Origin of the sequence: Micromonospora sp. R77, from assembly GCF_022747945.1 — a bacterium.
Classification (GTDB): Bacteria; Actinomycetota; Actinomycetes; order Mycobacteriales; family Micromonosporaceae; genus Micromonospora.
In genome coordinates, this window is record NZ_JALDST010000001.1 from 5,074,244 (window position 1) to 5,131,402 (window position 57,159).

The 57,159-nt window shown below is 73.5% G+C and carries 51 protein-coding genes, 4 pseudogenes and 1 riboswitch (2 of these 56 only partly in view); of the genes and pseudogenes, 49 read left to right on the plus strand and 6 right to left on the minus strand.

Going from position 1 to position 57,159, the window contains the following annotated elements; genetic code table 11:
* Together MRQ36_RS23915 and MRQ36_RS23920 are read right to left on the minus strand one after the other, a co-directional pair.
* Positions 1 to 540 carry the 5' portion of a cytochrome c oxidase assembly protein gene (locus MRQ36_RS23915; RefSeq protein ID WP_242798899.1) on the minus strand. 231 nt of this gene lie to the left of the window's left edge, so only the first 540 of its 771 coding nucleotides appear in the window; its start codon is at positions 538 to 540; its stop codon lies beyond the left edge, outside the window.
* Positions 537 to 1,058 carry a DUF2243 domain-containing protein gene (locus tag MRQ36_RS23920; RefSeq protein ID WP_242798901.1) on the minus strand — a complete coding sequence of 174 codons (522 nt, stop codon included), beginning with the start codon at positions 1,056 to 1,058 and terminating at the stop codon, positions 537 to 539. The genes MRQ36_RS23915 and MRQ36_RS23920 overlap by 4 nt, the downstream gene beginning before the upstream one ends.
* Before the next feature lie 139 nt (positions 1,059 to 1,197).
* Between MRQ36_RS23920 and aroB the strand changes: the two genes are divergently transcribed.
* The 4 genes from aroB (at position 1,198) to nusB (ending at position 4,108) form a co-directional block, all read left to right on the plus strand.
* Positions 1,198 to 2,274: a 3-dehydroquinate synthase gene (aroB, locus tag MRQ36_RS23925; protein WP_242798903.1), complete on the plus strand. Its 1,077-nt coding sequence runs from the start codon at positions 1,198 to 1,200 to the stop codon at positions 2,272 to 2,274.
* Positions 2,271 to 2,711, plus strand: coding sequence for a type II 3-dehydroquinate dehydratase (gene aroQ / locus MRQ36_RS23930; RefSeq protein WP_242798905.1), 441 nt, complete (start codon positions 2,271 to 2,273; stop codon positions 2,709 to 2,711). The genes aroB and aroQ overlap by 4 nt, the downstream gene beginning before the upstream one ends.
* Before the next feature lie 405 nt (positions 2,712 to 3,116).
* Positions 3,117 to 3,674, plus strand: a complete 558-nt coding sequence (efp, locus tag MRQ36_RS23935; protein WP_242798907.1) for an elongation factor P — start codon at positions 3,117 to 3,119, stop codon at positions 3,672 to 3,674.
* 23 nt (positions 3,675 to 3,697) lie between these two features.
* Positions 3,698 to 4,108 carry a transcription antitermination factor NusB gene (nusB, locus tag MRQ36_RS23940; RefSeq protein ID WP_242801331.1) on the plus strand — a complete coding sequence of 137 codons (411 nt, stop codon included), beginning with the start codon at positions 3,698 to 3,700 and terminating at the stop codon, positions 4,106 to 4,108.
* A gap of 65 nt (positions 4,109 to 4,173) precedes the next feature.
* Here nusB and MRQ36_RS23945 read toward each other — a convergent pair whose 3' ends face one another.
* A complete protein-coding gene (locus tag MRQ36_RS23945) occupies positions 4,174 to 4,662 on the minus strand; it encodes a transcriptional regulator (protein WP_013285505.1) in 489 nt (162 codons plus the stop codon).
* Positions 4,663 to 4,949: 287 nt separating this feature from the next.
* Here MRQ36_RS23945 and pyrR point away from each other — a divergent pair, with 287 nt between their 5' ends.
* The 21 genes and pseudogenes from pyrR to MRQ36_RS24050 all read left to right on the plus strand — a co-directional run bounded on the left by pyrR (position 4,950) and on the right by MRQ36_RS24050 (position 30,279).
* On the plus strand, positions 4,950 to 5,543 hold the full coding sequence (gene pyrR, locus MRQ36_RS23950; protein WP_242798909.1) for a bifunctional pyr operon transcriptional regulator/uracil phosphoribosyltransferase PyrR: 594 nt from the start codon (positions 4,950 to 4,952) through the stop codon (positions 5,541 to 5,543).
* On the plus strand, positions 5,540 to 6,466 hold the full coding sequence (locus MRQ36_RS23955) for an aspartate carbamoyltransferase catalytic subunit (protein ID WP_242798911.1): 927 nt from the start codon (positions 5,540 to 5,542) through the stop codon (positions 6,464 to 6,466). Before pyrR ends, MRQ36_RS23955 begins: the two co-directional genes overlap by 4 nt.
* Entirely contained in the window at positions 6,463 to 7,740 is a 1,278-nt protein-coding gene (locus tag MRQ36_RS23960; protein ID WP_242798913.1) for a dihydroorotase, read from the plus strand. The genes MRQ36_RS23955 and MRQ36_RS23960 overlap by 4 nt, the downstream gene beginning before the upstream one ends.
* On the plus strand, positions 7,737 to 8,918 hold the full coding sequence (gene carA / locus MRQ36_RS23965) for a glutamine-hydrolyzing carbamoyl-phosphate synthase small subunit (protein WP_242798915.1): 1,182 nt from the start codon (positions 7,737 to 7,739) through the stop codon (positions 8,916 to 8,918). Before MRQ36_RS23960 ends, carA begins: the two co-directional genes overlap by 4 nt.
* Positions 8,911 to 12,258: a carbamoyl-phosphate synthase large subunit gene (gene carB / locus MRQ36_RS23970; RefSeq protein ID WP_242798917.1), complete on the plus strand. Its 3,348-nt coding sequence runs from the start codon at positions 8,911 to 8,913 to the stop codon at positions 12,256 to 12,258. Before carA ends, carB begins: the two co-directional genes overlap by 8 nt.
* A complete protein-coding gene (locus tag MRQ36_RS23975) occupies positions 12,255 to 13,295 on the plus strand; it encodes a quinone-dependent dihydroorotate dehydrogenase (RefSeq protein ID WP_242798919.1) in 1,041 nt (346 codons plus the stop codon). The genes carB and MRQ36_RS23975 overlap by 4 nt, the downstream gene beginning before the upstream one ends.
* 296 nt (positions 13,296 to 13,591) lie before the next feature.
* Positions 13,592 to 14,866 carry an adenosylmethionine--8-amino-7-oxononanoate transaminase gene (locus tag MRQ36_RS23980; protein WP_242798921.1) on the plus strand — a complete coding sequence of 425 codons (1,275 nt, stop codon included), beginning with the start codon at positions 13,592 to 13,594 and terminating at the stop codon, positions 14,864 to 14,866.
* A gap of 106 nt (positions 14,867 to 14,972) precedes the next feature.
* Positions 14,973 to 15,809 (plus strand): orotidine-5'-phosphate decarboxylase, encoded by an 837-nt coding sequence (gene pyrF / locus MRQ36_RS23985; RefSeq protein WP_242798923.1) that lies wholly within the window; start codon positions 14,973 to 14,975, stop codon positions 15,807 to 15,809.
* 179 nt (positions 15,810 to 15,988) lie between these two features.
* Positions 15,989 to 16,306 (plus strand): integration host factor, actinobacterial type, encoded by a 318-nt coding sequence (mihF, locus tag MRQ36_RS23990; protein WP_013285515.1) that lies wholly within the window; start codon positions 15,989 to 15,991, stop codon positions 16,304 to 16,306.
* A 25-nt stretch (positions 16,307 to 16,331) separates the two neighbouring features.
* Positions 16,332 to 16,865, plus strand: a complete 534-nt coding sequence (locus tag MRQ36_RS23995; protein ID WP_242798925.1) for a guanylate kinase — start codon at positions 16,332 to 16,334, stop codon at positions 16,863 to 16,865.
* Positions 16,866 to 16,909: 44 nt separating this feature from the next.
* Positions 16,910 to 17,173: a DNA-directed RNA polymerase subunit omega gene (gene rpoZ / locus MRQ36_RS24000; protein WP_007075826.1), complete on the plus strand. Its 264-nt coding sequence runs from the start codon at positions 16,910 to 16,912 to the stop codon at positions 17,171 to 17,173.
* A gap of 14 nt (positions 17,174 to 17,187) precedes the next feature.
* Complete coding sequence (coaBC, locus tag MRQ36_RS24005) at positions 17,188 to 18,396, plus strand: bifunctional phosphopantothenoylcysteine decarboxylase/phosphopantothenate--cysteine ligase CoaBC (protein ID WP_242798927.1); 1,209 nt, start codon at positions 17,188 to 17,190, stop codon at positions 18,394 to 18,396.
* 98 nt (positions 18,397 to 18,494) lie between these two features.
* Entirely contained in the window at positions 18,495 to 19,685 is a 1,191-nt protein-coding gene (gene metK, locus MRQ36_RS24010) for a methionine adenosyltransferase (protein ID WP_242798928.1), read from the plus strand.
* Positions 19,686 to 19,744: 59 nt separating this feature from the next.
* A pseudogene (locus tag MRQ36_RS24015) lies at positions 19,745 to 21,758 on the plus strand (primosomal protein N').
* 269 nt (positions 21,759 to 22,027) lie between these two features.
* Positions 22,028 to 23,011, plus strand: coding sequence for an AAA family ATPase (locus MRQ36_RS24020; protein ID WP_242798930.1), 984 nt, complete (start codon positions 22,028 to 22,030; stop codon positions 23,009 to 23,011).
* A gap of 84 nt (positions 23,012 to 23,095) precedes the next feature.
* The gene (locus MRQ36_RS24025; RefSeq protein WP_242798932.1) at positions 23,096 to 24,367 is read left to right on the plus strand and encodes a cytochrome P450; all 1,272 of its coding nucleotides are present in this window, start codon (positions 23,096 to 23,098) and stop codon (positions 24,365 to 24,367) included.
* A 42-nt stretch (positions 24,368 to 24,409) separates the two neighbouring features.
* Positions 24,410 to 24,970 (plus strand): peptide deformylase, encoded by a 561-nt coding sequence (gene def / locus MRQ36_RS24030; protein WP_242798934.1) that lies wholly within the window; start codon positions 24,410 to 24,412, stop codon positions 24,968 to 24,970.
* A gap of 5 nt (positions 24,971 to 24,975) precedes the next feature.
* A pseudogene (gene fmt, locus MRQ36_RS24035) lies at positions 24,976 to 25,890 on the plus strand (methionyl-tRNA formyltransferase); the annotation flags it as partial.
* 61 nt (positions 25,891 to 25,951) lie between these two features.
* A pseudogene (locus MRQ36_RS24040) lies at positions 25,952 to 27,476 on the plus strand (RsmB/NOP family class I SAM-dependent RNA methyltransferase).
* A gap of 209 nt (positions 27,477 to 27,685) precedes the next feature.
* The gene (locus MRQ36_RS24045) at positions 27,686 to 28,288 is read left to right on the plus strand and encodes a TetR/AcrR family transcriptional regulator (RefSeq protein WP_242798936.1); all 603 of its coding nucleotides are present in this window, start codon (positions 27,686 to 27,688) and stop codon (positions 28,286 to 28,288) included.
* 263 nt (positions 28,289 to 28,551) lie between these two features.
* Positions 28,552 to 30,279 (plus strand): M28 family peptidase, encoded by a 1,728-nt coding sequence (locus tag MRQ36_RS24050; protein ID WP_242798938.1) that lies wholly within the window; start codon positions 28,552 to 28,554, stop codon positions 30,277 to 30,279.
* A 39-nt stretch (positions 30,280 to 30,318) separates the two neighbouring features.
* Here MRQ36_RS24050 and MRQ36_RS24055 read toward each other — a convergent pair whose 3' ends face one another.
* Together MRQ36_RS24055 and MRQ36_RS24060 are read right to left on the minus strand one after the other, a co-directional pair.
* Positions 30,319 to 31,209 (minus strand): septum formation family protein, encoded by an 891-nt coding sequence (locus tag MRQ36_RS24055; RefSeq protein WP_242798940.1) that lies wholly within the window; start codon positions 31,207 to 31,209, stop codon positions 30,319 to 30,321.
* A gap of 81 nt (positions 31,210 to 31,290) precedes the next feature.
* Positions 31,291 to 32,178, minus strand: coding sequence for a septum formation family protein (locus MRQ36_RS24060; RefSeq protein ID WP_242798942.1), 888 nt, complete (start codon positions 32,176 to 32,178; stop codon positions 31,291 to 31,293).
* A gap of 262 nt (positions 32,179 to 32,440) precedes the next feature.
* Between MRQ36_RS24060 and rpe the strand changes: the two genes are divergently transcribed.
* The 17 genes and pseudogenes from rpe to pheT all read left to right on the plus strand — a co-directional run bounded on the left by rpe (position 32,441) and on the right by pheT (position 47,824).
* Positions 32,441 to 33,121 (plus strand): ribulose-phosphate 3-epimerase, encoded by a 681-nt coding sequence (gene rpe, locus MRQ36_RS24065; RefSeq protein ID WP_242798944.1) that lies wholly within the window; start codon positions 32,441 to 32,443, stop codon positions 33,119 to 33,121.
* A 1-nt stretch (position 33,122) separates the two neighbouring features.
* Positions 33,123 to 34,079 carry a response regulator gene (locus MRQ36_RS24070; RefSeq protein ID WP_242798946.1) on the plus strand — a complete coding sequence of 319 codons (957 nt, stop codon included), beginning with the start codon at positions 33,123 to 33,125 and terminating at the stop codon, positions 34,077 to 34,079.
* 81 nt (positions 34,080 to 34,160) lie between these two features.
* Positions 34,161 to 34,332, plus strand: a riboswitch (FMN riboswitch).
* A gap of 163 nt (positions 34,333 to 34,495) precedes the next feature.
* Positions 34,496 to 35,556 (plus strand): annotated as a pseudogene (gene ribD / locus MRQ36_RS24075) (bifunctional diaminohydroxyphosphoribosylaminopyrimidine deaminase/5-amino-6-(5-phosphoribosylamino)uracil reductase RibD).
* A gap of 1 nt (position 35,557) precedes the next feature.
* Positions 35,558 to 36,169, plus strand: coding sequence for a riboflavin synthase (locus tag MRQ36_RS24080; protein WP_242798948.1), 612 nt, complete (start codon positions 35,558 to 35,560; stop codon positions 36,167 to 36,169).
* Positions 36,169 to 36,864, plus strand: a complete 696-nt coding sequence (pnuC, locus tag MRQ36_RS24085) for a nicotinamide riboside transporter PnuC (RefSeq protein WP_242798950.1) — start codon at positions 36,169 to 36,171, stop codon at positions 36,862 to 36,864. Before MRQ36_RS24080 ends, pnuC begins: the two co-directional genes overlap by 1 nt.
* Positions 36,861 to 38,126, plus strand: a complete 1,266-nt coding sequence (locus tag MRQ36_RS24090) for a bifunctional 3,4-dihydroxy-2-butanone-4-phosphate synthase/GTP cyclohydrolase II (RefSeq protein ID WP_242798952.1) — start codon at positions 36,861 to 36,863, stop codon at positions 38,124 to 38,126. Before pnuC ends, MRQ36_RS24090 begins: the two co-directional genes overlap by 4 nt.
* A 2-nt stretch (positions 38,127 to 38,128) precedes the next feature.
* On the plus strand, positions 38,129 to 38,626 hold the full coding sequence (gene ribH / locus MRQ36_RS24095; protein ID WP_242798953.1) for a 6,7-dimethyl-8-ribityllumazine synthase: 498 nt from the start codon (positions 38,129 to 38,131) through the stop codon (positions 38,624 to 38,626).
* Between the two features lie 161 nt (positions 38,627 to 38,787).
* Positions 38,788 to 39,051: a phosphoribosyl-ATP diphosphatase gene (locus tag MRQ36_RS24100; protein WP_036375234.1), complete on the plus strand. Its 264-nt coding sequence runs from the start codon at positions 38,788 to 38,790 to the stop codon at positions 39,049 to 39,051.
* Between the two features lie 45 nt (positions 39,052 to 39,096).
* Entirely contained in the window at positions 39,097 to 39,942 is an 846-nt protein-coding gene (hisG, locus tag MRQ36_RS24105; protein WP_242798954.1) for an ATP phosphoribosyltransferase, read from the plus strand.
* Positions 39,939 to 40,901 carry a DMT family transporter gene (locus MRQ36_RS24110; RefSeq protein WP_242798955.1) on the plus strand — a complete coding sequence of 321 codons (963 nt, stop codon included), beginning with the start codon at positions 39,939 to 39,941 and terminating at the stop codon, positions 40,899 to 40,901. Before hisG ends, MRQ36_RS24110 begins: the two co-directional genes overlap by 4 nt.
* Positions 40,898 to 41,368, plus strand: a complete 471-nt coding sequence (locus MRQ36_RS24115; RefSeq protein WP_242798956.1) for a PH domain-containing protein — start codon at positions 40,898 to 40,900, stop codon at positions 41,366 to 41,368. Before MRQ36_RS24110 ends, MRQ36_RS24115 begins: the two co-directional genes overlap by 4 nt.
* 419 nt (positions 41,369 to 41,787) lie before the next feature.
* Complete coding sequence (infC, locus tag MRQ36_RS24120; protein ID WP_242798957.1) at positions 41,788 to 42,435, plus strand: translation initiation factor IF-3; 648 nt, start codon at positions 41,788 to 41,790, stop codon at positions 42,433 to 42,435.
* 19 nt (positions 42,436 to 42,454) lie between these two features.
* Positions 42,455 to 42,649, plus strand: coding sequence for a 50S ribosomal protein L35 (rpmI, locus tag MRQ36_RS24125; protein WP_242798958.1), 195 nt, complete (start codon positions 42,455 to 42,457; stop codon positions 42,647 to 42,649).
* 32 nt (positions 42,650 to 42,681) lie between these two features.
* Positions 42,682 to 43,074: a 50S ribosomal protein L20 gene (rplT, locus tag MRQ36_RS24130; protein WP_030335718.1), complete on the plus strand. Its 393-nt coding sequence runs from the start codon at positions 42,682 to 42,684 to the stop codon at positions 43,072 to 43,074.
* 32 nt (positions 43,075 to 43,106) lie between these two features.
* On the plus strand, positions 43,107 to 43,946 hold the full coding sequence (locus MRQ36_RS24135; RefSeq protein WP_242798960.1) for an RNA methyltransferase: 840 nt from the start codon (positions 43,107 to 43,109) through the stop codon (positions 43,944 to 43,946).
* Between the two features lie 220 nt (positions 43,947 to 44,166).
* A complete protein-coding gene (gene pheS, locus MRQ36_RS24140; protein ID WP_242798962.1) occupies positions 44,167 to 45,240 on the plus strand; it encodes a phenylalanine--tRNA ligase subunit alpha in 1,074 nt (357 codons plus the stop codon).
* Positions 45,241 to 45,277: 37 nt separating this feature from the next.
* Positions 45,278 to 47,824, plus strand: coding sequence for a phenylalanine--tRNA ligase subunit beta (gene pheT / locus MRQ36_RS24145; RefSeq protein WP_242798964.1), 2,547 nt, complete (start codon positions 45,278 to 45,280; stop codon positions 47,822 to 47,824).
* A 41-nt stretch (positions 47,825 to 47,865) separates the two neighbouring features.
* On the opposite strand, the gene MRQ36_RS24150 is transcribed toward pheT, so the two are convergent.
* The gene (locus MRQ36_RS24150; RefSeq protein WP_242801335.1) at positions 47,866 to 50,181 is read right to left on the minus strand and encodes a beta-1,3-glucanase family protein; all 2,316 of its coding nucleotides are present in this window, start codon (positions 50,179 to 50,181) and stop codon (positions 47,866 to 47,868) included.
* Between the two features lie 240 nt (positions 50,182 to 50,421).
* Here MRQ36_RS24150 and argC point away from each other — a divergent pair, with 240 nt between their 5' ends.
* From argC to MRQ36_RS24185, 7 genes are all read left to right on the plus strand, one after another.
* Positions 50,422 to 51,423: an N-acetyl-gamma-glutamyl-phosphate reductase gene (argC, locus tag MRQ36_RS24155; protein WP_242798966.1), complete on the plus strand. Its 1,002-nt coding sequence runs from the start codon at positions 50,422 to 50,424 to the stop codon at positions 51,421 to 51,423.
* Positions 51,420 to 52,592: a bifunctional glutamate N-acetyltransferase/amino-acid acetyltransferase ArgJ gene (gene argJ / locus MRQ36_RS24160; protein ID WP_242798968.1), complete on the plus strand. Its 1,173-nt coding sequence runs from the start codon at positions 51,420 to 51,422 to the stop codon at positions 52,590 to 52,592. The genes argC and argJ overlap by 4 nt, the downstream gene beginning before the upstream one ends.
* A 115-nt stretch (positions 52,593 to 52,707) precedes the next feature.
* Complete coding sequence (gene argB, locus MRQ36_RS24165) at positions 52,708 to 53,649, plus strand: acetylglutamate kinase (protein ID WP_242798971.1); 942 nt, start codon at positions 52,708 to 52,710, stop codon at positions 53,647 to 53,649.
* Entirely contained in the window at positions 53,646 to 54,848 is a 1,203-nt protein-coding gene (locus MRQ36_RS24170; protein WP_242798973.1) for an acetylornithine transaminase, read from the plus strand. The genes argB and MRQ36_RS24170 overlap by 4 nt, the downstream gene beginning before the upstream one ends.
* Positions 54,845 to 55,771, plus strand: coding sequence for an ornithine carbamoyltransferase (argF, locus tag MRQ36_RS24175; protein ID WP_242798975.1), 927 nt, complete (start codon positions 54,845 to 54,847; stop codon positions 55,769 to 55,771). Before MRQ36_RS24170 ends, argF begins: the two co-directional genes overlap by 4 nt.
* Positions 55,768 to 56,283, plus strand: a complete 516-nt coding sequence (locus MRQ36_RS24180; RefSeq protein WP_242798977.1) for an arginine repressor — start codon at positions 55,768 to 55,770, stop codon at positions 56,281 to 56,283. Before argF ends, MRQ36_RS24180 begins: the two co-directional genes overlap by 4 nt.
* Positions 56,280 to 57,159, plus strand: the 5' portion of a protein-coding gene (locus MRQ36_RS24185) for an argininosuccinate synthase (protein ID WP_242798979.1). Its footprint extends 326 nt past the window's final position; 880 of the gene's 1,206 nt are visible here — the first part of the coding sequence; it begins with the start codon at positions 56,280 to 56,282; its stop codon lies beyond the right edge, outside the window. Before MRQ36_RS24180 ends, MRQ36_RS24185 begins: the two co-directional genes overlap by 4 nt.

Sequence of the window (57,159 nt, forward strand, 5' to 3'; positions counted from 1 at the left end):
CACCCGGGGCCGGTGCGGGCCCGGGTCGGGGCCGGCGATCGACCACGCGAAGAGGTATCCGCTGAGCGCGAAGTGCAGGTGCACCAGACCGTGCAGCGGCGGACTCTCCAGGGTGGCCCGGTAGAGCGGCGTCAGTAGGAGCAGCCAGAGACCTCCGGCGGTGAGCAGCAGCCCGGTCACCGGGTGGGCGAGGACCCGGGCGAGGGGGTGCCGCAGCAGGCGGAGTGCCGCCCGACCGACCCGCCGGTCCACCGTGCGCAACACCAACGTGCCCGGTGCGCCGAGCACCAGGGCCAGCGGGGCCAGCATGCCGAGCAGCAGGTGCTGCCACATGTGTCCGGGCAGGCCGCGCACCGGCCAGGCCAGGCCGGCGACGATCAGCGCCGCGCCGAGGCCGAAGCTCACCGTCCGCCGGTGGTCCCAGCCGCGCCCGCCGTCGTCCCGCAGCGCAGCGGCCAGATAGGCCCAGAACAGCACCAGGGGTACGAGCGCCACGAGCGGGAAGCCGCCGTCCGGGTGCCCGGGGTGGGCGGGTGTCACGGCCGCTCGGCGCAGAGGTCGACCGCCGTGGCCCGGCGCTGGACGGCCCAGCCGACCCCGACCAGCAGCGCGCCGAGGACGAGGAAGCCGAGGTCCCAGGCGAGCTGGTGCGGCCCGCCGTGGACGTGGTGGATACCGAGGATCTGGTGGTCGACAATCCCCTCGACCAGGTTGAACAGCCCCCAGCCGACCAGCGCCCAGCCCCACAGGGCGGGGGAGCGCCACAGCCGGCCCCGGGAGCGGGTGACCCGGGAATAGAGCAGGGCCAGCCCGGTCAGTACCGCCACCCAGGTCACCACGTGGAACAGCCCGTCCCACAGGGTGTTCATCTGCAACCCGGGCACGGTGTCCACCGGATACGCCTTGATCCCGATCCGGTCCGTGGCGGTGCTGCTGAGCATGTGGTGCCACTGGAGGAGCTGGTGCAGGACGATGCCGTCGGCGAACCCGCCGAGGCCGACGCCGAGGATCGTCGCCGGCACCCTGATGTCCGCTCCGTCGATGGTCGTTCGGTTCATGCCCGTACCTCCGCCGCTGGTGGTCGGCCCCCAGGATCACTCCCCGTGCTCGTCAGGTCAACCGTCCGCGACGGTCCGGGGTGGCCACGAAGTGGGCAGTGCCCGCCCGGCGGCCGTCCACTCGACTAGGCTGCCCGCGATGGACGAGGTGACCCGGATTCCGGTCGGCGGCGAGCGGCCGTACGACGTGCTGGTGGGACGCGACCTGCTCGACCCGCCACCCCTGCTGCTGCCCGACGCGGAACGGGTGGCCTTCCTGCACGCGCCCCCGCTGAAGGCCCTGGCCGAAGGGCTCGCCGAACGGGTCCGCGCGACCGGGGTGACGCCCCTGCTGATCGAGGTGCCGGACGCCGAGGCGGGCAAGCAGATCGACGTCGCCGCCGACTGCTGGGACCGGCTCGGCGCGGCCGGGTTCACCCGTACCGATGCGGTGGTGGGGGTGGGTGGCGGCGCCGTCACCGACCTGGCCGGCTTCGTGGCGGCCTGCTGGCTGCGCGGGGTGCGCTGGGTGCCGGTGGCGACCTCGCTGCTCGGCATGGTCGACGCGGCGGTCGGCGGCAAGACCGGCGTCAACACGGCGGCCGGCAAGAACCTGGTCGGCGCCTTCCACCCGCCGGCCGGGGTGATCTGCGACCTCGCCACGCTGGACAGCCTGCCCCCGGCCGACCTGGCCGCCGGGATGGCCGAGGTGGTCAAGTGCGGCTTCATCGCCGACCCGGTCATCCTCGACCTGGTCGAGCGGGACCCGGCCGCCGCGCTCGACCCGACCGGCCCGGTGGCCCGGGAGCTGATCGAACGCGCGATCCGGGTCAAGGCCGAGGTGGTCTCCGGTGACCTGCGCGAGTCCGGGGTGCGCGAGGTGCTGAACTACGGGCACACCCTGGCCCACGCGATCGAGAAGGTGGAGGGCTACCGCTGGCGGCACGGGCACGCGGTCGCGGTGGGTCTCGTCTACGCCGCCACGCTGGCCCGGCTGGCCGGCCGGCTGGACGCGGCGACCGCCGAGCGGCACCGCACCGCGGTGGCCGCGCTGGGCCTGCCGACCAGTTATCCCGCCGACGCCTGGCCGCAGCTGCTGGCGGCGATGCGGGTCGACAAGAAGGCCCGCGGCAGCACGCTGCGGTTCGTGGTCCTCGACGGGCCGGCCCGCCCGGCGATCCTGGCCGGTCCGGACGACGACCTGCTGCACGCCGCCTACCGGGAGATCGCGTCTTGAGGGTGTACGTGCTCAACGGCCCCAACCTGGGTCGGCTCGGCACCCGGCAGGTCGACGTCTACGGCGTGACCAGCTATGCCGACCTGGTGGACCGCTGCGTGCGGACCGGCCGCGAGCTGGGCCTGGACGTGGTCGTCCGGCAGACCGACGCGGAGCACGAACTGCTCGGCTGGCTGCACGCGGCGGCCGACGAGCAGGCGGCGGTGGTGCTCAATCCGGCGGCCTGGTCGCACTACTCGATCGCGGTCCGGGACGCCTGCGCCATGCTGCGCGGGCCGCTGGTCGAGGTGCACATCTCCAACATCCACGCCCGCGAGGAGTTCCGGCACCACTCGGTGGTCTCGGCCGTGGCGACCGGGGTGATCTGCGGGCTGGGCGTGGACGGCTACCGTCTCGCCCTGCACCACCTGGCCGCCCGCCGCGACGCCGACGCCTGACTCGCGCCCGATCGGCCCTCGGGCGGTCCCTCAGCCATGGTCAGTCACGGTGACTCTCCGTGCCGGGTCGCTGCGTTGCGCTGCGTGACGGGCAGCGTGCCCGGTCGGCACCCCTCGTTGCGGCTCCTTTGCTCTGCATACATATCCGCAGCACCCCGTTGAGCTGGTCCTTTGTCCGTCCGCCGAGCTGGGCAGTGTCGTGACAATGGTCACCTCGGGTGACTGCTGCGTCCGTGGCTGCAGAGCAGAGGGCCGACGGGGGCGGTGTGGTCGGTGACGGGGAAATGGCGGTGCGTGACAGACCTCGCGGCGACCGGGGCGGCGGGCGGCGCAGCGCGGAGCCCCGGTTCGACACAGCTAGTAGACTTTGCAGGTCTGTCCGCCAATTGATGATCAAGGCAGGAAATGGCCACCACCAACGAGCTCAAGAACGGCCTCGTACTCAACCTCGACGGAGATCTCTGGGCCGTCGTCGAGTTCCAGCACGTCAAGCCCGGTAAGGGTGGCGCCTTCGTGCGTACCACGCTGAAGAACGTGCTGTCCGGCAAGGTCGTCGACAAGACCTTCAACGCGGGCACCAAGGTCGAGACCGCCACCGTCGACAAGCGCACCATGCAATACCTCTACGCCGACGGCGAGGACTACGTCTTCATGGATCTGGAGACGTTCGACCAGATCACCGTCCCCGGCGGCACCGTCGGCGAGGCCGCCAACTACCTCCTCCCCGAGGCCGAGGCGACCGTCGCCACCCACGAGAGCGTGCCCCTCTACATCGAGCTGCCGACCTCCGTCGTGCTCGAGGTCACCTACACCGAGCCGGGCCTGCAGGGCGACCGCTCGACCGGCGGCAACAAGCCGGCCACCGTCGAGACCGGCGCGACCGTGCAGGTGCCGCTCTTCATCACCACCGGCGAGAAGATCAAGGTCGACACCCGCGACGGCCGTTACCTCGGCCGCGCCTGATGGCTGAGGGTCCCAAGCAGCAGATGCCGGCGCGCCGCAAGGCGCGCAAGCGGGCGCTGGACGTGCTCTTCGAGGCCGACCTGCGGGACCGGCCCCCGGTCGAGGTGCTCGCCGGTTACGTCGAGCGGATCGAGAAGCCCCGGCCGGAGCACCTGGGCTACGCGGTCAGCCTGGTCGAGGGCGTCGCCGCGCACCTCGACCGGATCGACGAGCTGATCGCCAGCTATGCCGAGGGCTGGACGCTGGACCGGATGCCGGTGGTCGACCGCAACCTCGCCCGGATCGCCGTCTACGAACTGCTCTACGTCGACGAGATCGACGACGCGGTGGCGATCAGTGAGGCCGTCGAGCTGGCCCGGCAGATGTCGACCGACGACTCGCCGCGCTTCCTCAACGGGGTGCTCGGCCGGATCGCGGAGTACGCCACCCGCTGACCCGCGCCACGTACGACGAGAAGGGCCCGTGCCGACCGGCACGGGCCCTTCTCGGTGACGACGGGTCAGGAGGCGAAGAACGCCCGCGGGTCGGCGACCAGCACCCCGTGCTCGGTGAGCCGCTCGATCAGGCCCGACGGCGAGGCGTCGTAGACGATCGCGAGAGCGCGCAGGTCGTCGGCGCGGATGGAGAGCACCCGGCCGTTGTAGTCGCCGCGCTGCTGCTGGATGGCGCGGGCGTACCGGGCGACGTAGGCGAGGTCCTCGGAGGCCTCGTCGTAGAGCCGCTCCAGGTCCAGCACGATCTTGCTGGTGGGCTCGTGGCGCACCCCGCTGCCGTCGGGCAGGAGCTCCGAGACGGGAACGCGGTAGAAGTCGGCCAGCTCCGCCAGGCGGGACACGGTGACGGCGCGGTCGCCGCGCTCGTACGAGCCGACCACCACGGCCTTCCACCGCCCGTTCGACTTCTCCTCCACCCCCTGCAGGGACAGGCCCTGCTGCTGGCGGATGGAGCGCAGGCGGGCGCCCAGCGACTTGGCGTATTCAGAGGGCATTCGGACACTCCCAGTGCTGCTTTGGGGTTCTCCCAGCGATCGCTACGGAGCGTGACGGTACGGGGATTGCGACACCTGGTCAAGTGGTCGTGACATTCCCGTTGGTGTGCACCGGGGGAGTTATCCGTATTTCTCCACCCTGATCCAGGGGTCAGGACCGGCCGCGATCTGCCTGGTGACCGCTGGTAACGTGGCACGAAGCCCCGGTCCGCGCCCCGCGCGGTCCGACCGGTGAAGTCAGACGTCCTTTAACGACCCGTCCCGTGAGGCGGGGAAGGAGGTCCGCCGTGGCCTACCCACCGGCTGCCCGGACGACGCCGCCACCGCAACCCTCGGTAAAGGTGATCCTCGCCGCCGCCGACGTGTCGCGGGTGGTCGACCGCATCGCCCACCAGATCCTGGAGAAGACCCAGGGTGCCGCCGACACCGTGCTGCTCGGCATCCCCACCCGAGGCGCCCCGCTCGCGAACCGCCTCGCCGCCCGGATCGGCACCTTCGAGGACGTGACCGTCCCGGTCGGCGTGCTCGACATCACGCTCTACCGCGACGACCTGCGCCGGCACGCCACCCGCGCGGTCGGACCGACCCAGCTCCCGGTCGGCGGGATCGACGGCAAGCGGGTCATCCTCGTCGACGACGTGCTCTTCTCCGGCCGTACGGTCCGCGCCGCGCTCGACGCGCTCAACGACGTCGGCCGCCCCGCGTCGGTGCAGCTCGCGGTCCTGGTCGACCGGGGACACCGGCAGCTGCCCATCCGCGCCGACTACGTGGGCAAGAACATCCCCACCGCGCTCGCCGAGAACGTCAGGGTCACCCTCGCCGAGGTCGACGGCGCCGACGAGGTCCGGCTCTTCGGCGCGCAGGAGAGGCCGGTCCAGTGATCAGACACCTGCTCTCCGGCGGCGACCTGGACGCCGACGACGCCACGCTGATCCTCGACACCGCCGCCGAGATGGCCACGGTCGCCGGCCGGGAGGTCAAGAAACTGCCCGCGCTGCGCGGGCGGACCGTGGTCAACCTCTTCTACGAGGACTCCACCCGGACCCGGATCTCCTTCGAGGCGGCCGCCAAGCGGCTCAGCGCCGACGTGATCAACTTTTCCGCCAAGGGCTCCAGCGTCACCAAGGGGGAGAGCCTCAAGGACACCGCGCTCACCCTCCAGGCGATGGGCGCCGACGCGGTGGTCGTCCGGCACCCGGCCTCCGGGGCCCCGCACCGGCTGGCGAACTGGGTGGACGGCTCGGTGGTCAACGCCGGCGACGGCACCCACGAGCACCCGACGCAGGCGCTGCTCGACGCGTACACCATGCGCTCCCGGCTGGGTCGGCTCGCCGGCCTGCACGTCGCGATCGTCGGGGACGTGCTGCACTCCCGGGTGGCCCGCTCCAACGTGCTGCTGCTGTCCACCCTCGGCGCCAAGGTCACCCTGGTCGGCCCGCCCACCCTCATCCCGGTCGACATCTCGCCCGCCCTCGCGCCCGGCACCGACGTCTCCTACGACCTCGACAGCGTGCTGGGAGGCGTCGACGTGGTGATGATGCTGCGGGTGCAGCGGGAGCGGATGAACGACTCCTACTTCCCCTCCGCCCGCGAGTACACCCGCCGGTACGGCCTCGACGGCGCACGGATGCGCCGGCTCCCCGAGCACGGGATCGTCATGCACCCCGGTCCGATGAACCGGGGCATGGAGATCACGCCCGAGGTCGCCGACTCACCCCGCTCCACCATCGTCGAACAGGTCGCCAACGGGGTCTCCGTGCGGATGGCCGTCCTCTACCTGCTGCTCGGAGGGAACAACCGGTGACCTCGTACCTCATCACAGGAGTGAGCGTCGTCGGCGCCGCGCCGACCGACCTGCTGATCCGCGACGGCGTCGTCGCGGAGACCGGCACCGGGCTCGCCGCGCCGGACGCCACCGTGCTCGACGGCACCGGGCTGGTCGCCCTGCCCGGGCTCGTCGACCTGCACACCCACCTGCGCGAACCCGGCCGCGAGGACGCCGAGACGGTGGAGACCGGCTCCCGGGCGGCGGCACTCGGCGGCTACACCGCGGTCTGCGCGATGGCCAACACCTCCCCGGTCGCCGACACCGCCGGCGTGGTCGAGCAGGTGTGGCGGCTCGGCCGGGAGGCCGGGCTGGTCGACGTGCAGCCGATCGGCGCGGTCACCGTGGGCCTGGCCGGCGAGCGGCTCGCCGAACTGGGCGCGATGGCCGACTCCGCGGCCCGGGTGCGGATCTTCTCCGACGACGGGTACTGCGTCGCCGACCCGAAGCTGATGCGCCGGGCCCTGGAATACGTCAAGGCGTTCGACGGGATCATCGCCCAGCACGCCGAGGAGCCCCGGCTCACCGAGGGCGCGCAGATGCACGAGGGCGAGGTCTCCACCCGACTCGGGCTGACCGGCTGGCCGGCGGTCGCCGAGGAGGCGATCATCGCCCGGGACGTGCTGCTCACCGAGCACGTCGGCGGCCGGCTGCACGTCTGCCACGTCTCCACCGCCGGCAGCGTCGAGGTGCTGCGCCAGGCCAAGGCGCGCGGGGTGAAGGTCACCGCCGAGGTCACCCCGCACCACCTGCTGCTCACCGACACCAAGGCCGAGACGTACGACCCGGTCTACAAGGTCAACCCGCCGCTGCGCACCACCACCGACATCGCCGCGCTGCGGGCCGCCCTCGCCGAGGGTGTGATCGACGTCATCGCCACCGACCACGCCCCGCACGCCGTGGAGGACAAGGAGTGCGAGTGGGCGTACGCCCGGCCGGGCATGCTCGGCCTGGAGACGGCGCTCTCCATCGCGCTCGACGTGCTCGGCCCGCAGTGGGACCTGATCGCCGAGCGGATGTCCCGGGCCCCGGCCCGGATCGCCGGCCTGACCGGGCACGGCCTCGACCCCGCCCCCGGGGTGCCGGCCAACCTGACCCTGGTCGACCCGGCCGCCCGGCGCGTCATCGAACCGGCCGAGCTGGCCAGCCGCAGTCGCAACACCCCGTACGCCCGCATGACGCTGCCGGGTCGCATCGTGGCGACCTTCCTGCGCGGCGAGCCGACGGTCCTGGACGGAAAGGCAGTTCGATGACCAAGAGAAGGCCCGCGATCCTCGTACTCGAGGACGGGCGCACGTTCCACGGCGAGGCGTACGGCAGTGTCGGGGAGACCTTCGGCGAGGCGGTCTTCAACACCGGCATGACCGGCTACCAGGAGACCCTCACCGACCCGTCCTACCACCGCCAGGTGGTGGTGCAGACCGCCCCGCACATCGGCAACACCGGCGTCAACGGCGAGGACGACGAGTCCACCCGGATCTGGGTCGCCGGGTACGTGGTCCGCGACCCCGCCCGGATCGGCTCGAACTGGCGGGCCACCGGTGGGCTGGAGGACCGGCTCGCCGCCGAGGGTGTGGTCGGCATCAGCGGCGTCGACACCCGCGCGCTCACCCGGCACCTGCGCGAACGCGGTGCGATGCGGGTCGGCATCTCCAGCGTCGACGACGATCCGCGCGCCCTGCTGGAGCGGGTCCGCCGGTCGCCGCAGATGGTCGGCGCGGACCTCTCCGCCGAGGTGACCACCGAGCAGCCGTACGTGGTGGCGGCCGAGGGGGAGCACCGGTTCACCGTCGCCGCCCTGGACCTGGGCATCAAGCGGAACGTGCCGCGCCGGCTCGCCGCCCGCGGGGTGACCACCCACGTGCTGCCCGCCGGGTCGAGCATCGACGACCTGGTCGCCACCGGCGCCGACGCGGTCTTCTTCTCACCCGGCCCGGGCGACCCGGCCACCGCCGACGGCCCGGTCTCGCTGGCCCGGGAGGTGCTGACCCGGCGGATCCCGCTCTTCGGCATCTGCTTCGGCAGCCAGATCCTCGGCCGGGCGCTCGGCTTCGGCACCTACAAGCTGGGCTACGGTCACCGCGGCATCAACCAGCCGGTGCTCGACCGGGTCACCGGCAAGGTCGAGGTGACCAGCCACAACCACGGCTTCGCGGTCGACGTGTCGGGCCGCGAACCGGAGCTCAGCGCCGTGCAGGTGCCAGGCCGTAGGCCTGGCGCGGTGGTCCCCGACCAGGTGATCGACACCGGGTTCGGTGGCGTCCAGGTGTCACACGTCTGCCTCAATGACAACGTGGTCGAGGGGCTGCGGGCGCTGGACGTGCCCGCCTTCACCGTCCAGTACCACCCGGAGGCGGCGGCCGGCCCGCACGACGCGGACTACCTCTTCGACCGCTTCGCCGAGCTCATCGAAGGCGGTAAGAATGCCTAAGCGCACCGACCTCAAGCACATCATGGTGATCGGCTCCGGGCCGATCGTCATCGGTCAGGCCTGCGAGTTCGACTACTCCGGCACCCAGGCGTGCCGGGTGCTGCGCAGCGAGGGGATCCGGGTCAGCCTGGTCAACTCCAACCCGGCCACCATCATGACCGACCCGGAGTTCGCCGACGCCACCTACGTCGAGCCGATCACCCCGGAGTTCGTCGAGCTGGTCATCGCCAAGGAGCGCCCCGACGCGCTGCTGCCCACCCTGGGCGGGCAGACCGCGCTGAACACCGCGGTCGCCCTGCACTCCTCGGGCGTGCTGGAGAAGTACGGCGTCGAGCTGATCGGCGCCAACATCGAGGCGATCAACCGCGGCGAGGACCGGCAGCTGTTCAAGGACATCGTCGCGAAGGCCGGCGTACGGCTCGGCGTCGAGGACCCGGCCACGCTGACCCCGCGCTCCCGGGTCTGCCACTCGATGGACGAGGTCCGGGAGACCGTTGCCGAGCTGGGCCTGCCGGTGGTGATCCGGCCGTCGTTCACCATGGGCGGCCTGGGCTCCGGCATGGCGCACACCGACGAGGACCTGGAGCGCATCGCCGGCGCCGGCCTGGCCGCCAGCCCGGTGCACGAGGTGCTCATCGAGGAGAGCGTGCTCGGCTGGAAGGAGTACGAGCTCGAACTGATGCGCGACCGGCACGACAACGTGGTGGTGGTCTGCTCGATCGAGAACCTCGACCCGATGGGCGTGCACACCGGCGACAGCGTCACCGTGGCCCCGGCCATGACGCTGACCGACCGGGAGTACCAGCACCTGCGGGACCTGGGTATCGCGGTGCTGCGCGAGGTCGGGGTCGACACCGGTGGCTGCAACATCCAGTTCGCGGTGAACCCGGCGGACGGCCGGATCGTCGTGATCGAGATGAACCCGCGGGTGTCCCGGTCGTCGGCGCTGGCGTCGAAGGCCACCGGCTTCCCGATCGCCAAGATCGCCGCGAAGCTGGCCATCGGTTACACCCTGGACGAGATCCCCAACGACATCACCCTCAAGACGCCGGCCGCGTTCGAGCCGACCCTCGACTACGTGGTGGTGAAGATCCCCCGGTTCGCGTTCGAGAAGTTCCCCGGCGCGGACCCGGAGCTGACCACCACCATGAAGTCGGTCGGCGAGGCGATGAGCCTGGGCCGTAACTTCACCGAGGCGCTGAACAAGGCGATGCGCTCGATGGAAACCAAGTCATCTGGTTTCTGGACCGTCCCCGACCCGGCGGACGCGACGAAGGAGAACACCCTCGCCGCGCTGCGGATGCCGCACGACGGCCGGCTCTACACCGTCGAGCGGGCGCTGCGGCTGGGTGCCTCCATCGCCGAGGTGACCGAGGCGTCCGGCGGGATCGACCCGTGGTTCCTGGACCAGATCACCGCGCTGGTCGAGCTGCGCGCGGAGATCGTCGCCGCCCCGGTGCTGGACGCGGACCTGCTGCGCCGGGCCAAGCGGGCCGGCCTGTCCGACCGGCAGCTGGCCGCGCTCCGGCCCGAGCTGGCCGCCGAGGACGGCGTGCGTACGCTGCGGCACCGGCTCGGCATCCGGCCGGTCTACAAGACGGTGGACACCTGCGCCGCCGAGTTCGAGGCCACCACGCCCTACCACTACTCCAGCTACGACTCGGAGACCGAGGTCGCGCCCTCGGACCGCCCGAAGGTGCTCATCCTCGGCTCCGGGCCGAACCGGATCGGTCAGGGCATCGAGTTCGACTACTCCTGCGTGCACGCGGTCCAGGCGTTGCGGGCGGTCGGCTACGAGACGGTGATGGTCAACTGCAACCCGGAGACCGTCTCCACCGACTACGACACCGCCGACCGGCTCTACTTCGAGCCGCTGACCTTCGAGGACGTGCTGGAGGTCTGGCAGTCCGAGGACTCCTCCGGCCGGGCCGCCGGTGGTCCGGGCGTGGTCGGGGTGGTCGTGCAGCTCGGCGGGCAGACCCCGCTCGGCCTGGCCCAGCGGCTCAAGAACGCCGGGGTGCCGATCGTCGGCACCTCGCCAGAGTCGATCCACCTGGCCGAGGAGCGGGGTGCGTTCGGGGCGGTGCTGGCCCGGGCCGGGCTGCGCGCCCCCGCGCACGGCATGGCCACCTCGTACGACGAGGCGAAGGCGATCGCCGACGAGATCGGTTACCCGGTGCTGGTCCGGCCGTCGTACGTGCTCGGCGGTCGGGGCATGGAGATCGTGTACGACGACGCCACGCTGCGCGACTACATCGGCCGGGCCACCGACATCTCCCCGGACCACCCGGTGCTGGTGGACCGCTTCCTCGACGACGCCATCGAGATCGACGTGGACGCGCTGGTCGACGCCGACGGTGACGTCTACCTCGGTGGCGTCATGGAGCACATCGAGGAGGCCGGCATCCACTCCGGCGACTCGTCCTGCGCGCTGCCCCCGATCACCCTGGCCGGCTCGCACCTGGCGCAGGTGCGCCGCTACACCGAGGCGATCGCCCGGGGCGTCGGCGTGAAGGGCCTGCTGAACGTCCAGTACGCCCTCAAGGACGACATGCTCTACGTGCTGGAGGCGAACCCGCGGGCGTCCCGGACGGTGCCGTTCGTCTCCAAGGCGACGGCGGTGCCGCTGGCCAAGGCGGCGGCCCGGATCGCGCTCGGCGCCACCATCGCCGAGCTGCGTGCGGAGGGGCTGCTCCCGGCGACCGGGGACGGCGGCACGATGCCGGCGGACGCCCCGATCGCGGTGAAGGAGGCGGTGCTGCCGTTCAAGCGGTTCCGCACCCCGTCCGGCAAGGGCATCGACTCGCTGCTCGGCCCGGAGATGAAGTCCACCGGCGAGGTGATGGGCATCGACACCAACTTCGGGCACGCCTTCGCCAAGTCCCAGTCCGCCGCGTACGGGTCGCTGCCGACCGCCGGGAAGATCTTCGTCTCGGTGGCCAACCGGGACAAGCGGGGCATGATCTTCCCGATCAAGCGCCTCGCGGACCTGGGCTTCGAGATCGTCGCCACCACCGGCACGGCCGAGGTGCTGCGCCGGCACGGCATCGCCTGCGAGCAGATCCGCAAGCACTACGAGGCGGGCGAGGGCGAGGACGCGGTGTCGCTGATCCTCGGCGGCGACGTGGCGCTGGTGGTGAACACCCCGCAGGGCTCGGGCGCGAGCGCCCGCTCCGACGGGTACGAGATCCGCAGCGCCGCCGTCACCGCGGACATCCCGTGCATCACCACGGTGCCGGGTGCGGCGGCGGCGGTGATGGGCATCGAGGCGCGGATCCGCGGTGACATGCGGGTCCGCCCGCTCCAGGAACTGCACGCCGCGCTGCGGGCCGCCCAGTGATCTTCGAGCGGCTGGTACGCCCGCAGCTGTTCCGGATCGGGGGCGGCGACGCCGAGCGGGCGCACGAGTGGACGCTGCACCGGCTGGCGGGCGTGTCCCGCCGGCCGGTGGCCCTCGCGGCGCTGCGCGCCCGGTACGCGGTCGACGCCCCGCGCACGGTCTTCGGCGTCCGGTTCCCGAACCCGGTGGGGCTGGCGGCCGGGATGGACAAGGACGGCATGGCGCTGCCGGCCTGGCCGGCGCTGGGCTTCGGCTTCGTCGAGGTCGGCACGGTCACCGCGCACGCCCAGCCGGGCAACCCCCGACCACGGCTGTTCCGGCTGCGCGACAGCGAGGCCGTGGTCAACCGGATGGGGTTCAACAACGCCGGCGCGGCGGCCCTCGCCACCCGGCTCGCGGCGTTGCCGCGACCGATCGGCGTGCCGCTGGGCATCTCGCTCGGCAAGTCCAAGGTGACCCCGCTGGACCAGGCGGTCGAGGACTACCTGGCCTCCTACCGGGCGCTGAAGGGGCACGGGGACTACTTCGCGGTCAACGTCTCCTCGCCGAACACGCCGGGGCTGCGGTCCCTGCAGGACCGGTCGCACCTGGACGCGCTGCTCACGGCGCTGGTGGGGGAGAAGCCGGTGCTGGTGAAGATCGCCCCGGACCTGACCGAGCCGGCCATCGCCGAGTTGCTGGAGGTCTGCCTCGACCGGGGCGCGGCCGGGGTGATCGCGACCAACACCACGCTGTCCCGGAACGGTCTGGCGCCGGCCGACCGGGAGCGGGGCGGGGAGGCCGGCGGCCTCTCCGGGCGTCCGCTGACCGGACGCGCCCGCGAGGTGGTCTCCTTCGTGCACCGGGAGACCGGGGGGCGACTGCCCGTCGTCGGGGTGGGCGGACTCCTCGACCCGGACGACGCGGCGCGGATGTTCGACGCCGGCGCCAGCCTGGTCCAGCTCTACACCGGGTTCATCTACCGGGGTCCGGCGCTGGTCCGGGCCATCGCCCGCGCGGCGACGGACGCGCCGGCGGTGCCGGCCGGCCGACGGTGAGCCGCCGCCGGCCGGCGGCGGGTGCGGTCCGGCCGGCGGTGGCTCCGGGTCGGGCGAGGTGGCGCGGCGTGCCTCTGCTCTGACCCACCGACGCAGCACCTGACGTCCGGATGTCGGACGACGGCCGCCGCGTCGGTGTCAGCAGAGCAAAGGCGGCGCGCCGGGGCCGGCCGACCCCGCCGGCTCGCCACCCGGCAGGCCGGGACAGTCCGGCCTCGCCGGCCGCCGGCCGGTCGGCCTCACCGTCCGAGCGGGCCGGCGGCCGCCGGCCCGCGCGAGGGTACGAGGGGGAGTGCATGACGCCCGAGGAGATCCTGGCCGCCGACCGGGCGCACGTCTGGCACCCGTACGCGGCGCTGCCGCCGGCCGCCCCGCCGTACGTGGTGGAGAGCGCCGAGGGCGTACGGCTGCGGCTGGCCGACGGTCGGGAGCTGGTGGACGGGATGTCGTCCTGGTGGGCGGCGATCCACGGCTACCGCCACCCGGTGCTGGACGCGGCCGTCACCGACCAACTCGGCCGGATGAGCCATGTGATGTTCGGCGGGTTGACCCACGAGCCGGCGGTCCGGCTGGCCCACACCCTGGTCGAGCTGGCCCCCGACGGCCTGGAGCACGTCTTCCTCGCCGACTCCGGCTCGGTGGGCGTCGAGGTCGCGGTGAAGATGTGCCTGCAGTACCAGCGGGCCACCGGCCGTCCGGAGCGCCGCCGGCTGGGCACCTGGCGGGGTGGCTACCACGGCGACACCTTCCACCCGATGAGCGTCTGCGACCCCGAGGGCGGCATGCACCACCTCTGGGGTGACGTGCTGCCCCGGCAGGTCTTCGCCCCGGTGCCCCCGGCCGGCGTCGACACCCCGCCCGACCCGGCGTACGAGCGGGCCCTGGTGGACGCGGTGGAGCGGCACGCCGACGAGTTGGCCGCGGTGATCGTGGAACCGGTGGTGCAGGGCGCGGGCGGGATGCGGTTCCACCACCCGCACTACCTGCGGGTGCTGCGCGAGGTGACCCGGGCGCACGGCGTGCTGCTGGTCTTCGACGAGATCGCCACCGGGTTCGGCCGGACCGGCGCGATGTTCGCCGCCGAGCACGCCGGGGTCGCCCCCGACGTGCTCTGTGTGGGCAAGGCACTGACCGGTGGCTACCTGACCCTGGCCGCGACGCTCTGCACGGCGGAGATCGCCCGCGGCATCTCCGCCGCCGGGGTGCTGGCGCACGGCCCCACCTTCATGGGCAACCCGCTGGCCTGCGCGGTCGCCAACGCCTCCCTCGGGCTGCTCACCGGCGGCGACTGGGCCGGGCGGGTGGCGACGATCGCGCACGGACTGCGGGCCGGCCTGGAGCCGCTGCGGGGCGCGCCGGGGGTGGCCGACGTGCGGGTGCTCGGGGCGATCGGCGTGGTGCAGCTCGACCACGAGGTCGACCTCGCCCGGGCCACCGCCGCCGCGGCGGCGCGGGGCGTCTGGCTGCGCCCCTTCCGGGACCTGATCTACACCATGCCGCCGTACGTGACCGACGAGGACGACGTGGCCCGGATCGCCACCGGGATCGCGGCGGCGGTCGAGGCCGGCTGAGGCGGTCCCGCCGGTCCGGTGCCGGCGCGACCATGACGAGCGGCGGCGTCCACCGCCGTACGACCACCGCGGCGGGGTGCCGCGGGACGGAAGAGGGAGAGTCGCGATGGAGAGCTTCGGCGTCCGCCTGCACCGGGCCGTGGCCGAGCGGGGTCCGCTCTGCGTGGGGATCGACCCGCATCCGGGCCTGCTGGCCCGCTGGGGGCTCTCCGACGACGTACGGGGGCTCGACCGGTTCAGCCGGACCGTGGTGGAGGCGCTGGGTGACCGGGTGGCGGTCGTCAAGCCCCAGTCGGCCTTTTTCGAGCGCTTCGGGTCGCGCGGTGTCGGAATTTTAGAGTCAACTATCCGACAGTTGCGGGATGCCGGCTCGATCGTTCTGCTGGACGTCAAGCGGGGCGACATCGGTTCGACGGTCGCCGCGTACGCCTCCGCGTACCTCGATCCATCCAGCCCGCTGTATGTGGACGCGGTGACCGCCAGCCCCTACCTGGGAGTAGGTTCGCTGGCCCCGATGTTCGAGTTGGCCGCCGCGCACGGCGGCGGTGTCTTCGTGCTGGCCCTCACCTCGAACCCCGAGGGCGCGGCCGTGCAGCGCGCCGTCACGGCCGACGGGCGGACCGTCGCGCAGACCGTGATCGACGAGATTGCCCAGCTCAACAGGGGTGCGGAGCCGCTCGGCAGCTTCGGGCTGGTGGTCGGCGCGACGATCGGTGACACCGGTCACGACCTCTCCGCGGTGAACGGACCGCTGCTCGCTCCGGGCCTCGGCGCACAGGGCGGGACGGCCGCCGGGCTGCGGACGGTCTTCGGCTCCAGCCTTCCGTCGGTGCTGCCGTCGTACTCCCGGGAGGTGCTCCACGCGGGCCCGGACGCCGCCGCCCTGCGGGCCGCCGCGGAGCGGGTCCTGGCGGACTGCCGGGCGGCCCTGGCCGGCGCGTGACTGACTGAAGGATCGGTCACTTTCCGTTGATCATCGCGTGCCCACGTTGCCGAAAGCGCCGTCGACCGCTAGTTTTCCCCGCGCTGGGAACCACTGACCCCTTTGGTTGTCAGCGATACCACGTTGCACAGAAGCGGCGGTGCGTCCCGCCCGCCGCGTTAGGGACCTGAGGAGAACTGGTGCCGCTCCCGTCACTGACCCCCGAACAGCGTGCTGCCGCGCTGGAGAAGGCCGCGGAGATCCGCAAGGCCCGTGCTGAGCTGAAGGAGCAGCTCAAGCAGGGCAAGACCACCCTCGCCACCGTCCTCGAGCGGGCCGAGTCCGACGACGTCGTCGGCAAGCTGAAGGTTTCGGCCGTCCTCCAGGCGATGCCGGGCATCGGCAAGATCCGGGCCACCCAGATCATGGAGAAGCTCAAGATCGCTGACAGCCGTCGGCTGCGTGGTCTGGGCGAGCAGCAGCGCAAGGCTCTGCTTGGAGAGTTCGCCGCCAACTGACCGCGGCAGCGTGTAGAAACAAGCAGTGAGCACGGATGACGAGGCGCGCCCGGCGGCTCGGCTCACTGTCCTGGGGGGACCTTCGGGTGCCGGTCGGGAGAGTGTCGTCGAGCTGGTCCGGGCGCGTTTCGCACGTGCCTGGGTGCCCGTACCGGCCATCACCCGGCCGCCCCGGCCGGGCGAGGTCGACGGGGTCCACCGGTGCTTCCTCGACGACGCCGCGTTCGACCGGATGGTCGCCGCCGGCGCGCTGCTGGAGTGGAGCCGGGCCGGACCGGTGCGGCGCGGCACGCCGCGCGCCGGGGTGCGGGACCGGCTGGCCGCCGGGGTGCCGGTGCTGCTGCCGCTCGACGTGCCCGGTGCGCTCGCCGTCAAGACTGTGGCGCCCGATGCCCAGCTGGTGCTCCTCGCCCCGCCGACGTACCGGCCGGACCCGGCGGTCGCGGCCGCCTTCGCGCACACCGTGCGGCACGACCGTGCCGAGCGGGCGGCCGATGAGCTGGTAGGCTTGCTCGGTTCTTCCTTCCTGGCTCCGGCCCAACCGCGCGGACGCGGTTGAGAGACCACCGCGCTCGCGCGGTGAAGAGACGCAGAGGTTATTTCGTGGGATCCATCGCCAACCCCGAAGGCATCACCAACCCGCCGATCGACGAGCTGCTCGAGAAGACCACCTCGAAGTACGCGCTCGTGATCTTCGCGGCCAAGCGTGCGCGCCAGGTCAACGCCTACTACAGCCAGCTCGGCGAGGGCCTGCTGGAATACGTCGGCCCGCTCGTGGAGACCACCCCGCAGGAGAAGCCGCTCTCGATCGCCATGCGTGAGATCAACGCGGGCCTGCTCACCGCCGAGCCGACCGACCAGCCGTAAGCCCGTCCGCGTCGATGTCCGCCGAGATCGTCCTCGGGGTCGGCGGTGGCATCGCCGCCTACAAGGCGTGTGAGCTGCTGCGGCTCTTCACCGAGTCGGGCCACCGGGTCCGTGTCGTGCCGACCGCGTCGGCGCTCCGGTTCGTCGGGGCGCCGACCTGGGCGGCACTCTCGGGCCGGCCGGTCGCCGACGACGTCTGGTCCGACGTGCACGAGGTGCCGCACGTCCGGCTCGGCCAGCACGCCGACCTGGTGGTGGTCGCGCCCGCCACGGCCGACCTGCTCGCCAAGGCCGCCCACGGTCTCGCCGACGACCTGCTCACCAATACGCTGCTGACCGCGCGCTGCCCCGTCCTGCTCGCCCCGGCGATGCACACCGAGATGTGGGAGCACCCGGCCACCGTCGCCAACGTCGCGACCCTGCGGTCCCGGGGCGTGCGGGTGATCGAACCGGCCGTCGGCCGGCTCACCGGCGCCGACACCGGCAAGGGCCGGCTGCCCGACCCGGCGGAGATCTTCGCGGTCGCCCGCCGGGCCCTCGCCCGGGGCGTCGCCGCCCCGGCCGACCTCGCCGGCCGGCACGTGGTGGTCACCGCAGGCGGCACCCGCGAGCCGCTCGACCCGGTCCGGTTCCTCGGCAACCGCTCCTCCGGCAAGCAGGGGTACGCCTTCGCCCGCGCCGCCGTCGCCCGTGGCGCCCGGGTCACCCTGGTCTCGGCCAACGTGTCGCTGGCCGACCCGGCCGGGGTCGACGTGGTCCGGGTCGGCACCACCGAGGAGCTGCGCAAGGCCACCCTGGCGGCGGCCGCCGACGCCGACGCCGTGGTGATGGCGGCGGCTCCCGCCGATTTCCGCCCGGCGACGTACGCCACTGGCAAAATCAAGAAGGCGGACGACGGCAGCGCACCGACGATCGCCCTGGTCACCAACCCGGACATCGCCGCCGAGCTGGGCCGGTGCCGCCGGCCCGAGCAGGTGCTGGTGGTGTTCGCCGCGGAGACCGGCGACGCCGAGGCCAACGGCCGGGCCAAGCTCGCCCGCAAGCGGGCGGACCTCGTCGTCATCAACGAGGTGGGCGTGGACAAGGTCTTCGGCGCCGACACCAACGCGGCGACCGTGATCGGCTCCGACGGGTCCGTGCACCGGCTGCCCGAGCGGTCCAAGGAGGACCTCGCCGACGGCGTCTGGGACCTCGTGGTGACCCGACTGACAGAGCAATCCTGAACGCTGGTCACATTCGTATTCGGTAAGTCACCCTAGAAGACGGTGACTAAACTGCCGCGGAGCGACCGTTCAAGAGTATTCACACGCTTAGGAGTGCCGTGACACGTCTCTTCACGTCCGAATCGGTCACGGAAGGCCACCCGGACAAGATCGCCGACCAGATCAGCGACGGCATTCTCGACGCGCTGCTCGCCCAGGACCCGCACAGCCGGGTCGCGGTCGAGACCCTGATCACCACCGGTCAGGTGCATGTCGCGGGTGAGGTGACCACCAAGGCGTACGCGGACATCCCGACCATCGTCCGGGAGACCATCCTGGGGATCGGGTACGACTCGTCGAAGAAGGGCTTCGACGGCGCGTCCTGCGGCGTCAGCGTCTCGATCGGCGCGCAGTCCCCGGACATCGCCCAGGGTGTCGACAACGCCTTCGAGCTGCGTACCGGGTCGTCGGAGAGCGCGCTCGACGCGCAGGGCGCCGGCGACCAGGGCATGATGTTCGGCTTCGCCTGCTCGGAGACGCCCGAGCTGATGCCGCTGCCGATCGCGTTGGCGCACCGGCTGGCCCGGCGGCTCTCCGCGGTCCGCAAGGACGGCACCATCCCCTACCTGCGGCCGGACGGCAAGACCCAGGTCACCATCTCCTACGACGGGCTGCGCCCGGTCCGCCTCGACACGGTCGTGGTCTCCAGCCAGCACGCCGCGGACATCTCGCTGGAGTCGCTGCTCACCCCGGACGTGCGCGAGCACGTCATCGCCCCCGAGCTGGAGAGCCTCGGCCTGGACACCGAGGGCTACCGGCTGCTGGTCAACCCGACCGGGCGCTTCGAGATCGGTGGCCCGATGGGCGACGCCGGCCTGACCGGCCGCAAGATCATCGTCGACACCTACGGCGGCTACGCCCGCCACGGCGGCGGCGCCTTCTCCGGCAAGGACCCGTCCAAGGTCGACCGCTCCGCCGCGTACGCGATGCGCTGGGTGGCCAAGAACGTGGTCGCCGCCGGCCTGGCCGAGCGCTGCGAGGCGCAGGTCGCGTACGCGATCGGCAAGGCCCACCCGGTGAGCCTGTTCATCGAGACGTTCGGCACCGAGACCGTCCCGGTCGCCTCGATCGAGAAGGCCGTCACCGAGGTCTTCGACCTGCGCCCGGCCGCGATCATCCGGGACCTCAACCTGCTCCGCCCGATCTACCAGCAGACCGCCGCCTACGGCCACTTCGGCCGGGAGCTGCCGGACCTGACCTGGGAGGGCACCGACCGGGCCGCCGACCTCAAGTCGGCCGCGGGAGCCTGACCGCCACCAGGCGCAGCGACCGGCGACCCGCTGACGGGTCGCCGGTCGCTCGTGTCTGCGTGGACGTGCCCCTGCCGCACCTGGACCGCCCCTTCGACTACCTGGTGCCGGCCGAGCTCGACGCCGAGGCCGTCCCCGGGGTGCGGGTGAAGGTGCGCTTCGCCGGGCAGTTGGTGGACGGCTGGCTGCTGGCGCGGGCCGAGCGGTCCGACCACCCCCGGCTGGCGTACCTGGAGAAGGTGGTGTCGCCGGAGCCGGTCCTGGCCCCGGAGGTGGCCCGGCTGGCCCGGGCCGTCGCCGACCGGTACGCCGGCAGCCTCGCCGACGTCCTCCGCCTCGCCGTCCCGCCCCGGCACGCCCGGGTGGAGAAAGACCTCGCCGCCCGCCCCGCCGCCACCCCGCCGGCTTTCGACGCTCCGCCGGCACCCGACGCGCGGTCGGGCTGGACGGCCCCGGCGAGGCGTCGCCGGTGACCGTGCCGACCGTTGCGGCGCTGCCGACCGTCGGCTCCGCGCCCGGCGGCGACCCGTGGACCCGCGCGGTTGGCGGGACTACCCGGCCGGGCCGGCGCTGCTGCGCGCACTGGCCGACGGGCGCGCGCCTGGGCCGTCTGGTCCGCCCTCGCCGGAGAGGACTGGGCCGACCGGTACGCCGACGCCGTCGCCGCCACCGTGCCGGTGGCCGGGGCGCGGTCGTCGTGGTGGCCGACGCCCGCGACCTGGACCGGCTCGACGCCGCGCTCACCGCCACCCTCGGACCGGACCGGCACGTCTGCCTCTCCGCCGCGCTCGGCCCGGCCCGTCGCTACCGCGCCTTCCTCGCCGCCCGGCGCGGCGACGTGCCGGTGGTGATCGGCACCCGGGCCGCCATGTTCGCCCCCGTCGACCGGCTCGGCCTGGTGGCGATCTGGGACGACGGCGACGACCTGCATGCCGAACCCCGGTCGCCCTATCCGCACGCCCGGGAGGTGCTGCTCACCCGGGCCCAGCTCGCCGACGCGGCCGCCCTGGTCGGCGGCTACGCCCGCACCGCCGAGGCGCAGCTGCTGGTGGAGACCGGCTGGGCGCGGAGGTGGTGGCCGACCGGGCGACCGTGCGGGCGCGCACCCCGGCGATCGCCCCGACCGGCGACGACCCGCAGCTGGCCCGCGACCCGGGCGCGGCGACTGCCCGGCTGCCCAGCCTGGCCTGGACGACCGCGCGGACACCCTGCGTGCCGACGCCCCGGTGCTGGTGCAGGTGCCCCGCCGCGGCTACCTGCCCTCGGTGGCCTGCGCGGACTGCCGGACCCCGGCCCGCTGCCCGCACTGCGCGGGCCCGCTCGCGTTGCCGTCGGCCGCGGCACGCCGGCCTGTCGCTGGTGCGGCCGGGTCGCCGCCGCGTACGCCTGCCCGGAGTGCGGTGGGCGGCGGCTGCGCGCCTCGGTCACCGGTGCCCGGCGGACCGCCGAGGAACTGGGGCGGCCTTCCTCGGCGTGCCGGTCCGCACGTCCGGCCGGGAGGAGGTGCTCGCCTCGGTGCCCGAGGGCGCCGGCCTGGTGATCGCCACCCCGGGCGCGGAGCCGGTGGCCGAGGGGGGCTACGGCGCGGTGCTGCTGCTCGACTCCTGGGCCCTGCTCACCCGGGCCGACCTGCGGGCCGGGGAGGAGGCGCTGCGCCGGTGGCTGACCGCCGCCGCGCTGGCCCGGCCGGCCGGCGCCGGTGGCCGGGTGGTGGTGGTCGCCGACGGCGCGCTCGCGCCGGTGCAGGCGCTGCTGCGCTGGGACGCGGCCTGGTTCGCCGCCCGGGAGCTGGCCGAACGACGGGAGCTGGGTTTCCCGCCGGCGGTGAAGATGGCCAGCGTCACCGGCATGGCCGAGGCGGTGGCCGACCTGCTCGCCGGCGCGGCTGCCCGACGACGCCGAGGTGCTCGGCCGGTGCCGGCCGACGAGGGGAAGGAACGGATGCTGGTCCGGGTGCCCCGGGCGCGGGCCGCCGCCCTGGCCGAGGCGCTGCACGCCGCCGCCGGTCAGCGCAGCGCCCGCAAGGCCGCCGACCCGGTCCGCCTCCAGGTCGACCCACTGAGCCTCTTCTGACCGTCCGCCGTCCGTCCGGCAGCGACCGGTTCCCCGGTGACGGGGCGCACCGGGGCCGTCGCCAACCGTGGTGAGCTGGGGTTTGACGGACACGTCGTCCGGCAATTGGGTGGAAGCTGCGTGATAGCATCGCCCGTCATGCCCGGGCGTACGACGGCTCCCGTCACGGCACGGCGTCAGACGCGCCGCGCCGGCGGAGGACTCCGAACGCGTCGAGCCGAAGCCACATCGATGATGTCAACCAGCCGGTGATCAGGGGTGGACCAGTCGTGACCGTTCGTCAATCGATCGTCTTCAACGGTGACCTCGGCAGCGGCAAGAGCACCGTCTCCGTCGAGATCGCCGAGCGGCTGGGGCTGCGCCGGGTCAGCGTCGGCGACCTCTACCGGCAGATGGCGCAGGACCGGCAGATGACCGCGCTCCAGCTCAACCTGCACGCCGAGCTGGACCAGGCGGTCGACGGCTATGTCGACCAGCTCCAGCGCGACATCGCCGCCTCCGGGGAGAGCCTCGTCATGGACTCCCGGCTGGCCTGGCACTTCTTCACCAACGCGCTCAAGGTGCACATGATCACCGAGCCGACCGAGGCGGCCCGGCGGGTGCTCGCCCGCCCGTCCGGTCCGGCCGAGAGCTACACCTCCCTGGAGGAGGCGAAGGCCAAGCTCCGGGAGCGCAGCGAGAGCGAGCGCAACCGGTTCATCCTCCGCTACGGCGTGGACAAGGCCCGGCTGCGCAACTACGACCTGATCTGCGACACCACCCGGGCGAACCCCGAGCAGGTGATCACGCACATCGTCGACGCGTACGAGGGGCGCCTCGGCGCGGACGTGCTGCGGGACGGCCCGCCGCTGCTGCTGCTCGACCCGCGCCGGGTCTATCCGACCGAGGACATCGCCACCCTGCGTGGCCTCGGGGACTCCGAGTTCGTCGACGAGGTCGCCGGGGCCGGCGACGAGGCCCTGGAGCCGCTGACCATCGGCTACACGGGGGAGTACTTCTTCGTCGTCGACGGGCACCGCCGGCTCAGCGCGGCGATCTCCAGCGGCTTCCCGATGGTCCCGGCCCGGCTGGTCGCCGAGGTCGACGAGCCGGTCGTCGGCGGGCTGAGCGCGGTCGACTACTTCGCCGCCCAGGCCCGGCCCGGCCTCATCCACGACTGGGAGGCCGCGCACGGGATCACCCTCCCGCTGCCCGAGCACGCCCTGCTCGGCGGGGCCGCGGTGCTCGCCGGGGAGCCGGGCACCGGCGCCTGACCGCGACCCGGCGGCGGTCCGGGATCGCGGGAACCGGACGTACGGGCGCATGATGGAGGCTTCCGACGCCCGGGGAGGCCGATCGTGGACGCCGCCGACGCTCTCGCCCTGCTGATGTCGCCGCAGGGCCGGATCGACCCCTATCCGACGTACGAGCGGCTGCGCGCGCACGGCCCGGTGGCGCAGGCCGGTCCGGTCTTCTACGCGGTCACCGGCTATGCCGAGGCCGACGAGATCCTGCGCGACCCCCGGTTCGGGGTGATGGACGACGACCTGCGCGACCAGTTCCTGCCCGGTTGGCGGGACAGCCCGGCGGTGCTGTCGATCTCCCGCTCCATGCTGCGCACCAACCCGCCGGACCACAGCCGGATGCGGCGACTCGCGGCCGGCGCGTTCACGCCCCGCCGGATCGCCGGCCTGCGGGACGTGGCGGTGGCGCAGGCCGACGAGCTGATCGACCGGATGCGGGACCGGGGCCGCGCCGGGGAGCCGGTCGACTTCATGGCCGACTTCGCGTACCCGCTGCCGGTCGGCGTGATCTGCGCGCTGCTCGGCGTGCCGGCGGCGGACCGGCCGCTGTTCCGCCGGTGGGCGTCCGACCTGACCGGCGTGCTGGAGCCGGAGATCACGTCCGAGGAGCTGGCGGTCGCCGACCGCGGTGCCGTCGAGCTGCGCGACTACTTCGTCGAGCTGGTCGAGGCGCGCCGGCGCGCCCCGGCCGACGACCTGACCACCGCCCTGGTGCAGGTGCACGACGCCGACGGCGAGCGGCTCTCCGGAGACGAGCTGCTGGCCAACCTGGTGGTGCTGCTGGTGGCCGGTTTCGAGACGACCACCAACCTGCTCGGCAACGGCCTGGTGGTGCTGCTGGAGCATCCCCGGGCGGCCGCCGCGCTGCGCGGTCATCCCGAGTTCGCCCCCGACTACGTCGACGAGCTGCTGCGCTACGACTCACCCGTCCAGCTCACCTCGCGGATGAGCACCGCCCCGACCCGGTACGGCGGGCTCGACCTGCCCGCCGGCAGCTGGCTGATCCTCATGCTCGGGGCCGCCAACCGGGATCCCCGGCGCTATCCGGAGCCGCACCGGTTCGACCCGTGGCGGCCGCAGATCCACCCGCTCTCCTTCGGCGCCGGCCCGCACTACTGCCTCGGCGCGGGGCTGGCCCGACTGGAGGCGCAGGTGGCCTTCCCGCAGCTGCTGCGTCGGCTGCCCGGCCTGGCCCTGGCCGGCGAGCCGGAGCGCCGGGTCCGGCTGACCCTGCGCGGCTACGCCACCCTGCCGGTCACCGTGGGTGAGGAGCCCCCGGTCACCGATCGCGGTACGCCGGCCGGGGCGGCTCCGGGGACTCCGTAGACTGGTACGGCACCACCCGTCCCAGTTAAGGAGCCACCCCGCGTGACCGTTCAGCCCATCCGTCTGTTCGGGGATCCGGTGCTGCGCACGCCGGCCGATCCGGTGGTCGACTTCGACGTCGAGCTGCGCACGTTGATCGCCGATCTCACCGACACGATGCACGAGCAGGGCGGGGCCGGCCTGGCCGCGCCGCAGCTCGGGGTGGGCCTGCGGGTCTTCACCTTCGACGTCGACGACGTCGTCGGTCACCTGGTCAACCCGGTGCTGGAGTTCCCGGACGCCGAGGAGCAGGACGGCCCGGAGGGGTGCCTCTCCATCCCGGGCCTCTACTTCGACACCAAGCGCCGGCAGAACGTGATCGCCAAGGGCTTCAACGGCTACGGCGACCCGATGCAGATCGTCGGCACCGGGCTGATGGCCCGCTGCGTGCAGCACGAGACCGACCACCTCGACGGGGTGCTCTTCGTCGACCGGCTGGACCCGGCCGGCCGCAAGGCCGCGATGAAGGCGATCCGCCAGGCCGAGTGGTACGACCCGGCCACGCCGCCCACGGTCAAGCTGAACCCGCACGCCGCGGGGAACCCCTTCGGTCTGGGGCGGTGACCGGTATGCGTCTGGTCTTCGCCGGCACGCCGGCCGTCGCCGTTCCCGCTCTCGAGGCCGTCGCCGCGTCCGGCCACGAGCTGCTGGCCGTGGTCACCCGCCCCGACGCCCCGGCCGGGCGCGGTCGGGGTCTGGCCCGCTCGCCCGTCGGCGCCTGGGCCGACGCGCACGGCGTCGAGGTGCTCACCCCGGCGAAGCCCCGGGAGCCGGAGTTCCTGGACCGGCTCCGCGCGCTCGCCCCGGACTGCGTGCCGGTGGTCGCGTACGGGGCGCTGGTGCCGCCGGTGGCGCTGGAGATCCCCCGGCACGGCTGGGTCAACCTGCACTTCTCGCTGCTGCCGGCCTGGCGGGGCGCCGCGCCCGTGCAGCACGCCGTCCTGCACGGCGACGAGCTGACCGGGGCCAGCGTGTTCCAGCTGGAGGCCGGGCTGGACACCGGCCCGGTGTACGGCACGCTGACCGACGAGATCCGCCCGACCGACACCTCCGGTGACCTGCTGGAGCGGCTCGCCCACTCCGGGGCGGGGCTGCTGGTGGCCGTCCTCGACGCGATCGGGGCGGGCACCGCCCGCGCCGAGCCGCAGCCCGCCGACGGGGTGTCCCTGGCGCCGAAGCTGACCGTGGAGGACGCCCGGGTGCGCTGGGGTGATCCGGCCTTCGCCGTCGACCGGCGGATCCGTGCCTGCACCCCGGCCCCCGGGCCGTGGACGACCTTCCGGGGCGACCGGGTGAAGCTGGGTCCGGTGACCCCGGTGGCGAACGGCCCCGACCTGAAGCCCGGTGAGCTGCAGGTCGAGAAGTCCCGGGTGCTGGCGGGTACCGCCACCGTTCCGGTGCAGCTCGGCGAGGTGCGGGCGGCCGGCAAGAAGGCCATGTCGGCGAGCGACTGGGCGCGCGGCGTCCGCGTCGCCACCGGCGAGGAACCTCGCGTGACGGGGCCGTCGAGCCGCGGCGTGAACGCGTCGCCGACGAGGGGCCGGCGTGGCCCGGCGCGATCGTCCGACGGGCCGCGGGACGCCGGCCGCGGCGAGCGGTCGCCGAACGCGGCGACCAGTACCCGCGCGGGGACCGCCCGCGCGGCGGGCGGACCGGCGGGGACCGCGCGCGCGGCGGGGACCGCCAGGGGTTCGACCGGCGGCCGGTCCGACCGGCTGTCGACCTGCCCCGGCACGTCGCGTACCAGGCCGTCGCGGCGGTCCACCGGGACGACGCGTACGCCAACCTGGTGCTGCCGGCGATGCTGCGCGAGGAGGGGCTGGCCGGTCGGGACGCCGCCTTCGCCACCGAGCTGACCTACGGCACGCTGCGGCACACCGGCACCCTGGACGCGATCATCACCGACGCGGCCGGCCGGGACGTGCAGCGGATCGACCCGCCGGTACGCGACGCGCTGCGGATCGGGGCGTACCAGCTCCTGCACACCCGGGTGCCGGCGCACGCCGCGGTCTCCTCCACCGTCGACCTGGTCCGCTCGGTGGCCCCGGGGGCGACCGGGTTCGCCAACGCGGTGCTGCGGGAGATCACCACCCGGGACCACGACGGCTGGGTGGCGAAGCTCGCCCCGGACCGCCAGACCGACCCGGTCGGCCACCTGGCGCTGGCGTACAGCCACCCACAGTGGATCGTGCGGGCCTTCGCCGAGGCGCTCGGTGGGGACCTCGCCGAGACGGAACGGCTGCTCATCGAGGACAACGAGCGGCCACCGGTGCACCTGTGCGCGCGGCCCGGCCTGGCCGACCCGGTCGAGCTGGCCGACGAGGTGGGCGGCGCCCCGGGGGCGTTCTCCCCGTACGCCGTCTATCTGCCCGGCGGCGCGCCGGGCGACCTGCGCGCGGTCGTCGAGGGGCGGGCGCACGTCCAGGACGAGGGCTCCCAGCTGGTGGCGAACGCCCTGGCGAGCGCGCCACTGGACGGCCCGGACGGCCGCTGGCTGGACCTGTGCGCCGGCCCGGGCGGCAAGGCCGGTCTGCTCGGTGCGATCGCCGCACAACGGGGTGCCCGGCTGACCGCGGTGGAGGTGGCCGAGCACCGGGCCCGGCTGGTCGAGCAGGCCACCCGGGGACTGCCGGTGGCCGTGCTGGCCACCGACGGGCGGACGGTGGGCGCGGACCCGAAGCTGCCCGAGGGGCACTTCGACCGGGTCCTGGTCGACGCCCCCTGCACCGGGCTGGGTTCGCTGCGCCGCCGGCCGGAGTCGCGCTGGCGGCGGCAGCCGTCCGACCTGCCGCCGCTGACCCGGTTGCAGCGGGAGCTGCTGACCGCGGCGCTGAAGGCGGTCCGCCCGGGTGGTCTGGTCGCCTACGTCACCTGCTCCCCGCACACGGTGGAGACGCACGTGACGGTGACCGAGGCGGCCCGCCGGTGCGGCCTGCCGGTCGACTTCGTCGACGCCCGTCCGCTGCTGCCGGCCGGCATGCCGGGGCTGGGTGACGGGCCGACGGTGCAGCTCTGGCCGCACCGGCACGGCACGGACGCGATGTTCCTGGCGGTGCTGCGCCGGGGCTGACCCGGCGTCGCTGACCGCCCGCGCGGCCGGTGGTGCATACCGGCACCACCGGTCGCGCGGGCGCGCGCCCGGGCGTCGAGACCTGGTGCCCCTGTCCTGCGGCTGCCGAGCCGCCATGCCGGCCGGCGGGAGCGGGCGGTCACCGGCGGAACGGCGATGACCGACCTTGCCGGAGATGGTCGTGCGGCTCCTCGGGTTAGACTGGACACATGTCCGGTTACGATGTCGAGCCCAGCGGACACGTGTCTGCTTCGGCCCGGGGCGCCGCGGTGGCGCGTGCCGACGCGCGGCGCAACCGCGAACGGATCCTGCAGGCGGCCCGCGAACTGGTGCACGAGCCCGGTGAGCTGAAGCTCAACGCCGTCGCGAAGGCCTGCGGCATCGGGCAGGGCACGCTGTACCGGCACTTCCCCACCCGGGAGGACCTTCTCGTCGAGGTGTACCGCCGCGAGGTGGACGACCTGGTCGACGCGGCCGGCCACCTGCTGGCCGCTCGCCCGCCGTTGGCGGCGCTGGCGGCATGGTTCGACCGGGTGGCCGCCTACGCTCGCGTCAAACGCGACGTGTTCGCCGCCGTCGAGGCGGCGACGGGGCGCGACCTCGCCGCCCACAGCCTCGGTCCGATCGGTGCGGCGGTGGAGATGCTGCTGGCCGCGGGCCGCGCGGACGGCAGCATCCGCGCTGATGCCGAAGCCCGGGACGTCATCGTGCTCATCGGTTGGCTGACGCGCGTGGACGACGCCGAACTCGACGCCCGAGGGCCGCGACTGCTGTCGATCCTCGTCGACGGCCTGCGCGTACACCGTCCCTGACGTGAGCGCGCCCGGCGGGCGCTCGCGACGTCACCGACCGGGCGGTACCGGCCTCCGGGTGGCACCGGATCCGGGCGAAGGAGCATCGCCCGGCCATTCACCATCCGCTGCCCGTACCGGCGAATCTGTTACACCACCGTTGACTCCGCGATCGATACATGTAACTGTTCCGATCACCGGAATCGACGCCGGGGCTCCCACCCCCGGAGCCCACGGGTCGGGCCGCCCCGAAGGCACCCCCGCCGACCCCACGAGGAGTCCCCATGAGACGGAGAACGCCGGCCGCCGGCCTCGCGCTCGCCCTCTTCGCCGCCATGACGGCGACCCTGGCCGTCCCGGCCGCCGCCACCGCCCGCCCGGCCGCCGCCCCCGCCCTGCTCGCCGCCGCCCCGGACGTCTCGGTGACCAACGTCCAGGCGCACCTGACCCAGCTCAACACGATCGCCACCAACAACGGCGGCACCCGGCGGGCCGGCTCCGCCGGCTACACCGCCTCGGTCAGCTACGTGAAGAGCAAGCTCCAGGCCGCCGGCTACACCGTCACCGAGCAGACCTGCACCACCTGCACCTACCCGGCCAGCAACCTGATCGCCGAGTGGCCCCAGGGCCCCGCCGACCAGGTGGTCATGTTCGGCGCCCACCTGGACAGCGTCTCCGCCGGCCCGGGCATCAACGACAACGGCTCCGGCTCGGCCACCCTGCTGGAGAACGCGCTGGTGCTGGCGAGCCAGAACCCGACGATGACCAAGCGGGTCCGGTTCGCCTGGTGGAACGGCGAGGAGCAGGGCCTGCAGGGCTCGAAGTTCTACGTCAGCCAGCTCAGCGCCACCCAGAAGAGCTACATCAAGGGCTACTACAACTTCGACATGGTGGCCTCGCCCAACGGCGGGTACTTCATCAACCGGGTCACCTCCGCCACCGCCGCGCCGCTGAAGGAGTACTGGGACAGCTTCGGCATCCAGCCCGAGGAGAACGTCGAGGGGCAGGGCCGCTCCGACGACTACTCGTTCGCCAACGCCGGCATCCAGACCTCCGGCTACGCCGCGGGCGCCAGCGCCACCAAGACCTCCGCGCAGGCCAGCAAGTGGGGCGGCACCGCCGGCGCGGCGTACGACGGCTGCTACCACCGCTCCTGCGACACCACCAGCAACATCAACGCGACCATCCTCAACCGCAGCGCGGACGGGGTCGCGTACGCCATCTGGCAGCTCGCGGTCGGCGGCACCTCGACCAACGACTTCTCGGTGGCGGTCAGCCCCACCTCCGGCAGCGTGGCCCGGGGCGGCTCCACCACCGCGACGGTCAGCACCACGACCACCAGCGGCACCGCCCAGACCGTCAACCTCTCCGCCTCCGGCGCGCCGAGCGGCGTGACCGTGTCGTTCAGCCCGTCGTCGGTGACCTCCGGCGGCTCCGCCACCATGACGGTCAGCGCCTCGTCGACCGCCACCACCGGCACCTTCACCATCACGGTCACCGGCACCGGCGCGGTCACCCGCACCGCCACCTACAGCCTCACCGTGACCGGTACGGGTGGCTGCGCGGGCGGCCAACTGATCGGCAACAGCGGCTTCGAGTCGGGCAGCACGCCGTGGACGGCCTCCTCCGGCGTGATCACCAACTCGACCAGCCAGGCGGCGCACGGCGGGTCGTACAAGGCGTGGCTGGACGGGTACGGCAGCAGCCACACCGACACGCTGTCGCAGTCGGTGAGCGTCCCGGCCGGGTGCTCCAGCTACACCCTGGCGTTCTGGCTGCACATCGACACCGCCGAGACCGGCTCCACGGCGTACGACAAGCTGACCGTCCAGGTCGGCACGACCACCCTGGCGACGTACTCGAACGTCAACGCCGCCAGCGGCTACACCCAGCGCACCTTCAACCTGGGCGCGTACGCCGGCCAGACGGTGACGCTGAAGTTCACCGGCGTCGAGGACGCCTCGCTGCAGACCAGCTTCGTCATCGACGACGTGACGCTGCAGGTCGGCTGAGTCGCGCAGGGGCGGGGTGGGCCGGCCGGCCCACCCCGCTCACTGCACCGGCAGGGCCTTGCTGCCGCCGCCGGCGACCGAGCGGGTCAGGGTGCGGTCGTCCAGCCACAGGAAGCACTGCACGCCGTGGTTGCCGTTGTTCCACTCCTCCTCGTAGGGGTGGTACATGATCGTGCCGGCCCGGTACTGCATGTCGCTGTTGTCGGGCACCTTCACGTACTTGGCGATCAGCGACCGGCAGGCCTGGTGGGTGCGCTGCCGGGACTTGGCGAAGGTGGCGTACGGGACGTCCGGGGCCTGCCAGACGCCGACGAACTCGGCGTGGTGCTTCGCGGTGCAGGCGGCCGGGCGCATCTCGTCGATGTCCTCCTTGACCACCTTCGGGTTGAAGCAGCCGTACGCCAGCGGGGACCCGGCGGCCAGCGCGTTGCGCAGGCTGGTGGTACGCGGGCTGACGCCGAAGTCGTCCAGGCTGACGGTCTCGGAGACGTCGCACCGGAACCAGCGGGCGCCTCCCGACCAGGCCTGCGTCGACGGGAAGATGACGGTGACGTGCAGCCGCCCGGTGCGCCAGTCCGCCCCGACCGCCCGGCTGACCTGCCGGTCGCACTCGGCCGCGGCCTTCCGCATGCCGGTGGAGGCGGGCCGCGGGGGAGCGCCACGATTGGCGTCCATGCCGGTCAACGTGCCGACGTGCAGGGTCTCCGCGCGGTGCGGCCCGGTGCAGTCGACCGGGTTGTAACCGGTCAGGTAGCCGATGTCCTGGACGGTCGAGTGGCAGACGCCGTTCGCCGGCAGGAAGCTCTTCGCCGGGCCGAGGGCCGGCCAGTCGTCGGCCACGTCCCGGTCCACACCGGTCGGTGTGCCGCAGCCGGCGAGCGCCAGCGCCGCCGTCGTACCCAGGACGACCGCCGTCCACCAGCGCCGCATCGCCTCGACCTCCCCGTCCGCCGTGGGCCCGGCTCCGACCGCCGGGGTACGCCACGGCGGTGCAGCATACGGCACCGGGGCTCAGATCGCGGGGAGTCCCTTCGGCCCCACGCCGCGCATCGAGCGGGTCAGCCGCCGGTCGTCGCTCCACAGGAAACAGCGCACCCCGCGGTCGCCCTCCTCCCACTCCCGCTGCGACGGCGGATAGAAGATCGAGCCGGCCCGGTACGGCAGGTCGCTGTTGTTCGGCACGTCGGCGAAGGCGGCGATCAGTCCCATGCACCGCCGGTGCACCTGCTGGCTGGAGCGGGTGAAGACCGCCCAGCTCATGTCGCGTTCGACATAGACACCGACGAACTCGGCCCGGTGCGGCTCGGTGCAGAGCACCGGGGCCATGTAGTTGAGGTTGTTGCCGATCAGCTTCGGGTCGAAGCAGCGGTGCACCAGCGGGTTGTCGCTGACCAGCGCGCCGCGCAGGCTGCCCACCCGGTTCACCGGGCGGGTGTTGTCGATGCTGTCGGTCTCGCTCAGGTCGCAGCGGTACCAGCGGGCGCCGCTGAGCCAGCCGGTCACCGACGGGAGCGCGATGTTGAGGGTGAGCCGGGCGGCGTGCCAGTCGCCGCCGATCGCCTCGCGGGCCCGCTGGTCGCACTCGGCCCGGGCGGTCCGCAGCGCGGGGGAGCCCGGCTCGGGGCGGGTGCCGCCGGCGGTGGCCCCGGTGAACATGCCGACGTGCACGGCCTCGGCGAGGTGGCTGCGCGCGCACTCCACCGTCTCGTACGTGCCGGCCTGCACGACCGGCGTGATCCGGGGCAGGCAGGCGTCCGTGGCGGGGACGAACAGGCGGGGCGCCGACAGTGGGGGCCAGTCGTCGATCAGGTCACCGTCCGCCCGGTGCGGCTGGACGCAACCGCCCAGCGCCACCGTCGCCGTGCCGGCCAGCGCCAGCGCCACGAGCCACCGTCGCATCGTCCGCCCTTCCCGGGAGCTGACAGTCGCCTCGCCGCGCACCCGGTGCGGCGTCTTCCCGCCACGGGGCGTGCGGCACATGTGACCGTCCCTGTTGGAGTGTCGCCGTGTTTCCGTCGTTCGGCCAGTCGCAGGTGGCTATTCGTTCGGAATTTCGGCCCGGAGGGTCCGATTCTGCACCACTGGTCACGGCTGGGTCACAGCGAGTCTCCGTCGGTGCCGCGCTGCGGGCGGCGGGTGGCCGCGTTCGTACACTGGCCCCGTGACCGTACCGCCGCCGATCGTCGCCCCCAGCATCCTGGCCGCCGATTTCGCCCGTCTCGCCGAAGAGGTCCGCGCCGTCGAGGGCGCCGCCGACTGGCTGCACGTGGACGTGATGGACAACCACTTCGTGCCGAACCTGACCATCGGGCTGCCCGTGGTGCAGAGCCTGCGCGCGGTGACCGAGATCCCGTTCGACGTGCACCTGATGATCACCGATCCGCGCCGCTGGGCGCCCGGGTACGCGGACGCCGGGGCGTACAACGTCACCTTCCACGCCGAGGCGTGCGACGACCCGGTGGCGCTGGCCAAGGACCTGCGCTCGGCCGGGGCGAAGGCCGGGCTGGCCATCGACCGGGACACCCCGATCGAGCCGTACCTGGAGCTGCTGCCCAGCTTCGACACCCTGCTGATCATGACGATCAAGGCCGGGTTCGGCGGGCAGCGGTTCATCCCGCAGCTGCTGGAGAAGGTGCGCGCCGCCCGGCGGCACGTCGACAGCGGCCACCTGGAGCTGCGCATCGAGGTCGACGGCGGGATCGCCGCCGACACCATCGAGCAGGCCGCCGCGGCCGGTGCGGACGCCTTCGTGGCCGGCACCGCGGTCTACGGCGCCGACGATCCGGCCGAGGCGGTACGCCGCCTGCGGGCCCTGGCGGAGCGCGCGGCCACCGGGGCCTGAGGTGGAGCCGGCCGGCGAGCGACCCGACGTCATCCTGGTCGTCGACGACGACGAGGACATCGCCCGTTTCGTCGAGTTCAACCTCCGGCTGCACGGCTTCGAGGTGCTGCACGCCGGTGACGGCCAGGAGGCGCTGGAGGTCATCGAGCGGCAGCGCCCCGACCTGGCCGTGGTCGACCTGATGATGCCCCGGGTCGACGGGCTGGAGCTGACCCGCCGGCTGCGCGCCGACCCGATGACCTCCGCGCTGCCGGTGATCATGCTGACCGCCAAGGGGATGACCGTCGACAAGGTCAACGGCCTCAGCGTCGGCGCGGACGACTACCTGGTCAAACCCTTCGACACCCTGGAGCTGATCGCCCGGGTGCACTCCACCCTGCGCCGCAACAAGGAGTTCCGCGAGGTCTCCCCGCTGACCGGGCTGCCCGGCAACAGCCGGATCCGCCGCGAGATCAGCGACCGGGTCCGCAACGGCGTCGACTACGCCGTCGGCTACATCGACATCGACCGGTTCAAGAGCGTCAACGACCGGTACGGCTTCGTCCGCGGCGACGAGTTCATCTCCGCGCTGGCCCGCAGCCTGCACCGGGCGGTGGTCTCGATCGGCCTGCCGCCGGCCTTCCTCGGCCACGTCGGCGGCGACGACTTCGTCATCGTCTGCACGCCCGGCCAGGTGCGCCCGCTGACCAGCCGGGCGGTGGTCGACTTCGAGCAGGCCGCCGACGCGCTCTACGACCCGACCGACGCCGAGCGCGGGTTCGTCGAGCTGAAGGACCGCCGGGGCAACATCCGGCGGGCCGCCCTGGTCACCCTCTCCATCGGCGTCTCGCTCTCCGACGCGAGCAAGCGGTTCACCGACCCGCTGGAGGCGATCGCGGTCGCCTCCGAGATGAAGACGGTCGCCAAGAGCCAACCCGGGTCGTACGTGGCGGTCGACCGCCGCCGCGGCGTTACGTGATCGTGCGGACTTCCCTGTGAGGTAGCTCGCCTCTCTGGCGCGACCCCCCGCCCGGCGTGTAAGACTTCCCGTGTACCCACCACGCGCTGGCGGGGCTCGGTGAAATTCCGAACCGGCGGTGATCCACGGTCCGACCGTGGTAAGCCCGCGACCCGGACGGCTTCGGCCGCCCGGTGGACCTGGTGAGAATCCGGGGCCGACGGTTGGGGACGGCTGGTCCGTTCCCAGAAAGTCCGGATGGGAGACAGCGCGCGGGACGGGGAGGCCCCTGTCGGCCGGCTGACACCCTCGGCCGCCGCGTGGGCCCCTCGGGGTCGGCTCCGCCGTCCCCGGATCTCCGCCGCCGCCCGCCCGCGGCATCCTGCCGTCCCTCCCCGCCGCGCGTGCACCGGCGAGCGAGAGGGCAGGGGCAGGCGATGGCGAGCGTCTCCGTCGACGAGGCGATGCGTCGCGCGATCGCGCTGGCCGCCCGGGGGCTCGGCACCACCAGCCCCAACCCGGTCGTCGGCTGCGTCCTGCTCGACCCGGACGGCGAGGTCGTCGGCGAGGGCTTCCACGCGTACGCCGGCGGACCGCACGCCGAGATCGTCGCACTCGCCCAGGCCGGCCGGCGGGCCCGTGGCGGCACCGCCGTGGTCACCCTCGAACCCTGCGACCACACCGGCCGTACCGGGCCGTGCAGCCACGCGCTGATCGCCGCCGGCGTCGCCCGCGTGGTGGTCGCCGTGCCCGACCCCAACCCGGTCGCCTCCGGGGGCGCGGCCACCCTGCGCGCCGCCGGGGTCCAGGTCGAGTTCGGGGTACGCGGGCCGGAGGCCGAGGCCGGAAACGTCGCCTGGCTCACCTCGATGCGCCGCGGCTGGCCGTACGTGATCTGGAAGTACGCCGCCACCCTCGACGGGCGGTCCGCCGCGGCCGACGGCAGCAGCATGTGGATCACCTCCGAGGCCGCCCGGATCGACGTGCACGCCCTGCGCGGCACCGTCGACGCGGTCATCGCCGGGGTCGGCACCGTGCTCGCCGACGATCCCCGGCTCACCGCCCGCAACCTGCGCGACGGCACCCTGGCCATCCGGCAGCCGCTGCGCGTGGTGGTGGACAGCTCGGGGCGTACCCCGGCCGACGCCCGGTCCGCGACGGCGCCGCCCGGACCTGGATCGCCACCGCCGCGGAGGTCGGCGCCGGCCCGGACGGCCGGGTCGACCTGCCGGCGCTGCTCGCGGAGCTGCACCACCGCGGCGTGCGGGCCGCGCTGCTGGAGGGCGGCCCCCGGCTGGCCGGCGCGTTCCTCGCCGCCGGCTTGGTCGACAAGGTCGTCGGCTACGTCGCCCCGAAGCTGCTCGGCGCCGGCCCGACCGCGCTGCTGGACGCCGGCGTGGGCACCATCGCCGACGCCATCGACCTGGAACTCACCGACGTCACGCAGGTCGGCCCCGACCTGCGGATCACCGCGCTGCCCCGCAAGAGGGAGGCCTGACATGTTCACCGGCATCATCGAGGAGCTGGGCGAGGTCGTCCGCACCACCGAGACCGGGGGTGACTCCGCGCTGGTCGCCATCCGGGGCCCGCTGGTCACCTCCGACGCCCGGCACGGCGACTCCATCGCGGTCAACGGCGTCTGCCTGACCGTGGTGGACGTCGACGGCGGGACCTTCACCGCCGACGTGATGGGGGAGACGCTCCGCCGTTCCGCGCTCGGCGGGCTGCGCCCCGGCGACCCGGTCAACCTGGAGCGGGCCGCCGCGCTCGGCAGCCGGCTCGGCGGGCACCTGGTGCAGGGGCACGTCGACGGGGTCGGCGAGCTGATCTCCCGGGAGCCGGCCGCGCAGTGGGAGACGGTCCGCTTCCGGCTCCCCGCCGGGCTGGCCCGGTACGTGGTGGAGAAGGGCTCGATCACCATCGACGGGGTCTCGCTGACCGTCGCCGAGGTGGGCGACGACTGGTTCGCCGTCGGGCTGATCCCGACCACCCTGAAGCTCACCACGCTCGGCGCGAAGCGCCCCGGCGACCCGGTCAACCTGGAGGTCGACGTGCTGGCCAAGTACGTCGAGCGGCTGCTCGGCGACCGGCTCGCCGGCGGTGGCCGCTGATGGGCCCGCTCGGGTGGCTGCTCGACGCCCAGGTCCAGGTCGCCGGTTCGCCGGTGCTGGTCCGGGAGATCGTCGGCAACGTCTTCGGGCTGGCCTCCGCGCTGTTCGGGCTGCGCCGGCTGGTCTGGGCCTGGCCGGTCGGCATGATCGGCAACGCCCTGCTGTTCACCGTCTTCCTCGGCGGGGTCTTCACCACCCCGCAGGCGCACGACCTCTACGGTCAGGCCGGCCGGCAGGTCTTCTTCTTCGCGGTCAGCGTCTACGGCTGGTGGCGCTGGTCGCGCAACCGCCGCTCCGGCGGCGGCGAGCAGCCGGCGGTGCTGCCGCGCTGGGCCACCGGCCGGGAACGGCTCGTCCTGCTCGCGGTGGCGGTGGCCGGCACCGCCGCGGCCTACCCGGTGCTGGCCGCGCTCGGCTCCTGGGGGCCGCTGCCGGACGCCTGGATCCTGGTGGGCAGCCTGCTCGCCACCTATGGCATGGCCCGCGGCTGGGTGGAGTTCTGGCTGGTCTGGATCGCCGTCGACGCGGTCGGCGTGCCGCTGCTGCTGGACGGCGGCTTCTACCCGTCGGCCGCCATGTACCTGGTCTACGGCGCCTTCTGCGCCTGGGGCTTCGCCGCCTGGTGGCGTACCTCGCGGGCCAACCCGCCCGCCCGCACCCCCATCCCCCCGACGTACTCGGAGGCTGTGGCATGACCAGTTTCGGCAGCATTGAGCAGGCGGTGGCGGACATCGCCGCCGGCCGGCCCGTCGTCGTGGTCGACGACGAGGACCGGGAGAACGAGGGTGACCTGATCTTCGCGGCCGAGCTGGCCACCCCGGAACTGGTCGCGTTCATGGTCCGCTACACCTCCGGCTACATCTGCGTGCCGCTGACCGAGAGCGAGTGCGACCGGCTGGACCTGCCGCCGATGCACCACACCAACCAGGACCGGCGCGGCACCGCCTACACGGTGACCGTGGACGCCCGGGAGGGGATCAGCACCGGCATCTCGGCGGCCGACCGGGCGCACACCATCCGGTTGCTCGCCAGTGCCGACACCGATCCGACCGACCTGGCCCGCCCCGGGCACGTGGTGCCGCTGCGGGCCCGCGAGGGCGGGGTGCTGCGCCGGTCCGGGCACACCGAGGCGGCCGTCGACCTGACCCGGATGGCGGGCCTGCGGCCGGCCGGCGTGCTCTGCGAGATGGTCAACGACGACGGCACCATGATGCGCCTGCCGGACCTGGAGAAGTTCTGCGCCGAGCACGGGCTGACGCTGATCACCATCGCCGACCTGATCGCGCACCGGCGGCGTACCGAGAAGCAGGTCGAGCAGGTCGCCGACGCGCGGATGCCCACCCCGTACGGGGTGTTCCGGGCGCTGGGCTACCGCAGCGAGCACGACTCGGCCGAGCACGTCGCGCTGGTCATGGGCGACCTCGGGGACGGGCGGGACGTGCTGGTCCGGGTGCACTCCGAGTGCCTCACCGGGGACGTGTTCGGCTCGCTGCGCTGCGACTGCGGGCCGCAGTTGCAGGCCGCCCTGGCCCGGGTGGCGCAGGAGGGGCGCGGCGTGGTGCTCTACGTACGCGGCCACGAGGGGCGCGGGATCGGCCTGCTGCACAAGCTCCGGGCGTATCAGCTCCAGGACCAGGGCCGGGACACCGTCGACGCGAACCTCGACCTGGGGCTGCCCGCCGACGCCCGGGACTACGGCACCGGTGCCCAGATCCTCTACGACCTCGGTGTCCGGTCGATGCGGCTGCTCACCAACAACCCGGCCAAGCGGGCCGGGCTGGAGGGCTACGGCCTGACCGTGAGCGGCCGGGAGGGCCTGCCCATCCGGTCGAACCCGGAGAACGTGCGCTACCTGCGCACCAAGCGGGACCGGATGGGGCACCTGCTGGACGAGTTCGACGAGGTGACCGAGGCGCCGATGGGCCGCCCGGTCGACGGCGACGAGATCGGAGCGTAGACATGGCGGGTTTCGGCGAACCGGGCGTGGACGCCGTCGACGCGGCGGGCCTCACCGTCGGCGTGGTGGCCGCCCGCTGGCACGGTGACCTCACCGACCACATGGTCGACCGGGCGGTCGCGGCGGCCGAGGCGTGCGGCGCGCGGGCGGTGGTGGCCCGGGTGGCCGGCTCGGTCGAGCTGCCCGTGGTGGCCCAGGCGATGGCCCGCCGGTACGACGTGGTGGTCGCCCTCGGCGTGGTGGTCCGGGGCGCCACCGCCCACTTCGACTACGTCTGCCGTTCGGTGACCGACGGGCTGACCCGGGTCGCGCTGGACGAGGGGAAGCCCGTCGCGCACGGGGTGCTCACCGTGGAGACGATCGAGCAGGCCCGCGACCGGGCCGGGCTGCCCGGCTCCGCCGAGGACAAGGGCTGGGCGGCGACCGTGGCCGCCCTGGACGCCGCGCTGGCGGTCCGCGCCCTCGCCACGAACGCCGCCCAGCGCGTCGGCTTCGCCTGAGCACGTTCACCGGGCGCGGGAGTGAGCGGGCGGGTGGGTGTCGCGCGGGGCGGCCCGCGGACGTGCGGTCACCGGACGGGTGGCCGGTGCGGCGCGTGAGGAAGGCGACGGGGGTGGACCCGGTGGGCGGGGTGACCCCGGGTGGCTGGAAGAATCGCGGCGTGAAGACGTTCGAGGAGTTGTTCGCCGAGCTGCAGGCCAAGGCCGCCGCCGGCACCCCGGGCTCCGGCACGGTCGCCGCGCTGGAGAAGGGCGTGCACTTCATCGGCAAGAAGGTCGTCGAGGAGGCGGCCGAGTCGTGGATGGCCGCCGAGCACGAGGGCCCGGAGCGGGCCGCCGAGGAGATCTCCCAGCTGCTCTACCAGGCCCAGGTGCTGATGCTCGCCACCGGTCTCGAGCTCAAGGACGTCTACCGACATCTGTGAGTGCCTCCACCCGTTGATCAGACCCGATCGAAGGAGCACTCCGTCATGCTGCGTGTCGCCGTACCCAACAAGGGCGCCCTGGCCGAGAAGGCCGCCGAGATGCTGCGCGAGGCGGGCTACCGCCAGCGCACCGACCCGAAGGACCTGGTCTGCCGGGACGAGCCCAACGACATCGAGTTCTTCTACCTGCGCCCCAAGGACATCGCCACCTATGTCGGCTCCGGTGACCTCGACGTCGGGATCACCGGCCGGGACCTGCTGATCGACTCCGGCGCGCCGGCCGAGGAGGTGGTGGACCTGGCCTTCGGCCGGGCCACCTTCCGGTTCGCCGCCCGCCCCGACGACGTGCACTCGGTGCAGGAGCTCGGCGGGCACCGGATCGCCACCGCGTACCCCGGACTGGTCCAGCGCTACCTCGCCGAGGTGGGCGTCGAGGCCGACGTGATCCGGCTGGACGGCGCGGTGGAGAACGCCATCCGGCTGGGCGTCGCCGACGTGGTCGCGGACGTGGTGGAGACCGGCGCCACGCTCCGCCAGGCCGGTCTGGTGGTCTTCGGTGAGCCGCTGCTGCGCTCGGCGGCGGTGCTGGTCCGTCGGGCCGGCGCGCCCGCCTGCGCCCAGGCCGAGCAGCTGCTGCGCCGGCTGCACGGGGTGCTGGTCGCCCGCCGGTACGTGATGCTCGCCTACGACGTGCCGGCCGGCCTGCTGGAGCGGGCCAGCTCGCTGACCCCGGGCATCGAGTCGCCGACCGTCTCCCCGCTGCACCGGGAGGGCTGGGTCGCGGTGCAGGCGATGGTGAAGCGCGACGACGTGCACCGGATCATGGACGAGCTCTACGAGCTGGGCGCCCGGGCGATCCTGGTCACCAACATCCACGCCTGCCGGCTGTGAGACCGCTGCCGCCGTCGGCCGCCCTCGCCCTGGTCGTGCTGGGCGGGGCGGCCTCGGCGGCGCAGGGTGTGGTCAACGCCGGGCTGGGCGAGCGGGCCGGCAACCCGGTGCTCGGCGCGGTGGTCAACAACCTCGGCGGCAGCCTGCTGGTGGCGGTGGGGCTGCTCGCCGTACCGTCGATGCGCGTCGGGCTGGGCGCGCTGCGCCGCTCCGGACTGCCCTGGTGGTCCTACCTGGGCGGGCTCGGGGGCGCGGCGATCGTGGTGATCGCCACCTACGTCGTGCCGGTGCTCGGGGTGGCCGTCTTCACCATCGCCCAGGTTGCCGGCGGTAGCCTCGGCGGGCTGGCCGCCGACCGGGTCGGGCTGGCCCCGGTGGGGCGGCTGCCGCTCACCGTGCCCCGGGTGGCCGGGGCGCTGCTCGGCATCGCGGCGGTCACCCTGGCCCAGTTCGGCCGGCCGGTCGGTGAGCTGGCGGTCGGCACGGTCCTGATCGCGGTGGCCGGCGGGCTGGCGGTCGCCCTCCAGTCCGCGCTGAACGGGCGGGTCTCCGCCGCCGGCACCACCGCCGCCGGGATCGCGGTCAACTTCGCCGTCGGCACCCCGGTGATCCTGGCGGTCGCCGCGCTGGTCGGGGCGTTCGCCGCCCGCCCGAGCTGGCCCGCCCAGTGGTGGTGGTACGGCGGTGGCCTGCTCGGCGTCGGCATCGTGCTCTCCCTGCTGGTCGGCGTGCGCGCGGTCGGCGTGCTGCGGACCGGCCTGGCGCTGGTCGCCGGGCAGCTCGGCGGGGCCCTGCTGCTGGACGTGCTGCTGCCCGACGGGGCCGGCGTACGGCTGCCGGTGCTGGCCGGCGCGGCGCTCACCCTGGTCGCGGTCCTGGTGGCCGGCGTCCGGCGGCGGCCGGCGATCCGTGTGGCGCCGGACCGCAGCGCCGAGCCGGATGGCAGACTGGTCGGGTGAGCGAAGCACAGGTGACCGTGCGGCCGCGCCGGACCCGGCTGGTCTGCTGGGTGTCGGCGGCCGCCCTGCTGGTGGTGTTCAGCCTGGTGGCGACGTCGCTGACCGGGCGCACCGGGGACGGCTACGGCACCTTCCAGCGCGGCGACCAGCTGGCCATGGTCGGCCTGGGGGTCTTCGGCGCGCTCGGCATCCTGCTCTTCACCCGGCCCCGCGTGGTGGCCGACGCGCGGGGCGTCCGGGTGCGCAACGTGCTCGGCTCGTACGACCTGCCCTGGGAGGTCGTGCGCGGGGTGCGGTTCGACCGGGGTGCCCCGTGGGCCAGCCTGGAGCTGCACGACGACGACCTGCTGCCGATGGTCGCCCTGCAGGCGGCCGACAAGGAGCTGGCCGTCGAGGGGGTCCAGGCGCTGCGCCGGCTGCACGCGGCGCACCTGGCCGCGCTCGCCGGCGACGCCGCCACCCGCTGAACCCGGGCCCGGCCCGACCCGGGCCGCCCACGGCCCCCGCCGAGCCCCGCCCGGTCCGCCTCGGCCGCCCGTGGCCACTGCTGCCGCCGCGCCGACCGGCGGCCCTGGTTTGGGGCTGGTCGGGCGAGGGGTGTAGTGTTGCGGAGTCGACCAGACTGCCCCCGTTCCGACGTGCGGGCGGTCTTGAAGCGGAGCGCCTGCTCCCACCCGAGTCGCCCTGACGGCGGCCGGGTCCGGTCCCCGGTTCCGGGCACGTCCCGGTCCCGGATGCGCGATCATGTGATCGTGCCGACCGGTCGAGCGGGCCCTGGCATGCGCCGGGGCCTTCTGCTTTCCGGGTTGGCTCCCGCCCGGGAGTCCGCGGAGTCGGCACCGCAGGAGACTCGACTCGAGGAGGCCACATCAGCGTCGAACCACGCGTGAACGAGCAGATCCGGGCACGTGAGGTCCGACTGGTCGGCCCTGAGGGTGAGCAGGTGGGCATCGTCCCGCTGGAGCGCGCCCTGCAGCTGGCCGCGGACGTCGACCTGGACCTGGTCGAGGTTGCGCCGATGGCGCGCCCGCCGGTGTGCAAGCTCATGGACTTCGGCAAGTTCAAGTACGAGAGCGCACTCAAGGCGCGCGAAGCGCGGCGTAACCAGCAGCAGACCGTCATCAAGGAGATGAAGCTCCGGCCGAAGATCGACCCGCACGACTACGAGACCAAGAAGGGTCACGTGGTGCGGTTCCTCAAGGCGGGCGACAAGGTCAAGGTGACGATCATGTTCCGCGGTCGCGAGCAGAGCCGCCCGGAGTTGGGTTACCGGCTCCTGCGCCGGCTCGAGTCGGAGATCACGGACCTGGGATACGTCGAGGCCGCTCCGAAGCAGGACGGTCGAAACATGATCATGGTGCTCGCTCCGCACCGGGCCGTGAAGGCCTCCGCGGTCGCCGCGACGGCGTCCCGTGGTGGGCCTCGGGAACGGGCGGAGGAGACCGGTGCTCCGGAGGCCGGCGAGACCCCGGCGGCCGGTGAGACCGCAGCAGCCGGCGAGACCGGCCCGACCGCTGACACCAGCGGCCAGTAACAGGGAGAAGACGTTCCACATGCCGAAGATGAAGAGCCACACGGGTATGGGCAAGCGGGTCAAGGTGACCGGCAAGGGCAAGATCGTCGCCCAGCAGGCCGGCCTTCGCCACAACCTGGAGAAGAAGGCGTCCACCCAGACCCGGCGGCTGACCGGCACGGTCGAGCTGGCCAAGGTCGACACCAAGCGCATCAAGAAGCTGCTCGGCCGCTGACGCGCGCCACCTGAACCGAAGAAGGAGTTGAGATGGCACGCGTCAAGCGGGCTGTTAACGCCCAGAAGAAGCGTCGTACCCTGCTGGAGACCGCGAGCGGTTACCGCGGTCAGCGCTCCCGCCTGTACCGCAAGGCCAAGGAGCAGGTGCTGCACTCGATGCAGTACGCCTACCGGGACCGTCGCGACCGCAAGGGCGACTTCCGGCAGCTCTGGATCCAGCGCATCAATGCTGGCGCCCGGGCCAACGGCATGACCTACAACCGGCTGATCCAGGGCCTGCGCCTGGCCGGCATCGAGGTCGACCGCAAGATCCTGGCCGACCTGGCCGTCAACGACGCCGCGGCGTTCGCCGCGATCGTCGAGCTGGCCCGCGCCGCCGTGGCGGCCGAGGGCACCGGTGGCGCCGCGGCCCAGGCCGCCTGATCCACCCGCAGCAGCAGATCGAGGCGTCTCCCATGCAGTCACCATCGCCCGGGAGGCGCCTCGACGCTGTCTCCGGCCCGTTCACCCCGCGTACCCCGAGAGTGGTCGCCGCCCGTCGGCTGCAGCGCCGCCGGGACCGCGAGGCCGCCGGCCGGTTCCTGGCCGAGGGCCCACAGGCGGTCCGCGAGGCCCTGGCCCGCGCCGGGACCGTCACCGAACTGTTCGGTACGCCGGCCGCCCTCGACCGGTACGCCGACCTCGCGGCGCAGGCCGCCCACGCCGACGTACCCGTCTCCGAGGTGACCGACGAGGGCCTCGCGGCACTCGCCGAGACCGTCGCCCCGCAGGGCCTGGTCGCCGTCTGCCGGCACCTCGACGTGCCGCTGGTCGAGGCGCTGGCCCACGGGCCGCGCCTGGTCGCCGTGCTCGCCGAGATCCGTGACCCGGGCAACGCCGGCACCGTGCTGCGCACCGCCGACGCGGCCGGCGCGGGCGCGGTGGTCTTCGCCGGCGAGGCGGTCGACCCGTACAACGGCAAGTGCGTGCGGGCGTCGGCCGGCAGCCTCTTCCACGTCGACGTGGTCCGGGCACCGGATCCGCTGGACGTGGTCGCCGCGCTGCGCGCCGCCGGGCTCACCGTGCTCGCCACGACCGGGTACGGCGACAGCGACCTCGACGACCTGATCGACTACGGCCGGCTCGCCGCCCCGACCGCCTGGCTCTTCGGCTCGGAGGCGCACGGGTTGCCCGAGGAACTGACCGCCGCCGCCGACGCCCGGGTCCGGGTGCCGCTGCACGGGCGCGCCGAGAGCCTGAACCTGGCTGCGGCCGCCGCCGTCTGCCTGTACGCTTCAGCCAGAGCGCTGCGCTGACCGGCACCCGGTCGCGCGGTCCACACAGCAGGGGAGTCGGCCACGTGATGAACGCGTCTCGGCGTTCGTTTATCCAGCCCGCCGGTGTCGGCGGGCGGCGGGCCTGATCCTTCCTCCTGCGCGTAACTCCCACCGGCGGGCAGCGGCGCAGCCGCGCGTCCGTAGACTCGCCTAGCCACCCGTGAGGGTCGGCGCCGCCGTGAGGGAGTGCCCGTACGCCATGAGCTACCGCAACGATCCGTACGACCCGAAGCAGGTCGCCCTGCTCGACCCGGACGCCCTGGCCGGGGCCGTGGCCGACGCCGAGCAGGCGTTCGCCGCCGCCGCCGACCCGGACGCGTTGACCGCGCTGCGTCCCGCGCACCTCGGTGACCGGTCCCCGGTCTCCCTGGCCCGCCGGGAGATCGGCGCGTTGCCGCCGGCCGCGAAGTCCGACGCCGGCAAGCGGGTCAACGAGGCCCGGCGCGCCATCGAGGCCGCGTACGCCGCCCGGCAGGAGACGGTGGAGCGCGAGCAGGCCGAGCGGGTGCTGGTCACCGAGCGGGTCGACGTGACCCTGCCGTACGACCGCCGCCCGCGCGGCGCCCGGCACCCGCTGTCCACCCTGATGGAGCAGATCAGCGACCTGTTCGTCGGGATGGGCTACGAGGTGGCCGAGGGGCCCGAGGTCGAGCTGGAGTGGACCAACTTCGACGCGCTGAACATCCCCGCCGACCACCCGGCCCGCGGCCTGATGGACACCTTCCACATCGCACCGCCGGCCGGCGCCGAGCATTCGGGTCTCGTGCTGCGCACCCACACGTCGCCGGTGCAGGCGCGCACCATGTTGACCCGCAAGCCGCCGATCTACGTGATCGTGCCCGGCCGGGTCTATCGCACCGACGAGCTGGACGCCACCCACGCGCCGGTCTTCCACCAGGTCGAGGGCCTGGTGGTGGACAAGGGCATCACCATGGCGCACCTGCGCGGCACGCTGGACCACTTCGCCCGGGCCATGTTCGGCGAGGGGGCGAAGACCCGCTTCCGCCCGCACTACTTCCCGTTCACCGAGCCGTCCGCCGAGTTCGACGTCTGGTTCCCGGAGCACCGGGACGGGCCGCGCTGGGTCGAGTGGGGCGGCTGCGGCATGGTCAACCCGCGGGTGCTGCGCGCCTGCGGCATCGACCCGGAGGTCTACTCCGGATTCGCCTTCGGCATGGGCATCGACCGGACGGTGATGTTCCGGCACGGGGTCAGCGACATGCGGGACATGGCCGAGGGCGACGTGCGGTTCACCCGCGCGTTCGGGGCCTGAGCGGCGCCACGAGCTACGGAGACGGTGGTAAAGAGTCATGCGAGTTTCTGTCAGTTGGCTGCGGGAGTACGTCGACCTCCCCGCCGACCTGCCCACCGGCGACCTGGAGCAGGCGCTGGTCGACCTCGGCATCGAGGTCGAGTCGATGGTGGACCTGCGGGAGACCGTCACCGGTCCGCTGGTCGTCGGTGAGGTCCTGGAGATCGAGGAGCTGACCGGCTTCAAGAAGCCGATCCGGTTCTGCCGGGTCGACGTGGGCGCCGCCAACGGCACCGGCGAGCCGCAGGAGATCGTCTGCGGGGCGCGCAACTTCGCCCCCGGCGACCGGGTGGTGGTGATCCTCCCCGGCGGCGTGCTGCCCGGTGACTTCCGCATCGGTGCGCGCAAGACGTACGGGCGCAACTCCCACGGCATGATCTGCTCCGCGAAGGAGCTGGGCCTGGGCGACGACCACTCGGGCATCATCGTGCTGCCGGCGGACACCACAGCCAAGCCCGGCGACGACGCGCGGCCCGTGGTGGGGCTCGACGACGTGGTGGTCGAGCTGGAGATCACCCCGGACCGGGGGTACGCGCTGAGCCTGCGCGGCCTGGCCCGGGAACTGGCCCACGCCCTGGCCGTCGAGTTCCGCGACCCGGGTCTGGTCGCCGCGCCGGGCGGCACCGCCGAGCCGGCGTACCCGGTCGAGGTGCGCGACACCGTGGGGTGCGACCGGTTCTCGGCCCGGCTGGTGCGCGGCGTGGACCCGACCGCGCCGACCCCCGGCTGGATGGCCCGGCGGCTCACCGTGGCCGGGATCCGCAGCATCTCCCTGCCGGTCGACATCACCAACTACGTGATGCTCGAACTCGGTCAGCCGATGCACGCCTTCGACGCCGACCGGATCAGCGGGCCGCTGGTGGTCCGCCGCGCCGAGCCGGGGGAGAAGCTGACCACCCTGGACGGCGTGAAGCGCACCCTGGCCGCCGAGGACATGGTCATCTGCGACGACACCGGGCCCATCTCGCTCGCCGCGGTGATGGGCGGCGAGACCAGTGAGGTCGTCGCGTCCACCACCGACGTGCTCTTCGAGGCGGCGCACTGGGATCCGGCCATGGTGGGCCGGACCGCGCGCCGGCACAAGCTGTTCAGCGAGGCGGCGAAGCGCTGGGAGCGGGGCGTCGACCCGGCCCTGTCGCTGGTCGCCCTGGAGCGGGCGGTGCGGCTGCTCACCGAGCACGCCGGGGGCACGGTCGCCGACGAGATCCTCGACCTCGACCACGTCCGGCCGCGTACCCCGGTGGTGCTGCCGGCCGACCTGCCGTCCCGGCGGGTCGGGGTCGGCTATTCGCCGCAGCGGGTGGTCGAGCTGCTGGAGCTGGTCGGCTGCACGGTCACCCGGGGCGCCGACCGGCTCGGCGAGGACCCGGGCGAGGTCGGCGTGCCCGCCGGCACCGGCGACGTGCTCACCGTGACCCCGCCGACCTGGCGGCCCGACCTGACCGACCCGGCCGACCTGGTCGAGGAGGTGGTCCGCCTCGACGGGTACGACCGGGTGCCGTCGGTGCTGCCGACCGCGCCCGCCGGCCGTGGCCTGACCTGGCAGCAGCAGCGCCGCCGGGCGGTGGCCCGGTCGCTGGCCGAGCGCGGGTACGTCGAGGTGCTCGCGCACCCGTTCGTCGCCGCCGGCCTCGCCGACCAGCTCGGCCTGCCGGCCGACGACCCGCGCCGCCCGGCGGTGCGGGTGGCGAACCCGCTGTCGGAGGAGGAGCCGCTGCTGCGGACCACGCTGCTCGGCCCGCTGCTCGGCATCGCGAAGCGCAACATCGGCCGGGGCCTGCGCGACGTGGCGATCTACGAGATCGGTGCGGTCTTCCACCCGCGCGCCGGTGTCGGCGCCCCGCCCGCCATGGGCGTGGACCGGCGACCCACCGACGCCGAGTTCGCCGCCGCCGACGCGGTGGTGCCGGACCAGCCCCGGCACGTCGCCGCGGTGCTAGCCGGGGAGCTCGAGCCGGCCGGCTGGTGGGGCGCGGGTCGCGCCGCCGGCTGGGCGGACGCGGTCGAGGCCGCCCGGACGGTGCTCGCCGCCGCCGGCATCCCCGCCGACCGGGTCACCGTCCGGTCCGCCGAGCACGCCCCCTGGCACCCCGGCCGCTGCGCCGAGCTGCTGGTGGACGACGCGGTGGTCGGGTACGCCGGTGAGCTGCACCCGACCGTGGTGGCGACGCTGGAGCTGCCCCGCCGCACCAGCGCCATGGAGCTGAACCTGGACGCGGTGCCCGCCGCGCCGACGGTGACCGGGCCGGCCATCTCCACCTTCCCGCCGGCGCTGATCGACGTGGCGCTGGTGGTGGACGAGTCGGTCCCGGCCGCCGAGGTGCAGCGTGCCCTCACCGAGGGCGCCGGTGACCTGCTGGAAGCCGTCCGGCTCTTCGACGTGTACGCCTCCGACCAGCTCGGCGCGGGGCGCAAGTCGCTCGCGTACAAGCTGACCTTCCGGGCCCCGGACCGGACGCTGACCGTCGAGGAGGCGGTGGCGGCCCGCGACGCCGCCGTCGCCGAGGCCGCCCGCCGCGTCGACGCCACCCTCCGCGGCGCCTGAGCGGGGCCGGCAGGGGCCCGGTCAGGGCCCCTGCCGGCCGGTCAGGCCGTGTACGGCAGGGCGATGCTGGACTGGTCGCCAACGGCAAGGCTGGTCGACGCCGACCCGATGGCGTTCCAGACCTCCACCTGCACGAGGCCACCTCGCAGGTTGCCGAGGGTGCCGGTGGCCGACATGTGGCCCTGGTTCTGGGTGTAGGTCTCCCAGCCGACGACCGGGTCGGTGGCGTAGTAGTTGTAGGTCTCCACCCGGTCCCAGGTGCCGTCGCCGGTCAGGTCGTACGACACCCGCACCTGGGTGCCGTTGCCGACCGCAGTGCCGGCGTCCAGGAGTAGGCGGAACGAGGTCGTGCCCCCGGTGTACGTCGCGGTCAGGTTGCCCGACCGGTAGACCCGGGGCGTGTGCGGGGTGCCCACCCAGCTGCCGTTGGCCGCCGCGATCGTGGCCTGCGCGGTGCCCGCCGGGCGCTGCCAGAGCAGGTTCGGCTCCTCCAGGTAGAGCTGCGGCCCGAACGGGCTCATCGTCGGGTCCGGCGACGGGCTGTCGGACACCGACACCGACGCCGACGGAGTGGGGCTCGGCGGGGGCGGGGTGTCACCGCTGTGCGGCAGGGTGATGGTCGAGCCGTTGCCGACGCCGAGGGTGGTCGCCGTGCCGCCGATGGCGTTCCAGACCTCGACGCGTACGGTGCCGTTGCGCAGGTCGCCGAGGGTCCCGGTGGCGGAGGCCAGGCCCTGCGTCTGGCGGTAGTGCTCCACGCCCGTGACCGGGTCGGTGGCGAAGTAGCGGTAGGTCTCCACCCGGTCGAACGTGCCGTCGCCGGTCAGGTCGTACGAGACCCGGGCCTGGACCCCGTCGCCGGCCGCGGTGCCGGCGTCGACGAGCAGGTCGAAGCCGGTGCTTCCGCCGGCGTACCGGCCGTTGAGGCCGCAGGCGGTGAAGACCTCGGCGTTGGTGGGGGTGCCGTCGTGGTTGCCGGCGGCGGCCGGCAGCGACACGGTGGTGGCCGGTCGGGGCAGGAACGTCAGCGAGCCGTTGGCCTGCAGCATCCGGCTCATGGCGCCGCTGCCGTCGTCGCAGGCCGGTGGCGGGCTGCTGGTCACGGTCGGCGAGGGGCTGGCGCTGGTCGGGGTGGGGCTCGGCGGCGGGCTGGTCGGTCCACCGCCGGGGCCGAACGGGCTGAGCGTGATGCCGGCGGCGCGCGGGTCGCCGTCGTGCACCAGGGACTCCTGGTTCTGCACGTCGTCGAAGGCGAACCCGTACGCCTTTCCGTCGACCATGTTGGCGTGCACGATCCGGGAGTAGTGGTTGGTGAGCGTGCCCTGGTAGAAGTCGGCCGGCCCGCCGGAGGGCTGCACGTCCCGGCCGGCGAGGGTGGAGCGGTGCAGCGCGGCGCAGAGGGTACGGGCGATCGGTCCGACCACGAGGTCGTTGGGGGCGGCGAGCGCCCCGTCGCAGTCCCACACGTCGGAGCTGGACGGCTTGGTGAACGAGGCGACCCGCTGGCCGGCGCCGTCGGTGAAGGTCATGGTGTCGCCGCTGGTGCGCCCGAAGTACTTCACGGTCGGCTGTTCGGCGAAGGGCGCCACGGTCAGCGTCCTCGTCGCGTAGGTGTTCCAGGCGGCCGTGACGTACGGGTCGAGGTAGGTGGCGCTGAACAGGCCGGCGTCGGCGGCCTTGCCGGGGGAGAGCACCCGCAGCACGGTGCCGTCGGCGCGGGTCTGCACCGAGTTGCCCCAGCCGGGCTGGGCCCGGACCGCGTCGATCACCTTGTTCCGGCCGTCGTCGACGAGGGCGCCGGTGCTCCGGGTGGCGCCGTCGGCGCCGGTCACGCTCACCACGTGGGGTACGGCGAACATGTCCACCTGTGAGCTGTTGAGCCAGAGCCCGGAGTCGTTGTAGGTGAACTCCGACCAGTCGAAGAGGATGTCCCGGTTGGGGTCACCGGCCGCCCAGGGGGCGGGCTGGACCAGGCCGTCCGGGGTGAGGAAGAACTTCAGCTTCTCGCCGAAGGAGAAGTAGACCCGGCCGGACAGGTTGCGCGGGATCTTCAACACGGTGCTCGCACCGAGGGCCGGGCCGGGGATGGACACGTCCGGGGCGGGGGTGGGCGGCAGGCCGCCGGCCGGCCACGGCGTGAAGGCGCCGTCGGAGTTGACGTAGCCCAGGCGGCCGGAGGTGAGGTCGACGCCGAGCACGTAGAGGTGCACGGCGTCGGCGCGTCCGGTGCTGTTGGTGACGGTGAAGGGCAGCAGGTTCGGGCCGACGGCCCGGGCCAGCGTGGCCGCTCCGATGGATGTGGCGGTGGCCAGGACGAGCGCCGCCAGGATTCCGACGAATCTCCTCGTGATGCGCAACGACGACTCCTTCGACGCGGTCGGGTCGACCGCGGAGCGGGTGGGGAAACGGGTGTGGTTGGTGGGGTACGTCCTCACTTGTCATCTGTGAGAGCGCTCTCTGAGCATCCCGGTCCGCATCCCGTTCTGTCAATGTGGTGACCGCCGTCACCGCCACATTTCCATGCAGTGGAGTGCATGAACTTGCAGTGGCAGCCGAGGCGGCACTACGCTTCACTGCATAGTCATGCGGAGGTGGGTATGGGCATCCGAGTAGCGGTCGCCGGAGCGAGCGGTTACGCCGGCGGCGAACTGCTGCGCCTGGTCGCCGGCCACCCGGAGTTCGACCTGGTCGCCGCCACCGCGCACAGCCAGGCCGGCCAGCCCGTCACCGCCGTACACCCGCAGCTCGCCGGGCTGGACCTGGTGCTCACCGCGACCGACCCGACCACCCTGGCCGACGCGGACCTGGTCTTCCTGGCGCTGCCGCACGGTGAGTCGGCGGCCCTGGCCGCGGCCCTGCCCGAGACGGTCCGGGTGGTCGACCTCGGCGCCGACCACCGGCTGCACGACGCCGACGCCTGGGCCGGCTGGTACGGCGGCCCGCACGCCGGCGCCTGGACCTACGGCCTGCCGGAGCTGCCCGGTCAGCGCGCCGCCATCGCCGCCGCGAACCGGGTCGCCAGCACCGGCTGCTATGCCGTCGCCACCACCCTGGCCCTCGCGCCGCTGATCGCCGCCGGCGCGGTCTTCCCCGCCGACGTGGTGGTGGTCGCCGCGTCCGGCACCTCCGGCGCCGGCCGGTCCGCCAAGGCGCACCTGCTCGGCAGCGAGGTGATGGGCGACCTGTCGCCCTACAAGGTCGGCGCCCACCAGCACGTACCGGAGATCAAGCAGGCCACCGGCGCGACCAGCCTCTCCTTCACCCCGGTGCTGGCACCCATGCCGCGCGGCATCCTCGCCACCGTCACCGCCGTCCCGACCGGCGACGGCGACCCGCGTGAGGTGCTGGCGCAGGCGTACGCGGACGAGCCGTTCGTGCAAGTCCTGCCCGCCGGGGCCTGGCCGCACACCGCCGCCACCGCCGGCTCCAACTCCTGCCACCTCCAGGCCACGGTCGACGTCGACTCCGGCCGGGTGATCGTGGTCAGCGCCGTCGACAACCTCGGCAAGGGCGCGGCCGGCCAGGCCGTGCAGAACGCCAACATCATGCTCGGCCTCCCCGAGACCACCGGGCTTTCCGTGTTCGGAGTAGCACCATGACCGTCACCACCCCCCGCGGCTTCCGGGCCGCCGGCGTCGCCGCCGGGCTCAAGGCCGGCGGCGCGGCCGACATCGCCCTCGTCGTCAACGACGGCCCCGACGCCACCGTCGCCGGCGTCTTCACCGCCAACCGGGTCAAGGCCGCACCGGTGCTCTGGACCCAGCAGGTCGTCCGGGGCGGCGTGGTGCGCGCCGTGGTGCTCAACTCCGGCGGCGCGAACGCCTGCACCGGCCCGGCCGGTTTCCAGGACACCCACGCCACCGCCGAGCACACCGCCGCGGCGCTCACCGCCAGCAGCCCCCGGCGGCGGCTCGGCGCCGGCGAGGTGGCGGTCTGCTCCACCGGGCTGATCGGTGAGCGGCTGCCGATGCAGAAGCTGCTGCCCGGGGTGCGCGGGGCGATCCGCGAGCTGGCCCGGGACGGTGGGGCCGCGGCGGCCGAGGCGATCATGACCACCGACACCCGGCCCAAGACCACCGTCGCGAAGGGCAGCGGCTGGACCGTGGGCGGCATGGCCAAGGGCGCCGGCATGCTCGCCCCCGCCATGGCCACCATGCTCTGCGTCCTCACCACCGACGCGGTGGCCGGGCCGGACACCCTGGACGCCGCGCTGCGCGCCGCCACCCGGGTCACCTTCGACCGGATCGACTCCGACGGCTGCATGTCCACCAACGACACGGTGCTGCTGCTGGCCAGCGGCGCGTCCGGCGTCGAGCCGACCGAGGCCGAGCTGACCGCCACGGTCACCGCGGCCTGTCACGACCTGGCCCAGCAGTTGATCGCCGACGCCGAGGGTGCCACCAAGCAGATCGCCATCGAGGTGGCCGGCGCGGCCACCGAGGACGACGCGGTCGAGGTCGGTCGGTCGATCGCCCGCAACAACCTGGTCAAGACCGCGCTGTTCGGCAACGACCCGAACTGGGGTCGGATCCTCGCCGCCGTCGGCACCACGTCGGCCGCGTTCGAGCCGGACGGCGTGGACGTCGCGGTCAACGGGGTCTGGGTGTGCCGGGGCGGCGCCGCCGCCGAGGACCGGTCCAAGGTCGACCTGAGCGGGCGGGACGTCACCATCCGGGTCGACCTGCACGCCGGTGGCACCGCGGCCACCGTCTGGACCAACGACCTGTCGCACGCGTACGTCCACGAGAACTCGGCGTACTCATCGTGAGCGCGAGGAACGCAGCGCAGCGGAGTCCCGTAGTCGCGAACGGAAGGCCAGCACCGGTGAGCGCGAGGAACGCAGCGCAGCGGAGTCCCGCAGTCGCGAACGGAAGGCCAGCACAGTGAGTCTCTCCGCGGACCTCACCCGGGCGCAGGCCAAGGCCGAGACGCTGATCGAGGCGCTGCCCTGGCTGGCCGACTTCTCCGGTGCGACCGTCGTCGTCAAGTACGGCGGCAACGCGATGGTCGACCCCGAGCTCCAGCGGGCCTTCACCGCCGACATGGTCTTCCTGCGCTACGCCGGCCTCAAGCCGGTCGTGGTGCACGGCGGCGGGCCGCAGATCTCCGCCATGCTGGGCCGGCTCGGCATCGCCAGCGAGTTCAAGGGCGGCCTGCGGGTCACCACCCCCGAGGCGATGGACGTCGTCCGGATGGTGCTGGTCGGCCAGGTCGGGCGGGAACTGGTCGGGCTGATCAACGCGTACGGCCCGTTCGCCGTCGGCCTCTCCGGCGAGGACGGCGGGCTGTTCACCGCGGTGCGCCGCCCGGCGTACGTGGACGGGGAGCCGGTCGACGTCGGTCAGGTGGGCGACGTCGAGTCGGTCGACGTCTCCGCGGTGGCGGACCTCATCGCGGCGGGCCGGATCCCGGTGATCTCCACGGTCGCGCCGGACGTCGACGGGGTGCTGCACAACCTCAACGCGGACACCGCCGCCGCCGCGCTGGCGGTCGCCCTCGACGCCCGCAAGCTGGTCGTCCTCACCGACGTGCCCGGCCTCTACGCGGACTGGCCGGACACGTCCAGCCTGGTCAGCGAGATCACCACCGACGACCTGGCGAAGCTGCTGCCCTCCCTGGAGTCCGGGATGGTCCCCAAGATGGAGGCCTGCCTGCGGGCGGTGCGTCAGGGAGTGCCCGCCGCGCACGTCGTCGACGGCCGGGTCGCCCACTCCACCCTGCTCGAAGTGTTCACCTCGGAAGGATTCGGCACGATGGTCGTGAGCGCGAGGAGTGAGCCTGCGAGCCCCGCAGCCGCGAACAACGAAGGCTCGGTCGGGTCATGAGCACGCTGGTGGAACGCTGGGGCCAGGCCATGATGGACAACTACGGCACCCCGCCGCTCGCGCTGGTCGCCGGCGCCGGCGCGGTGGTCACCGACGAGACCGGCCGGGAGTACGTCGACCTGCTCGGCGGTATCGCGGTGAACGCGCTCGGCCACGCCCACCCGGCCGTGGTGGCGGCCGTGTCGAAGCAGGTCGCCACCCTCGGCCACGTGTCGAACCTCTTCGTCGCCGAGCCGCCGGTGGCCCTCGCCGAGCTGCTGCTGGCGCTCGCCGGCCGCCCCGGCCGGGTCTTCCTCGCCAACTCCGGCGCGGAGGCCAACGAGGCGGCGTTCAAGCTGTCCCGGCTCACCGGCCGGTCCCACGTGGTCGCCGCGACGGGTGGCTTCCACGGCCGGACCATGGGTGCGCTCGCGCTCACCGGCCAGCCGGCGAAGGCCGACCCGTTCCGTCCCCTCCCCGGCGACGTCACCCACGTCCCGTACGGCGACACCGCCGCCCTCGACGCGGCCGTCACCGACGCCACCGCGATGGTGATCCTGGAGCCGATCCAGGGCGAGAACGGTGTCGTCGTGCCGCCCGCCGGCTATCTCGCCGAGGCCCGCCGGATCACCGGCCGGCACGGCGCGCTGCTGGTCCTCGACGAGGTGCAGACCGGCGTCGGCCGGACCGGGCACTGGTTCGCCCACCAGGCCGAGGGCGTGGAGCCGGACGTCGTCACCCTGGCCAAGGGGCTCGGCGGCGGTCTGCCGATCGGCGCCTGCCTGGCCTTCGGACCGGCCGCCGAGCTGCTCGGCCCCGGCTCGCACGGCACCACCTTCGGCGGCAACCCGGTCAGCTGCGCGGCGGCCCTCGCGGTCATCTCCACCATCGCCAGCGAGGGTCTGCTCGACCACGTCAAGCGGGTCGGTGAGCGGCTGCGGCGGGGCGTCGAGGCGCTCGGCCACCCGCTGGTGGCGCAGGTGCGCGGGGCCGGGCTGCTGCTCGGCATCGTGCTCACCGCGCCGGTCTCCGGTCCGGTGACCGCCGCCCTGCGCGACGCGGGCTTCCTGGTCAACCCGGTGCAGCCGGACGTGGTCCGGCTCGCCCCGCCGCTGATCCTCACCGCCGACCAGGTCGACGCCTTCCTGGCCGCCCTCCCGGCCGCCCTCGACACCGCGTCACCGGCCAGCACTCCCATCACCACCGAGGTGGACGCGTGATCCGGCACTTCCTGCGGGACGACGACCTGACGCCGGCCGAGCAGGCGGAGGTGCTCGACCTGGCCGTCCGGATGAAGGCCGACCGGTTCGGCCACCAGCCGCTGGCCGGGCCGCGGTCGGTGGCGGTGCTCTTCGACAAGCAGAGCCTGCGGACCCGGATCTCCTTCGACGTGGGCATCGCCGAGCTGGGCGGCCATCCCCTCGTGGTGGACACCCAGGTCACCCACTTCGGGCGCGGCGAGACCCTGGCCGACGCCGGGCGGGTGCTGTCGCGTTACGTCGCGGCGATCGTCCTGCGCACCCACGGCGACGACCGGATCGCCGAGGTCGCCTCGCACGCGACCGTCCCGGTGGTCAACGCGCTCACCGACGACTATCACCCCTGCCAGTTGCTGGCCGACCTGGTCACCGTCCGCGAGCGGTTCGGCGGCACCGCCGGGCGGGCCCTGGCGTACGTGGGGGACGCGGCGAACAACATGGCGCAGTCGTACCTGCTGGCCGGGGCGACCGCCGGGATGCACGTCCGGGTCGCCGGGCCGGCCGGCTTCCAGCCCGACCCGGAGGTGGTGACCCGGGCCGCGAAGATCGCGGCGGGCACCGGCGGATCGGTCCGGGTGCTCACCGACCCGGTCGAGGCGGTCCGCGACGCCGACGTGGTGGCCACCGACACCTGGACCTCGATGGGCCAGGAGTCCGACGGGCTCGACCGGATCACCCCGTTCCGGCCGTACCAGGTCAACGACGCGCTGCTCGACGCGGCCGGACCGGACGTGATCGTGCTGCACTGCCTGCCCGCCCACCGGGGCGAGGAGATCACCGACGAGGTGCTCGACGGGCCGCGCAGCGCGGTCTTCGACCAGGCGGAGAATCGCCTGCACGCCCAGAAGGCGCTGCTGACGTTTCTCCTGGAGGCCTCCTCATGACCGCCCCACTGACCCGCGCCGCCCGGCACGCCCGGATCGTCGAGCTGATCCGCGACACGGCGATCCACTCGCAGCCGGAGCTGGCCGACCTGCTCGCCGCCGACGGCATCCAGGTCACCCAGGCCACCCTGTCCCGGGACCTGAAGGAACTGGGGGCGGTGACCGCGCGCGGCGGTGACGGGCGGGGTGTCTATCTCATCCCCGAGGACGGCCACCGGCCGCTGCGGGACGCCGAGGCGGCGCCGGCCCGGCTCGTCCGGCTGCTGCACGAGCTGCTCAACGGGGTCGACGCGAGCGGCAACATCGCCGTGCTGCGCACCCCGCCGGGCGCCGCCCACTACCTGGCCAGCGCGTTGGACCGAGCGGGCCTGCCCGAGATCGTCGGCACCATCGCCGGCGACGACACCATCCTCGTCGTGGCCCGCGAGGCCCTCGGCGGGGCCGCGCTCGGCGACAAGCTCGCCGGCTGGGCCCGCCGGGAAGACAACGCTGAAGGGAACGCCACATCATGACCGAGCGGGTCGTCCTTGCCTACTCCGGAGGTCTCGACACCTCCGTCGCCATTCCCTACCTCGCCGAGCAGACCGGCGCCGAGGTGATCGCGGTCGCGGTCGACGTCGGGCAGGGCGGCGAGGACCTGAACGCCATCCGGCAACGCGCCCTGGACTGCGGTGCCGTCGAGTCCGAGGTGGTCGACGCGCGCGACGAGTTCGCCGCCGAGTACTGCCTGCCGGCGATCCGGGCCAACGCCCTCTACATGGACCGCTACCCGCTGGTCTCCGCGCTGTCCCGGCCGCTGATCGTCAAGCACCTGGTCGCGGCGGCCCGCAAGCACCACGGCACCATCGTGTCGCACGGCTGCACCGGCAAGGGCAACGACCAGGTCCGCTTCGAGGTCGGCCTGGGTGCGCTCGCCCCCGACCTGAAGATCGTCGCGCCGGCCCGGGACTTCGCCTGGACCCGGGACAAGGCCATCGCCTTCGCCGAGGAGAAGGGCCTGCCGATCGACGTGTCGGCCAAGTCGCCGTACTCCATCGACCAGAACCTGTGGGGTCGCGCGGTGGAGACCGGCTTCCTGGAGGACATCTGGAACGGCCCGATCGAGGACCTGTACTCGTACACCTCGGACCCGGCCCAGGAGCGCGACGCCGACGAGGTCGTGATCACCTTCGACGCCGGCGTACCGGTCGCGGTGGACGGCGAGACCGTCACCCCGTACCAGGCGATCCTGGAATTGAATCGTCGCGCAGGACAGCAGGGTGTTGGCCGGCTCGACATGGTCGAGGACCGCCTCGTCGGCATCAAGAGCCGTGAGGTGTACGAGGCTCCCGGCGCGATCGCCCTGATCACCGCCCATCAGGAGCTGGAGGCGGTCACCGTCGAGCGGG

Excerpts from the sequence above, each read along its gene's own strand:
- argC (WP_242798966.1), top strand. The coding sequence starts at position 50,422 with ATGGGCATCCGAGTAGCGGTCGCCGGAGCGAGCGGTTACGCCGGCGGC.
- nusB (WP_242801331.1), top strand. The coding sequence starts at position 3,698 with ATGCCGGCGCGCCGCAAGGCGCGCAAGCGGGCGCTGGACGTGCTCTTC.
- argJ (WP_242798968.1), top strand. The coding sequence starts at position 51,420 with ATGACCGTCACCACCCCCCGCGGCTTCCGGGCCGCCGGCGTCGCCGCC.
- hisG (WP_242798954.1), top strand. The coding sequence starts at position 39,097 with ATGCTGCGTGTCGCCGTACCCAACAAGGGCGCCCTGGCCGAGAAGGCC.
- MRQ36_RS24045 (WP_242798936.1), top strand. The coding sequence starts at position 27,686 with ATGTCCGGTTACGATGTCGAGCCCAGCGGACACGTGTCTGCTTCGGCC.
- pheT (WP_242798964.1), top strand. The coding sequence starts at position 45,278 with ATGCGAGTTTCTGTCAGTTGGCTGCGGGAGTACGTCGACCTCCCCGCC.
- MRQ36_RS24055 (WP_242798940.1), bottom strand. The coding sequence starts at position 31,209 with ATGCGGCGCTGGTGGACGGCGGTCGTCCTGGGTACGACGGCGGCGCTG.
- pnuC (WP_242798950.1), top strand. The coding sequence starts at position 36,169 with ATGGGCCCGCTCGGGTGGCTGCTCGACGCCCAGGTCCAGGTCGCCGGT.
- carB (WP_242798917.1), top strand. The coding sequence starts at position 8,911 with ATGCCTAAGCGCACCGACCTCAAGCACATCATGGTGATCGGCTCCGGG.
- coaBC (WP_242798927.1), top strand. The coding sequence starts at position 17,188 with ATGTCCGCCGAGATCGTCCTCGGGGTCGGCGGTGGCATCGCCGCCTAC.
- pyrF (WP_242798923.1), top strand. The coding sequence starts at position 14,973 with ATGGAGAGCTTCGGCGTCCGCCTGCACCGGGCCGTGGCCGAGCGGGGT.
- MRQ36_RS24060 (WP_242798942.1), bottom strand. The coding sequence starts at position 32,178 with ATGCGACGGTGGCTCGTGGCGCTGGCGCTGGCCGGCACGGCGACGGTG.
- MRQ36_RS24080 (WP_242798948.1), top strand. The coding sequence starts at position 35,558 with ATGTTCACCGGCATCATCGAGGAGCTGGGCGAGGTCGTCCGCACCACC.
- rpmI (WP_242798958.1), top strand. The coding sequence starts at position 42,455 with ATGCCGAAGATGAAGAGCCACACGGGTATGGGCAAGCGGGTCAAGGTG.
- pheS (WP_242798962.1), top strand. The coding sequence starts at position 44,167 with ATGAGCTACCGCAACGATCCGTACGACCCGAAGCAGGTCGCCCTGCTC.
- MRQ36_RS24050 (WP_242798938.1), top strand. The coding sequence starts at position 28,552 with ATGAGACGGAGAACGCCGGCCGCCGGCCTCGCGCTCGCCCTCTTCGCC.
- ribH (WP_242798953.1), top strand. The coding sequence starts at position 38,129 with ATGGCGGGTTTCGGCGAACCGGGCGTGGACGCCGTCGACGCGGCGGGC.
- MRQ36_RS24180 (WP_242798977.1), top strand. The coding sequence starts at position 55,768 with ATGACCGCCCCACTGACCCGCGCCGCCCGGCACGCCCGGATCGTCGAG.
- carA (WP_242798915.1), top strand. The coding sequence starts at position 7,737 with ATGACCAAGAGAAGGCCCGCGATCCTCGTACTCGAGGACGGGCGCACG.
- MRQ36_RS24170 (WP_242798973.1), top strand. The coding sequence starts at position 53,646 with ATGAGCACGCTGGTGGAACGCTGGGGCCAGGCCATGATGGACAACTAC.
- MRQ36_RS24090 (WP_242798952.1), top strand. The coding sequence starts at position 36,861 with ATGACCAGTTTCGGCAGCATTGAGCAGGCGGTGGCGGACATCGCCGCC.
- MRQ36_RS23980 (WP_242798921.1), top strand. The coding sequence starts at position 13,592 with ATGACGCCCGAGGAGATCCTGGCCGCCGACCGGGCGCACGTCTGGCAC.
- MRQ36_RS23920 (WP_242798901.1), bottom strand. The coding sequence starts at position 1,058 with ATGAACCGAACGACCATCGACGGAGCGGACATCAGGGTGCCGGCGACG.
- aroB (WP_242798903.1), top strand. The coding sequence starts at position 1,198 with ATGGACGAGGTGACCCGGATTCCGGTCGGCGGCGAGCGGCCGTACGAC.
- MRQ36_RS24135 (WP_242798960.1), top strand. The coding sequence starts at position 43,107 with ATGCAGTCACCATCGCCCGGGAGGCGCCTCGACGCTGTCTCCGGCCCG.
- efp (WP_242798907.1), top strand. The coding sequence starts at position 3,117 with ATGGCCACCACCAACGAGCTCAAGAACGGCCTCGTACTCAACCTCGAC.
- MRQ36_RS23945 (WP_013285505.1), bottom strand. The coding sequence starts at position 4,662 with ATGCCCTCTGAATACGCCAAGTCGCTGGGCGCCCGCCTGCGCTCCATC.
- rplT (WP_030335718.1), top strand. The coding sequence starts at position 42,682 with ATGGCACGCGTCAAGCGGGCTGTTAACGCCCAGAAGAAGCGTCGTACC.